Raw genomic sequence first — 55841 nt, forward strand, 5'->3', positions numbered from 1 at the left:
TGTTGGTTAAGCTCGGATTCCGCGTGTAGGCCTACCATCAAGCCTGACCGCCCGGAGCGGGCGGGCTCCCCCGAAACCCCCACCGCGAGCGACAACGACCGCAACAGCTCCCCCCGACCGGCACCCACATCCACGATGTCGAACCGAGCGGGATGATCGAGAGCTGCATCAAGCGAGGTGACCAACCGCGCCAGGCAGGAGGCGAACACGGGAGACGCGTGGACGCTGGTGCGGAAGTGGGCGACCGGCCCTGGGCCGGAGACGAAGAACCCGTCCGGCCCGTAGAGGGCCGTCGACATCGCGTCGCGCCAGCGGAGCGCCATCAGTTCATTCCTCGTTCAGGGGGCGTCACCGTGCCGACCCTACGGTGAGCGGACATGAGACGAACCGCAATCCCCGCGCTGGCCGTCGTACCGTTGCTGCTGGCCGCCGCGCCCGCGGTGGCCGCGCCGGCGGACGACGCCCCGCGCCCGGTCCGGGCGGTGACCGAGACCGCCTCCCTCTTCGACGACGATGCCGGTGGCGACGCGGACGCCGACGACCCGGCCATCTGGGTGCACCCGTCCGACCCGGCAGGCAGCCTGGTCGTCGCCACCGCGAAGAACGGCGGCCTGCGGGTGTACGACCTGCGGGCCCGCGAGCGGCAGGCGATCGCCACGGCGCCCGCGCCCGGGCCCGACGACGAGCCCGGCCGGTTCAACAACGTGGACCTGGTGGCCGGCTTCCGGCTGGCCGGGCGGGCCGCCGACCTGGCCGTGGTCACCGACCGGGGGCGCGATCAGCTGCGCTTCTACCGGATCGACCCGGGCACCCGGCTGCTCACCGACGTCACCGCGCCGGACGTGCCGTTCGCGTTCAGCCGGGACCAGGCCGAGGTGAACGCGCAGCGCACCGCGTACGGGCTGGGCACGTTCGTCGACGCCGACGGTGCCGCGTACGCGGTGGTGAGCCGGCGCAGCACCCCCGAGGTGGGGGTGTTCCGGCTGGTGGAGCGGGCCGGCCGGGTCAGCTACCGGCCGATGGATCGGCTGGTGCTGCCGTCGACGTTCACCCTGCCGGACGGGACCGGCTGGTCCCCGTGCACCGACCCGGGCGACGGCCCGCAGGTCGAGGGGACCGTGGTGGATCCGGGCACCGGCGTGGTCTACCTGGCCCAGGAGAAGGTCGGCCTGTGGCGGACCCGGCTGGCCGGCGGCCGGTTCGCCGGCGCCCCGCGGTCGGTCGAGCGGGTCCGCGAGTACGGCGTCCCGGCGGCCTTCGACGCCGAGAAGGACGACTGCGTCACCGACGACTCCGCCGATCCCGGCTTCGGCGGCCGGATCGCCCAGGACGTCGAGGGGCTGACCATCCACCGGACCGGCCGGTTCACCGGCACCCTGATCGTCTCCAGCCAGGGCGACGACACCTTCTACACCTTCGACCGGCGCACCAACCGGCCGACCGGGCGGTTCGCGGTGGTCGACGGCCGGGTCGACGGCGCGCAGGAGTGCGACGGGGCGGCCGTGACGGCCACCCCGCTGCCCGGTTTCCCCGGCGGCCTGCTGGTGGTGCACGACGGCCGGAACACCCCGGAGACGCCGGGCGGGGACGGCGAGGCGCGCCCCGACACGGACTTCAAGTTCGTGGACGCGGGCTTCCTCCGCGCCCCGCGCTGACGTAGCAGAAGGGGTCGCTCCGCGCCGCCGGAGCGGCCCCTTCGCGCCGCCGGTGAAGGTTTTCACACATGCTTGTTTCAGCTCTGTGACCCCGGCGCATACTTGCGATCGACCGGTACCCCCTTCGAGGACTGGATCGATTGCCATGAGCGCACCGCTGCGTTCGCGTCCGGCCGCCCCGCACCGGGCCGCCGACGCCCCGCTCGTCTTCCCGCGCACCCTCACGGTCGGCGTGATCGGCGCCGGCCGGGTCGGCGCCGTGCTCGGCGCGGCCCTCGCCGCCGCCGGCCACCGGGTGGTCGCCGCCGCCGGCGCCTCCGGCGCGACCCGGGCCCGGATGGCGCTGCTACTGCCGGAGACCCCGACCCGCGCCGCGGCCGCCGTGGCGCGCGCCGCCACCGACCTGCTGATCGTGGCGGTCCCCGACGACGCGCTCGCCGGCGTGGTGGCCGGCCTGGCCGGCGCCGGCGCGCTGCGCCCCGGCCAGGTGGTCGCGCACACCTCCGGCGCGCACGGGTTGGCCGTCCTGGCCCCGGCCGCCGAGGCCGGCGCCCGGCCGCTCGCGCTGCACCCGGCGATGACCTTCACCGGTACGCCGGACGACCTGACCCGCCTCGCCGGCATCTCCTACGGGGTGACCGCCCCGGCCGAGCTGCGCGCCTTCGCCGCCCGGCTGGTGGCCGACCTGGGCGGCGTGCCCGAGTGGGTGGCGGAGGGCGACCGGCCGCTCTACCACGCGGCGCTCGCGCACGGGGCGAACCACCTGGTGACCCTGGTGAACGAGGCGGCCGACCGGCTGCGCGACGCCGGGGTGGACCGGCCCGAGAAGGTGCTCGCCCCGCTGCTGCGGGCCGCGCTGGAGAACGCGCTGCGGCTCGGCGACGACGCGCTCACCGGCCCGGTCTCCCGGGGCGACGCGGGCACCGTACGCCGCCACCTGGAGCGGCTGGCGGCGACCGCCCCGGAATCCGTGCCCCCCTACCTGGCGTTGGCCCGACGGACGGCGGATCGCGCGATCGCGGCCGGCCGGCTGCGGCCGGCCGACGCGGCGCCGCTGCTGGACGTGCTGAACGGGATGCAGGTGTTGGCGTGAGGGCGAGGAGTGAGCCGGTTTTGCGAGCCCCGCAGTCCCGAACTGAGGAGGCACTGATGACGGAGCTGGTGCACACCCGCAAGGAGCTGGCGGCGGCGCGGGACGCGCTGACCGGCACGGTCGGCGTGGTGATGACCATGGGTGCGCTGCACTCGGGGCACGAGACCCTGCTGCGGGCCGCCCGGGAGCGGGCCGACCACGTGCTCGTGACGATCTTTGTGAACCCGCTCCAGTTCGGGCCGAACGAGGACTTCGACCGCTACCCGCGCACGCTGGAGGCCGACCTGGAGATCTGCCGGCGGGCCGGCGCGGACGTGGTCTTCGCTCCCGGGGTGACCGACATATACCCGGAGGGCCAGCCGAAGGTGCGGCTGAACCCGGGGCCGCTCGGCGAGGACCTGGAGGGGCTGAGCCGCCCCGGCTTCTTCCACGGCGTGCTCACCGTGGTCATGAAGCTGCTCCAGCTCACCCGCCCCGACCTGGCCTTCTTCGGCGAGAAGGACTACCAGCAGCTCACCCTGGTCCGGCGGATGGTCCGCGACCTGGACGTGCCGACGGAGATCGTCGGGGTGCCGACCGTGCGCGAACCGGACGGACTGGCCCTGTCCAGCCGAAACCGCTACCTGTCCGCGGAGGAGCGGGCGGCCGCGCTGAGCCTCTCCGCCGCGCTGCGGGCCGGCGTCGAGGCCGCCGAGCGGGGCGGGGACGGCGGCGCCGTGCTGGCCGCCGGCCACCGGGCCTTCGACACGGGTACGCCCGGTGCCCGCCTCGACTATCTGGTGCTCACCGACGCCGACCTGGAGCCCGGCCCGGTCTCCGGCGCGGCGCGGCTGCTGGTCGCCGCCTGGGTCGGCGCCACCCGCCTGATCGACAACACGGCGCTCCACCTCGCCCCGCGCTCCTGACCCCACCACCTCCTTTTCCGAAAGGCACCCCGATGCTCCGCACCATGCTCAAGTCGAAGATCCACCGGGCCACGGTGACCCAGGCGGACCTGCACTACGTCGGCTCGGTGACGGTGGACGAGGATCTGCTCGACGCGGCCGACCTCATCCCCGGCGAGCAGGTCGCGATCGTGGACATCACCAACGGCGCCCGGCTGGAGACGTACGTGATCCCGGGGCGGCGGGGCAGCGGCGTGATCGGCATCAACGGCGCTGCGGCGCACCTGGTGCACCCGGGTGACCTGGTCATCCTCATCTCGTATGGGCAGATGGACGACGCCGAGGCGCGCTCCTACCAGCCCCGAGTGGTGCACGTCGACGCCGACAACAAGGTCGTCGACCTCACCGCCGACCCGACCACGGCCGCCCCCGGCACCGCCGGCGACCCCGTCCCCAACCCGCTGGCCGCCACCCTCAACTGACCCGGGGCCGCACGTACGGTCTGTCACCGGAAGGTCATTTCCGGCTACCCTGGTCGGACCGTCGGAATCGACGGTCGTCGGGCTGGGGAGGCGCGATGGGCCGTGCGATGCGCAGCCTCGTCGCCGTGTTGATCGCGGGGGTGGCACTGGCCGGGTGCGCCTCGTCCGGCGGGCTGGACGGCGACCTCACCGACGACTGGGGCGCCCTGCCGCCGGCCGGCGCGTTCACCCCGGCCGCCGGGATCTGCCAGGTGGCCGACTTCACCCCGACCGTGGGCCTGTCCGGTTACGACCCGGTCGGCTGCGACCTGCCGCACCGGGTGGAGACGGTGCACGTCGGGGCGTTCACCGTCGAGCGGGCCACCCCGCCGGCGCTCGGCTCGGCCGAGCTGCGGACCGCCTTCGCCGAGTGCGACACCCGGGCCGGTGGCTACGTCGGCGACAACTGGCGGGCCGGCCGGCTGCGGCTGGCCGTGGCGCTGCCCACCGGTCCCGGTTGGGCGGCCGGCTCCCGCTGGTTCCGCTGCGACCTGACCGAGCTGACCACGGTCGAGGCGGCGGCGACCGTGGTGACCCGGACGGGCAGCCTGCGCGACGCGCTCAAGGGGCCGTCCCCCCTGCGACTGGGCTGCCAGCGCACCGGCCGGGACGCCCGCCGGGTGCAGACCCTCACCCCGGTCGACTGCCGTGCCGCGCACGACGCCGAGTTCGTCGGGGTGTGGGCGGCGCCGGACCGCCCGTACCCGAGGAAGGACGCCGACTGGGCGCCCCTCTACACCGGCTGCAACACGGCTCTGGCCAGGTACGCCGGCGTGCCGGACGACCCGACGCTGCGGTTCCGCAGCGGCGTGGTGGTCCGCCCACCCGGCGCCGGCCGGTGGGCGGTCGGCGACCGGGGCGTGCGCTGCTACCTCTGGCTCAGCGACCGCACGGTGACCGCCTCGCTCAAGGGGGCCGGCCCGGCCGGCCTGCCGGTCCGGACGAGGTAGCCGAAACCACTCGTCGCGCCCCCGCCGCCCGGGATGAGAGGGCTTCGGGTTGACTGTGCTCATGGACCTTCCGACCGTCGACCTGCCGGCCCTGCCGAGGCTGCTGGCCGCGCCCGCCCCCGGCTGGGTGGAGACCACCGACGTGATCGTCGTCGGCTCCGGGGTCGCCGGGCTGACCGCCGCGCTGCACCTGCGCGAGGCCGGCCTGCACGTCACCGTGGTCACCAAGGTCAACATCGACGAGGGCTCGACCCGCTGGGCGCAGGGCGGCATCGCCGCGGTGCTCGACCCGGCGGACACCCCGGCCGCGCACGCGTACGACACCGAGGTGGCCGGCGTCGGCCTCTGCGACCCGGCGGCCGTCCGGGTGCTGGTGGAGGAGGGCCCGACCCGGCTGCGCGAGCTGATGCGGATCGGGGCGGAGTTCGACCGCAACCCGGACGGCTCGCTGATGCTCACGCGGGAGGGCGGCCACCGGGCCGACCGGATCGTGCACGCCGGCGGCGACGCCACCGGGGCCGAGGTGCAGCGGGCGCTGCACGCCGCGGTCCGCCGCGACCCGTGGATCCGGCTGGTCGAGCACGCCCTGGTGCTGGACCTGCTGCGCGCCCCCGGCGACGGGCCGGACGGGCTCGGCCCGGCCTGCGGGATCACCCTGCACGTGCTCGGTGAGGGCAGCGAGGACGGCGTCGGGGCCATCCTGGGCCGGGCCGTGGTGCTGGCCACCGGCGGGATGGGCCAGGTCTTCGCGGCCACCACCAACCCGGCGGTCTCCACCGGCGACGGCGTGGCGCTCGCGCTGCGGGCCGGCGCGGCGGTCACCGACCTGGAGTTCGTCCAGTTCCACCCGACCGCGCTGATCGTGCCGGCCGGTGAGCCGGGCGCCGGACTCGCCCAGCAGCCGCTGGTCTCCGAGGCGCTGCGCGGCGAGGGCGCCCACCTGGTCGACGGCGACGGCAAGCGGTTCATGGTGGGCCAGCACGAGCTGGCCGAGCTGGCGCCCCGCGACGTGGTGGCCAAGGGGATCCACCGGGTGCTGCTGGCCACCGGCGCGGACCACGTCTATCTGGACGCCCGCCACCTCGGCGGCGACTTCCTGGCCCGGCGCTTCCCGACCATCGTGGCCTCCTGCCTGGCCATCGGCGTGGACCCGGCCGCCGACCTGATCCCGGTCGCCCCGGCCGCCCACTACGCCTCCGGCGGCGTCCGGACCGACCTGCGCGGCCGCACCTCCATCCCCGGCCTGTACGCGTGCGGCGAGGTCGCCTGCACCGGCGTGCACGGCGCCAACCGGCTGGCCAGCAACTCGCTGCTGGAGGGGCTGGTGTTCTCCCGCCGGATCGCCGAGGACATCGCCGCCGGGCTGCCCGAGCAGGCGAAGCCGGCGGAGACCGGCGCCTGGGTGGGCGGCCAGGGCTGGCTGGTGCCGGCGGGCGCCTCGTCCACCCTGCAGCGGGCGATGACCCGGGGCGCGGGGGTGCTCCGGTCGGCGCCGACCCTCGCCGACACCGCCGCCACCCTCACCGAGCTGGGCCAGGCCCGGGGCGTGCCGCGCACCGCCGACTGGGAGGCGACGAACCTGATCACCGTGGCGTCGACCCTGGTGGCCGCCGCGTACGCCCGCCGGGAGACCCGGGGCTGCCACTGGCGGGAGGACTTCCCGACGGCCGACGAGCGGTGGCGCGGCCACCTCGTGGCCGGGATCGGGGCGGAGGGCTTTGTGGACGAGCGCTGGGAGGCTCAACGGTGAGCGCGAGGAGTGAGCCGGTTCTGCGAGCCCCGCAGTCGCGAACGAAGGAGGCACAGTGAGGGAGTCGACGGAGCGGGCGCTGCGGGCCGGTGGCCTGGACCCGGAGCGGGTCCGGCGGGTGATCGTCGACGCGCTCACCGAGGATCTGGGGGCGAACTTCCTCGACGTGACGAGCCTCGCCACCGTCCCGGACGCGCAGAACGACACCGCCGACCTGGTCACCCGCGCCGACGGCGTGGTGGCCGGGCTGCCGGTGGCCGCGGCCGTGTTCGAGCTGGTGGGCGAGGTGACCGGCTCGGACCGTACCGTCGAGGTGTCGCTGGTGGCCCACGACGGGCAGCGGGTGGCGCGCGGCGACGTGCTGGCCACGGTGACCGGCCCGACCCGGCTGCTGCTCACCGCCGAGCGGACGGCGCTCAACCTGCTCTCCCGGATGTCCGGGGTGGCCACCCACACCCGGGCCTGGGCCGACGCGCTGACCGGTACCAAGGCGATGGTGCTCGACACCCGCAAGACCACCCCCGGCCTGCGGACCCTGGAGAAGTACGCGGTCCGCGCCGGCGGCGGCACCAACAAGCGGATGGGCCTGCACGACGTCGCCATGATCAAGGACAACCACAAGCTCGCCGCGGGCGGGATCGGGGCCGCCTTCCGCCGGGTCCGGGAGGCGTTCCCGGACGTGCCGGTGCAGGTCGAGGTGGACACCCTGGCCGAGGCGGTGGAGGCGGTCGAGGCCGGCGCCGACTTCCTGCTGCTGGACAACATGACTCCGGCGCAGCTGCGCGAGGTGGTCGCCGCGGTGGGCGACCGGGCGGAGCTGGAGGCGACCGGCGGGCTCACCCTGCCGGTGGCCGCCGAGTACGGGGCGACCGGCGTCGACTTCATCTCCGTCGGCGCGCTGACCCACTCCTCGCCGATCCTGGACATCGCCCTGGATCTGCGCGAGGAATGACATGAGCTGGTCTTCGTTCGCGACTGCGGGGCTCGCAACCCCGGCTCACTCCTCGCGCTTCACCGCCGGCGCGAGCGCCGTCTAGGCTGCCGCTGTGCTGCTCTGCATCGACATCGGGAACACCAACACCGTGCTGGCGACCTTCGACGGCGACAAGCTGGTGCACAACTGGCGGATCAAGACCGATGCCCGGTCCACCGCGGACGAGCTGGGTCTGATGTTCCGGGGCCTGCTCGCCGGTGACGCCGTGGAGATCACCGGGGTGGCCGCCTGCTCGACCGTGCCGGCGGCGCTGCGCTCGCTGCGCACCATGCTGGCCCGCTACTACGCCGACCTGCCCAGCGTGATCGTCGAGCCCGGGGTGCGCACCGGCGTGCAGCTCGCCATCGACAACCCCAAGGAGGTCGGCGCGGACCGGGTGGTCAACACCCTGGCCGCGTACACCCTCTACGGCGGGCCGTCGATCGTGGTCGACTTCGGCACCACCACCAACTTCGACGTGATCAGCGGGCGGGGCGAGTTCCTCGGCGGCGCGTTCGCGCCGGGCATCGAGATCTCCTTCGACGCGCTCGCGGCCCGCGCCGCCCAGCTGCGCAAGGTGGAGGCCACCCGGCCCCGCTCGGTGATCGGCAAGAACACCGTCGAGTGCCTCCAGGCCGGCCTCTACTTCGGCTTCGCCGGCCAGGTGGACCGGATCGTCGAGCGGATGACCGAGGAGCTGGGCGAGGTGAAGGCGGTGATCGCCACCGGCGGCCTGGCCTCGCTGGTGCTCAGCGAGTGCCGCACCATCACCCACCACGAGCCGATGATCACCTTGATCGGCCTGCGGATGGTCTACGAGCGCAACATCTGAGCCTCAGCGCCGCCGGGAACGCAGCACCAGGGTGCGGTAGGGCAGCTCGACCGTCGCCCGGCCGGCCAGGTCGGGATGGGTGGCGAAGAGGTCCCGCAGCTCCCGGTCGACCCGCTCCCGCTCGGCCGGCGTGGCGGTCAGCCAGTAGGACCGGGTGTGCAGCATGGCGACCACCTCGTCGGGGGTGAGCGTGGCGGTGTGAGTGAACTCGCCCAGCTCGACCGGCGTGAAGGCGGGGCCGAAGTCGGCGTACTTCTCCGTGACGTCGCCGGCGTTGTCGCCGAGGTGGGCGACCCGGCTCAGCTCCGCCACCCAGTCCACCCCCTCGTCGCGGGTGTTCCAGATCGGGGCGAACGTCCCGCCCGGGCGCAGCACCCGGGCGATCTCGGCGTGCGCCGGCTCCCGATCGAACCAGTGGTAGGCCTGCCCGACCAGCACCGCGTCCGCCGACCCGTCCGGCAGCGGCACCGCCTCGGCGCTGCCGGCCAGCGCCGTCGTGCCCGGGGTGGCGGCCGCCAGTTGCGCCCGCATTCCCGGATCCGGCTCCACGGGTACGACCTGGTTGCCCAGCGCGAGCACGCCGCGGGTGAGGATGCCGGTGCCCGCGCCGAGGTCCACCACCCGGGCCGGGGCGGCGAGCCCGTCCAGCGCCCAGCGCAGCGCCTCCTCGGGATAGCGGGGGCGGAACCGGTCGTACTCGGCGGCGGCGGCGCCGAAGGAGAGTGCCTGGGTGACGTCGGCCATGAGGGCGAGGCTAGTGCGGCGGCCGGCCGCGTGGGGGCCGGGTGGCGCGCGCCGGGGCGGCCAGGGAGCGGCGGCCGATCGCGTCGGTCAGTGGCGGCGCGCCCGGGCGACCAGGGTGCGGTAGGGGAGGTCGATGGTGTCCCGGCCGGCCAGGTCGCGGTGGGTGGCGAGGAGGTCGCGCAGCTCCGCGTCGACCTCGCGGCGCCGGTCCGGCCCCGCGGTCAGGTAGTGCGAGCGGGTGCGCACCATGCCGAGCAGCTCGTCCGGGGTCATGGTGGTGGCGTGGTCGAACACCGCCCACTCGGGCGCCGCGAACCGGGGACCGAAGCCGGTCACGGTCGCGCGCAGGTGGTCGACGGTGTCGCCGATCTCGGCGATCCGGTTCAGCTCGGTCACCCAGCCGACCCGGTCGTCGCGGAGGTTCCACACCGCCGCGAAGATCCCGCCGGCCCGCAGCACCCGGGCGATCTCCGGGTGCGCCCGCTCCCGGTCGAACCAGTGGTACGCCTGGCCGACCAGCACCGCGTCCGCGTACCCGTCGGGAAGTGGGACGGACTCGGCGCTGCCGGCGCGGGCGGCGACGCCCGGCGTGGCGGCGTCGAACTGGGCGCGCATCTCCGGGTCGGGTTCGACGGCGGTCACCTCGTGTCCGAGGGCCAGCAAACCGCGGGCGACGATCCCGGTGCCGGCCCCAAGGTCGACGGTCCGGGCCGGCGGGGTGAGGTCGTCGAGCGCCCACCGCAACGCGGCCTCCGGATAGCGGGGCCGGTAGCGGTCGTAGTCGGCGGCGGCGGCGCCGAACGAGAGGGCCTCAGTGGGGTCGGTCATGGCGGGCAGGTTATCCCGTAACGGCCCGGCAGCCCCTTGAGTACGCTCGGGGCCTGACCCCGCCCGAATTCTCCGTCTGAGGAAGCGTGCCGTGACCGAGCAGAACGCCCTGCCAGTAGACCCCGCCGACGACCTTCCGGAGCAGATGAAGGTCCGCCGGGAGAAGCGGGACCGGATGCTCGCCGAGGGCGTCGAGCCGTACCCGGTCGGCTTCCCGCGGACCAGCACCCTGGCGAAGATCCGCGAGCGGTACGCCGAGCTGCCCACCGACACGGCCACCGGCGACCGGGTCTCGGTCACCGGCCGGGTGATCTTCGTGCGCAACACCGGCAAGCTCTGCTTCGCCACCCTGCGGGACGGCGACGGCACCGAACTCCAGGCGATGCTCTCCCTGGACCGGGTCGGCGCGGAGCGGCTGGACGACTGGAAGCGCCTGGTCGACCTGGGCGACCACGTCGGGGTGACCGGTGAGGTGATCACCAGCCGGCGCGGCGAGCTCTCGGTGCTGGCCGAGGAGTGGGCCGTCACGGCCAAGGCGCTGCGCCCCCTGCCGGTGGCGCACAAGCCGCTGAGCGAGGAGGCCCGGGTCCGCCAGCGCTACGTGGACCTGGTGGTCCGCCCGCAGGCCCGGCAGATGGTCCGCACCCGGGCCACCGCCGTGCGCAGCCTCCGGGACACCCTGCACGCGCAGGACTTCATCGAGGTCGAGACCCCGATGCTCCAGTTGCTGCACGGCGGCGCGGCGGCCCGCCCATTCGTGACCCACAGCAATGCGCTGAACACCGATCTGTATCTGCGAATCGCGCCGGAACTGTTTCTCAAGCGCGCGGTCGTCGGTGGCGTCGACCGGGTCTTCGAGATCAACCGCAACTTCCGTAATGAGGGCATCGACTCCTCGCACTCGCCGGAGTTCGCGATGCTCGAGACCTACCAGGCGTACGGCGACTACAACACCATGGCGGAGCTGACCCGAAATCTCGTGCAGCAGGCCGCCCTGGCGGTCGCCGGCTCGACGGTGGTCACCCACGCCGACGGCCGCGAGTTCGATCTGGGCGGCGAGTGGCGCTCCGTGTCGCTGTTCGGTGTTCTTTCCGAAGCGCTCGGTGAGGAGGTCACCGTCCGCACCGAAAGGTCACGCCTGGTCGAGTACGCGGACAAGATCGGCCTCTCCGTCGACCCGAAGTGGCTCCCGGGCAAGCTGGCCGAGGAGTTGTTCGAGGAGTTGGTGGTCCCGTCGCTCCAGGCGCCCACCTTCGTCCGCGACTACCCGGAGGACACCAGCCCGCTGACCCGGGCCCACCGCAGCGAGCCGGGCCTGGCCGAGAAGTGGGACCTCTACGTGCTCGGTTTCGAGCTCGGCACCGCGTACTCCGAGCTGGTCGACCCGGTGGTGCAGCGGGAGCGCCTGGTGGCCCAGGCGCAGCTCGCGGCCCGCGGCGACGACGAGGCCATGCGACTCGACGAGGACTTTCTCCGGGCGATGGAGTACGGAATGCCGCCGGCCGGTGGTATGGGAATGGGAATCGACCGGCTCTTGATGGCGCTGACCGGCCTCGGAATTCGGGAAACCATCCTGTTCCCGTTGGTCCGGCCTGAGTAGCACAGAAGCTTCTCCGGGTCGTTACCGCATCCTATTGACGGAGCGAGCAGTGGGCGGGTTATTGTGCTCCTGTATTGCAGGAGCACAACCCTGCTCGAAAGGAATGTGGGACGTGGCCAAGCAGATCATTCACAAGCTGGTCGATGACCTGGACGGCGGGGACGCTGACGAGACCGTCAAGTTCGCGCTCGACGGCGTGCAGTACGAGATCGACCTCTCGGCTTCCAACGCTGAAAAATTGCGTGACGTATTCGCGCAGTACATCGCGCACGGGACGAAGGTCGGCCGCGGCGGGGTGGTCGTGGGTGGCCGGGCCGCGCGGGGTCGCGGCGGAGCGACCGCCGACCGCGAGCAGAACAAGGCGATCCGGGCCTGGGCCAAGAAGGCCGGCAAGGACATCTCCGACCGGGGGCGCATCCCGCAGGAGATCGTGGACGAGTACCACGCGAAGGCGGGGCACTGACCCCGACGACCCCCGCAGCGGGCGACACGACGCCGGACCGGAGTGCCACTCCGGGCCGGCGTCGCCGTTTCCGCCCGGCTGCGCCGTCTGTCCGGTCCGCGCGGGTGCGCCGCGGGGTCTCGCCGGACCCGGGAAGAAACCGGCCCCGGAGGCAGTTGTCCACAGGCGGTGGAGATCCTGTCCACAGGTTGTGGACGACCGCGGCCGGGCACCCACGCCCCCGCCCCGGCCCCTCGACCGGGCTTTTCCACCGGCGGTCGAATTTCGCTCTGCGCGTACAGGCAGGGGTACCGGAACACCTCCTGAGCGCGGACGGTTGTCAGAAACGACGCGTGAACGGCCATTCGCGGGGACACACGACCTCAGCGGAGTCGGTCCGCGGCGATAGAGTAAGGAGGCACGGACGCCCGTCCCGGACGTCCGCGCACCGGCCCCGCCGAGATCTGACCATCAAGGCGCACGGCACGTGAGGAGCACGAGGGCATGTTCGAGCGGTTCACCGACCGAGCGCGACGGGTTGTCGTCCTGGCCCAGGAAGAGGCCCGGATGCTCAACCACAACTACATCGGTACGGAGCACATCCTGCTGGGCCTGATCCACGAGGGTGAGGGTGTCGCGGCAAAGGCCCTGGAGAGCCTCGGCATCTCCCTCGAGGGCGTCCGTCAGCAGGTCGAAGAGATCATCGGCCAGGGCCAGCAGGCGCCGAGCGGGCACATCCCGTTCACGCCGCGGGCCAAGAAGGTGCTGGAGCTGTCGCTGCGCGAGGCGCTGCAGCTCGGCCACAACTACATCGGCACGGAGCACATCCTGCTCGGCCTGATCCGTGAGGGCGAGGGCGTCGCCGCCCAGGTGCTGGTCAAGCTCGGCGCCGACCTCAACCGGGTCCGCCAGCAGGTGATCCAGCTGCTCTCCGGCTACCAGGGCAAGGAGCCGGCCGCGGCGGGTGCCGCGCCGGGCGAGGCCGCGCCGTCGACCAGCCTCGTGCTGGACCAGTTCGGCCGGAACCTGACCCAGGCCGCCCGCGAGGGCAAGCTCGACCCGGTCATCGGGCGCGAGAAGGAAATCGAGCGGGTCATGCAGGTGCTCTCCCGCCGGACCAAGAACAACCCGGTCCTGATCGGTGAGCCCGGCGTCGGCAAGACCGCCGTGGTGGAGGGGCTGTCCCAGAAGATCATCAAGGGCGAGGTGCCCGAGACGCTGAAGGACAAGCAGCTCTACACCCTCGACCTCGGTGCCCTGGTCGCCGGTTCCCGCTACCGCGGTGACTTCGAGGAGCGCCTCAAGAAGGTGCTCAAGGAGATCCGCACCCGCGGCGACATCATCCTGTTCATCGACGAGATCCACACCCTGGTGGGTGCGGGTGCCGCCGAGGGCGCGATCGACGCCGCCAGCATCCTCAAGCCGATGCTGGCCCGCGGCGAGCTGCAGACCATCGGCGCCACCACCCTCGACGAATACCGCAAGCACCTGGAGAAGGACGCCGCTCTCGAGCGCCGCTTCCAGCCGATCCAGGTGGGTGAGCCCTCGCTGGCCCACACCATCGAGATCCTCAAGGGCCTGCGGGACCGCTACGAGGCGCACCACCGCGTGTCGATCACCGACGCGGCTCTCGTCGCGGCGGCCACCCTGGCCGACCGCTACATCTCCGACCGCTTCCTGCCGGACAAGGCGATCGACCTGATCGACGAGGCCGGCGCCCGGATGCGCATCCGCCGGATGACCGCGCCGCCAGACCTGCGTGACTTCGACGAGCGGATCGCCCAGGTCCGCCGCGACAAGGAGTCCGCGATCGACGCGCAGGACTTCGAGCGGGCCGCGCAGCTCCGTGACAAGGAGAAGCAGCTCCTCGGGCAGAAGGCCCAGCGGGAGAAGGAGTGGAAGGCCGGTGACCTGGACGTCGTCAGCGAGGTCGACGACGAGCAGATCGCCGAGGTGCTCGGCAACTGGACCGGCATCCCGGTCTACAAGCTGACCGAGGAGGAGACCTCGCGCCTGCTGCGCATGGAGGACGAGCTGCACAAGCGCGTCATCGGCCAGGAGGACGCGGTCAAGGCGGTCTCGAAGGCGATCCGGCGTACCCGGGCCGGCCTGAAGGACCCGAAGCGCCCGTCCGGCTCGTTCATCTTCGCCGGCCCGTCCGGTGTTGGTAAGACCGAGCTCTCCAAGGCGCTCGCCGAGTTCCTGTTCGGCAGCGAGGACGCCCTCATCCAGCTGGACATGTCCGAGTTCCACGACCGGTACACGGTGTCCCGGCTGGTGGGTGCCCCTCCCGGCTACGTCGGCTACGACGAGGGCGGGCAGCTGACCGAGAAGGTGCGTCGTCGGCCGTTCTCGGTGGTCCTCTTCGACGAGATCGAGAAGGCCCACCCGGACGTGTTCAACACGCTCCTCCAGATCCTGGAGGACGGGCGGCTCACCGACGGCCAGGGTCGGATCGTGGACTTCAAGAACACGGTCATCATCCTGACCACCAACCTCGGCACGCGGGACGTCGCCAAGGCGGTGTCGCTGGGCTTCCAGGCCTCTGAGGACTCCGAGTCCAACTACGACCGGATGAAGCAGAAGGTCAACGACGAGCTCAAGCAGCACTTCCGGCCCGAGTTCCTGAACCGGATCGACGACACCATCGTCTTCCACCAGCTGCGTGAGAACGAGATCCTCTCGATCGTGGACATCATGATCGCGCGGATCGAGACGCAGCTGAGGAACAAGGACATGGGCCTGGAGCTGACCGACAACGCCAAGAAGTACCTGGCGAAGAAGGGCTTCGACCCGGTGCTGGGCGCGCGGCCGCTGCGTCGCACGATCCAGCGCGACATCGAGGACAACCTGTCCGAGCGGATCCTCTTCAACGAGCTGACCCCGGGTCAGATCGTGGTGGTGGACTGCGAGGGCGACCCGAGCAACATCGACAAGTCCAAGCTCGTCTTCCGGGGCGCCGACCGGCCGGTGGCCGTGCCGGACGCGGTCCCGGCGGACCTCGGCGGCACCGCCGCCACGGGCGCGGACGACGCCGCGTAAGTTCGGGCAACTGATCGAGGGCGACGGCCCCGGTAGGCGAAAGCCACCGGGGCCGTCGCCTTTTTCTCCTGCGCCCGACCGACGGCTGGGTCAGGGGCGGGGGAGCGGGACCGGGGGGCCGTCGCCGACGAGCCGGAAGGACTCCTCGCCGACCGGCTCGACCAGGCCGTCGGTGACCAGCCCGGCCAGCGCCCGGGCCCGCTGCACGTCGTCGTGCCAGACCTGGTCCAGCCGCTGGTGCGGCACCGGGCCGGAGGCGTCGCGGAGCACCGCGAGGAGCAGGCCGCGTACCTGCCGGTCGGTGCCGGCGTAGCGCTGGGGGCGGCGGGTCGGGCCGGCGGGGGCCGGCTGGCCGGAGGCCCGCCAGGCGCAGGTCGACTCGACCGGGCACACCGCGCAGCGCGGGGCGCGGGCGGTGCAGACCACCGCCCCGAGTTCCATGAACGCCGCGCTGGCGAGCGCCGCCGCGGCGGGCTCGACCGGCAGCAACTCCTCGGTGGCGACCAGGTCGGCGGGGCGGGTGGCCGGCCCGGCGTCGGGCTCGCCGGCGATCGCCCGGCACACCACGCGGCGGACGTTGGTGTCCACCACGGGGTGCCGCTGCCCGAAGGCGAAGGCCGCCACCGCGCGGGCCGTGTACGTGCCGATCCCGGGCAGGGCGAGCAGGTGGTCGAGCCGCTCCGGCACCTCGCCGCCGTGCCGCTCCACGATGGCCACCGCGCAGTCGCGCAGGCGTACGGCGCGGCGGGGGTAGCCGAGCCGGCCCCACATCCGGATCGCCTCGGCCGGGGTGTCCTCGGCGACCGCGGTCGGCGTCGGCCAGCGGGCCAGCCACGCCTGCCAGGCGGGCAGCACCCGGACCACCGGTGTCTGCTGGAGCATCACCTCGCTGACCAGGATCGCCCAGGCGCCGATCCCCGGTTCGCGCCACGGCAGGTCGCGGGCGTTGCGCTCGTACCACCGGCTGACCAGGGTGGCGAAGGTGGGCTCAGACATCGCGCCGCCGATGATGTCACGGGCGGCCTTCCCGCAGGTTGGGCGGGGCGGGCGGGCCGTCGCGGCCGGCCGGCGGCGACCGGGCAGAATGTCCGGATGAACGAGCTCGCGATCACCGTCATCGGCCGGGACCGGCCGGGCATCGTGGCCGACGTCGCCGAGGTCCTCGCGCGGCTCGGCGCGAACCTCACCGACTCGACGATGACCCGGTTGCGGGGACACTTCGCGATGACCCTGATCTGCGTGGGCCCGGCCGCCGCCGACGTCGAGGCCGCGCTGGCCCCGCTCGCCGCCGAGGGGCAGCTGCTGGCCACCGTCCGCGCGGTCACCCCCGACGGGCAGACCGTGCCCGCCGGCGAGCCGTACGTGCTGGCGGTGCACGGTGCGGACCGGATGGGCATCGTGGCCGCGATGACGCGGGTGCTGGCCGACGCGGGCGGCAACGTGACCGACCTGAGCACCCGGTTGACCGGTTCGCTCTACGTGGTGGTCGCCGAGGTCGAGTTGCCGCCGGGCAGCGCCGACGAGGTGGCCGGCCGCCTCGCCCGTACCGCCGCGGAGCTGGGCGTGGGGGTCAGCCTCCGCCCGGCGGACACGGACCTGCTGTGACGGCGGAGGAGTACGCCGGCCTCGGCGGCTGGACCCCGGAGAAGCTGGGCCTCGTGGGGGAGGTACGCCCGGTGGTGGCCGCGCCGGACCCGGTGCTCAGCCGGCCCGGCGCGGTGGTCGACCCGACCTCGGCCGAGGTGGTCCAGCTCGCCGCCGACCTGGTCGCCACCATGCGGGTGTCGCCGGGCTGCGTGGGCCTGGCCGCACCGCAGGTCGGGGTGAGCGCCCAGGTGTTCGCGGTGGACGTGACCGGGCACGCGAAGGCGGTCACCGTGCACGGCGCGTTCGTGCTGTGCAACGCCACCGTGGTGGAGGCGAGCCGCTGGAAGGCGGGGCGGGAGGGCTGCATGTCGGTGCCCGACCTGACCGGTGACGTGAAACGGGCCAGCCGCCTGGTGGTCGAGGGCGTGCTGCCGGGCAGCGGCGAGCCGGTGCGGCTGGTGGCCGACGGGTTCGAGGCGCGGGCGCTCCAGCACGAGATCGACCACTGCGCCGGCCTGCTCTTCCTCGACCGGGTGGCCGGGGCGCACGCCGTCTACCAGCGCAAGGTCTACCTCTGACCGGCCGTCGCCCGGGGCCGTACACGATCCACTGTGGAGCGATGGCGATGCCGGGGCGAGGGTCACCGGCGCGTCGCGCCAGCGGGCCGGGCGTCGCGCCGTTACGGTGAACGCATCATGCGTCTGACGGTCGGCCCTCTGCCTCCCACCGTGTACTGGCGGCGTCGAGCCGTCGTACTCGGCGCTGGCCTGCTTCTCCTGATTGTCCTGCTCTATTCCTGCACCGGACCCGAGCGCGACAACGGGGCGCCCACCGGCGGTGCGTCCCCGAGCAACACGGCGGCCCCAGGGCCGACCGGCTCGCTGCTGACCCCGCAGTCCGCCAGCCCGTCGCCCACCGGGGGCGACTCGGGCAGCGGCAGCGGGACGGGCGACGGCGGCGGGACGAACGGCGGCGGCACGAACGGCGGCGGCACGGGGACCGACACGGGCGGCGGCACCGGCACGAACGACGGCGGCGTGGCGGCCCCGGTGGTCGACGACGGCACCTGCGCCGACTCGGAGATCCAGGTGACGCCGGTGGCGCTGCCCGCCACCGCACAGCGGGGCACGGTGGTCACCCTGCGCCTCAAGGTCAAGAACGTCTCGGAGCGTACGTGCAGCCGGGACGTCGGGGCCGACCTCCAGGAGCTCTACATCAAGGCCGGCGCGAACCGCATCTGGTCGTCGGACACCTGCGGCACCGGCAAGGGCTCGGACGTGCAGTCGTTCACGCCGAACTTCGAGCGCTCCTACGAGCTGGGCTGGAACGGCAAGCTGGACAGCAGATGCGCCAACGGGGTGGCGAACGGCAGCTTTGCCCCGATCGGCACGTACCAGGTCTTCGCCCGGGTGGGCACCAAGCTCAGCGAGCCGGTGAAGCTGACCATCACCGGCTGACCGGGGTCAGACGTAGCGCTCCAGGATGGACGCCTCGGCGAGCCGGGACAGCCCCTCGCGGACGCCCCGGGCGCGGGCGTCGCCCACCCCCTCGACCGCCTGGAGGTCCTCCACGGTCGCGCCGAGCAGCCGCTGGAGGCTGCCGAAGTGCACCACCAGCCGGTCGACCACGGCCGCCGGAAGCCGGGGCACCTTGGCCAGCAGGCGGAAGCCGCGCGGGCTCACCGCGGCGTCGAGCGCGTCGGAGGCGGACGGGTAGCCGATCGCCTTGGCCACCGCGACCAGGTCGATCAGCTCCGTGGCGCTGAGCAGGTCCAGCTCGACCAGCGCCTCGTCGAGGGTGCGCGACTTCCGGCCCACCGGCAGGTAGTCGCGGATGACCAGGGTGCGGTCGGCGTCGACGCCGGCCATCAGCTCGTCGAGCTGGAGGGCGAGCAGGCGCCCGTCGGTGCCCAGCTCGACCACGTAGCCGGCGATCTCGTCGGCGATCCGGCGGACCATCTCCAGCCGCTGCACCACGGCCACCGCGTCGCGGACGGTGACCAGGTCCTCGATCTCCAGGGCGGAGAGCGTGCCGGAGACCTCGTCCAGCCGGAGCTTGTAGCGCTCGAGGGTCGCGAGCGCCTGGTTGGCCCGGGAGAGGATCGCCGCCGAGTCGTCCAGCACGTGACGCTGGCCGTTGACGTAGAGGCTGATGATCCGCATGGACTGGCTGACCGAGATCACCGGGTAGCCGGTCTGCCGGGCCACCCGCTCGGCGGTGCGGTGCCGGGTGCCGGACTCCTCGGTCGGGATCGACGGGTCGGGCATCAGGTGCACCGCGGCCCGGACGATCCGGGTGCCGTCGCTGGAGAGCACCACGGCGCCGTCCATCTTGCACAGCTCGCGGACCCGGGTGGCGGAGAACTCGACGTCGAGCGGGAAGCCGCCGGTGCAGATCTGCTCGACGATCTTGTCGTAGCCGAGCACGATCAGCGCGCCGGTGCGGCCGCGGAGGATCCGCTCCAGGCCGTCGCGCAGCGCGGTGCCCGGCGCCATGAGGGCGAGGTTGGCCCGCAGCGGGTCGCCGCCGGCCCCGCCGACGCTTCCGGTGACGCTCACGCTGATCGCACGGGTGGGGGAGCCCATGGCGCCGGTGCGGGCGTGCGGCGTCGTCGCGGCGGGCTTGGTGGCATCGCGGTCGATCGGCACGGGCACAGTCTACGGACTGCCGTGCGGTGGGTGCTCTCGTGGTTACTGTGATGTGTCACGATGTCCGGCTCCCCCGGTCGCCGACCTGCTGCGCCGGCTGTCCGGAATCGCCCGGCCGGTCCCGCCGCACGCCTACGGACCGTCACTCCGCCGACGCTCGCGCGGCAGCCTGGAGGGCCGCCCGGACGTCGGTGACCTCCATCACCCGCATGTTCTCCGGGGCCACCCCGCTGCTGCCCGGGCCGCAGCCGGGCGGCACCAGGGCCAGCCGGAAGCCGAGCCGCGCCGCCTCGGCCAACCGGCGGGGCACCGCCCCGACCCGGCGCACCTCGCCGGTGAGCCCGACCTCGCCGATGGCCACCAGCTGCGGGTTGAGGGCGAGGTTGAGCCCGCCGGAGGCGACCGCCAGCGCCACGGCCAGGTCGGCCGCCGGCTCGACCACCCGGATGCCGCCCACCGTAGCGGCGAAGACCTCGCGGTCGTGCAGGGTCAGCCGCTCGGTGCGCCGCTGGAGCACCGCGAGCACCATGGCCAGCCGGGCGCCGTCCAGCCCGGAGACCGTGCGCCGGGGGGAGCCGGCGACCGTGGCGCCGATCAGCGCCTGCACCTCGGTGACCAGGGCGCGCCGCCCCTCCATGGCCACCGTCACGCAGGTGCCCGGCACCGGCTCGGAGTAGCGGGTCAGGAAGAGGCCGGACGGGTCGGCCAGGCTGCTGATGCCGCCCTCGTGCATCTCGAAGCAGCCCACCTCGTCGGCCGCGCCGAACCGGTTCTTGACCCCGCGGACCATGCGCAGCGAGGAGTGCTTGTCGCCCTCGAAGTGCAGCACCACGTCGACCAGGTGCTCCAGCACCCGCGGACCGGCGACCTGGCCGTCCTTGGTGACGTGCCCGACCAGCACGGTGGCGATGCCGCGCTCCTTGGCGACCGCGACCAGCGCCGCGGTGACCGCCCGCACCTGGGTCACGCCGCCCGGCACGCCCTCCGTGCCGGTGGTGGAGATGGTCTGCACCGAGTCGAGCACCAGCAGCCCGGGCTTGACCGCGTCGAGGTGGCCGAGCACGGCCGACAGGTCGCTCTCGGCGGCCAGGTAGAGCTGCTCGTGCAGGGTGCCCATCCGCTCGGCGCGCAGCCGCACCTGGCTGACCGACTCCTCGCCGCTGACCACCAGCGACGGGCTGCCCGCGTTGGCCGCCCACTGCTGGGCGACGTCGAGCAGCAGGGTGGACTTGCCGACCCCCGGCTCGCCGGCGAGCAGCACCACCGCGCCGGGGACCAGGCCGCCGCCGAGCACGCGGTCGAGCTCGCTGACCCCGGTGGCGCGGGCCCGGGCGGGCGCGGCGCTGATGGTGGCGATCGGGCGGGCCGGCTCGGCGGGCATCCGGGAGCTGACCACCCGGCCGGAGACCAGCGGGCCGCTCACCGTGCACTCGACCACTGAGCCCCACTCGCCGCACTCGGGGCAGCGCCCGACCCACTTGGGGGGCTGGTGGCCGCAGGCGTCGCACTCGTAGGCCGGGCGCGGCTCGCGGGCGGCGGCGCGGCCACGGCCGGCGGTGGCGCGGGGCGAGGTCGATCGGGACGTGCTCACCCCAGGACGCTAACCGGACGGTGCGACGAAAGCCCACCCGGAAACGGCGACACCGCCGGCGTGGCGCTGGCCACACCGGCGGTGTCGTCGAAAAGGGGATCAGCCGGTCAGCTGTGGCCGCCGCCCTCGGTGCCGCCCTCCACGAGGCCACCCGGGTGGCCGGCGGCGCCCTCCTCCTCGCGGGGCTGCACCACCGGCGAGGGCTGCGCCCCCGGGGTCAGCGGGACGCCGACCGGGGCGCCGGTCTTGATCACCTTGCCGTTGCCGAAGTCGAAGGTCAGGTTGACCTGCTGGCCGACGAGCAGCGCCTGGTTCAGGCCGACGAGCTGGAGGACCTGCGGGCTGCCGCTGATCAGCTGGGCGTAGCTCAGGGCCGGGATCTCGATCCGGGCCGGCTGGCCGGCGGGGGCCGCCGACTCGCTGGCCGAGGCCGAGGGGCTGGCCGACGGCGACTCGCTGGTGCCGACCGACTGGCTCGGCGAGGCGCTCGGGTCGGTCGCGGTGGGCGACGCGGACGCCGGCTCGGTCGGCGAGCCGGTCGGGGTGGCCTCGTCGCTGCCCGCCCCGGCGCCGGTGAGCAGGATCTCCCGGGCGCTGTCGGTGGTGACGGTCACGGTCACCGGCGTCTCGCTGTCGTTGTAGAGCACGACGTTCACCGGCGCGTTGGCACCGGACTTGTAGCCCTCCGGGCCGGGGAACTGCAGGAAGAGGCCGCGCACCTTGTAGAGGTTGTCGGGGGTCTGGACGTTGACGCCCTGCACCGACGGGATCTTGTTGGCGGTCTCGGCCACCTGGCCGGCGCCACACCCGGACAGCAGCAGGCTCGTCGCCGCCGCCGTACCGGCCAGCAACAGGGCCGCCCGCCGGGAACCCCTGATCGAGCGCGTCACGTCGGTCCTCCTCGTCACGATCCCCGCCCGGCCGCACGCCGGACACGGGGTGGCCATACCCGCGCAGACCGCGCTCCAGGGTAGTTGGAGCTGATCGAGGCCCGCACGCCGACCCGGCAATGCCACCTTCGAGGGGACCGTCAGACCACCCGGCCGCTCGCCACCAGCAGCACCACGTCGATGAGAGCCACCAGCAGCACCGCGCGGAAGGCAGCCACCGGCCGGCCGCCGGTCCCGGTCGCGGCGCGTCCGGCGTACCAACCGACGGCCGGCACTCCGACGGCGGCGGCGATCGCCGCCAGGCCCGCCCACGACGGCGGCCCGGGCGGCCCGACGACCAGCACGATCGTGGCCGCGAGGAGCAGCCCGGCGGCGGCCCCGCGACTGCCCGCCGGCCCCAGCCGGTGGGGCAGTCCGCGCACCCCGGTCCGCGCGTCGTCGGCCAGGTCGGGCAGCACGTTGGCGAAGTGCGCCCCGGCGCCCAGCAGCGCGGCGGCCGCGACCAGCCAGAGCGGGGGCGCTGGCGCGCCCGGCAGGGCCAGCACCACGAAGGCGGGCAGCGCGCCGAACGAGACCGCGTAGGGCAGCACCGAGACCGCGGTCGACTTCAGCGGCCAGTTGTAGAGCAGTGCCGAGACCAGGCCGAGGGTGGCGCAGAGCGCCGCCGCGGGGCCGGCGGCCAGCGCCAGCAGCGGGGTGGCGACGGCGGCCGGCACGGCGGCGCGGGCCAGGATCCGCCGGGAGACCGCGCCGGTGGTCACCGGCTTGTCGGTACGCCCCACCGTGGCGTCCCGGTCGGCGTCGATCAGGTCGTTGCTCCAGCCCACGGCCAGCTGGCTGGCCAGCACCGTGAGCGCGACGGTGGCGATCCCCGCCAGGCCGTGCCCGACGCCCCGGGCGAGCAGCCCGGCCACCACGGTCACCGCGGCGGCCGGTTCCGGGTGGCTCGCCCTGACCAGCCCTAACACCGACATCGACATAAGGGAAGTCTGGTCGTTACCGGGGAGTCGTGCCACGCTCGGTCCATGCGAGACGCGGCCCCGGTGTCCACCCCGCCCCGGGTGCTGCCGCCCAACGATCCCCGGCAGTACGACGACCTGGCCGGCGAGTGGTGGCGACCGGACGGCGCGTTCGCGATGCTGCACTGGCTGGCCCGGGCCCGCGCGGCCCTGGTGCCCCCGGCGTCCGCAAAGGACGATCTGCTGGTCGACCTCGGCTGCGGCGCCGGGTTGCTCGCCCCGCACCTGGCCGGCAAGGGCTACCGGCACGTCGGAGTGGACCTGACCCGCTCCGCCCTCGACCAGGCCGCCGCGCACGGCGTGACGGTGGTCCAGGGTGATGCCACCGCGGTCCCGCTCCCGGACGACTGCGCCGCCGTGGTCTCCGCCGGTGAGCTGCTCGAACACGTGCCGGACTGGCGGCGCGCGGTGGCCGAGGCGTGCCGGTTGCTGCGGCCGGGCGGCCTGCTGGTGCTGGACACCCTCAACGACACCCTGCTGGCCCGGCTGGTCGCGGTGGAACTCGGGGAGCGGCTGCCCACCGTGCCGCGCGGCATCCACGATCCACAGTTGTTCGTGGACGCCCGGGCGCTGGTCGCCGAGTGCGCCCGGCACGGCGTGGCGCTGCGACTGCGCGGCGTCCGCCCCGAGTTGGGCGGCACACTGGCCTGGCTGCTGCGTCGGCTGCGCGGCGCCGACCGTCGCACCCGGACGGAGCCGCGGATCGTGCCGACCTGGTCGACCGCCGTGCTCTACCAGGGCCACGGGCGCCGGAGCGGGTAGCGGGGGCCGCCCAGGGTAAAGGGGACGCCGAGAAGGGGGCTACATGACTGTGCACGCGCTGGAGGCGGCCCGCAGGTTGGCGCCGCGACTGGCCGCCCGCGCGGCCGACCACGACCGGGACGGCTCGTTCCCGGTCGACGACTTCGCCGACCTCCGCGAGGCCGGCCTGTTCGGGCTGATGGTGCCGCGCGAGCTGGGCGGCCTGGGGGCCACCTTCGCCGAGTACGCCGCGGTCGCCACCGAGCTGGCCCGGGGCAACGGGGCGACCGCGCTGGTGTTCAACATGCACGCCTCGGTCACCGGCGCGCTGGGCGCGGTCACCGAGGAGCTGGCCGAGGCGCTCGGCGTACCGGACGAGGCGCTGGCCGCCCGGGACCGGCTGCTGCGCGCCGCGGCCGAGGGCGCCTGGTACGCGGTGGCCATGAGCGAACGCGGCGCCGGCGCCCGGCTGTCCCAGCTCAGCACGGTCTACGAGGCGGCTGAGGGCGGCTGGCACCTTAAGGGCAGCAAGACGTTCTGCTCCGGCGCGGGCCACCCGGACGGCTACCTGGTGGCCGCGCGCAGCGCCACCGACCAGTCGGTGGTCTCGCAGTTCCTGGTTCCGGCCGGGGAGGGGATCGCGGTCGAGCCCACCTGGGACTCGCTGGGCATGCGCGCCACCTCCTCGCACGACCTGCACCTGGACGTGACCGTCCCGGCCGACCGGTTGCTCGGCGGGGTGGAGGGGCTGGCCCTGGTGGTCGCCCAGCTCATGCCGCACTGGCTGGTGGCCAGCTACGCGGCCGTCTACGTCGGGGTGGCCCGGGCCTCGATCGACGCCGCCGCCGAGCACCTGAACGCGCGCAACCTGGCCGGCCTGCCGGCGGTCCGGGCCCGGCTGGGCCGGGCGGACGCGGCCGTCGCGGCGGCCGAGCTGGTGGTCGCCGAGGCGGCCCGCCGGGTCGACGAGGCGCCCGGCGACGCGGAGACCAACCGCTGGGTGTGGCGGGCCAAGCTGCTCGCCGGCACGACGGCCGCCGACGTGGCGGCGTCCATGCTGGAGGCCGCGGGCACCTCGGCCACCCGGCGGGGGCATCCGCTGGAGCGGCTCTACCGGGACGCCCGGTGCGGCTCGCTGCACCCGGCGACCTCCGACGTCTGCGCCGACTGGCTCGGCATCGCCGCGCTCGGCGGCGACCCGGACCGCGACGGGGCGACGCCTCGTTGGTGAGCGCGGGGAGTGAGCCGGTCCTGTGAGCGCCGCACTCGCGAACGAAGGGCGGCTCGTGAATCAGATTTGCGAGTCCCGCAGTCGCGAACGGACCGGACTCGTTGGTGAAGCGTGGGGGATCGGGGACGAGAGGTGGGGGACATGGGCGTGCCGGTGATCGCGGGTCTGGGTGCGGCGCAACCGCCGTCCGCCGCGCAGGACGAGCTGTGGACGGGCTTCTTCGCGAAGCACTTCTCCGGGACCACCCGGGCGCTGGCCGAGCGGATCTTCGCCAACTCCGGGGTGTCCCTCCGCCAGGCGGCCGTGAACCCGCTGCTGGAGGACGTCTCGGAGTGGCCCACCGAGCGCCGGATGCGGCGCTATCAGGTCGAGGCGTTGCCGCTGGGCAAGGAGGCGGTCGGCCGGGCGTTGACCGCCGCCGGCCTGGACGCCGGTGACATCGGCCTCTTCGTGGTCTGCTCCTGCACCGGCTACGCCACCCCGGGGCTGGACATCCTGCTCGCCCGTGACCTGGGCATGGCACCGGACACCCAGCGCATGTTCGTCGGCCACATGGGCTGCTACGCGGCCCTGCCCGGGCTCGGCGCGGCGAGCGACTTCGTCACCGCCCGGGGCCGCCCCGCGCTGCTGCTCTGCGCGGAGCTGACCAGCCTGCACATCCAGCCGCCGGGCGCCCGGGTGGACACCCAGCAGATCGTCTCCCACGCGCTCTTCTCGGACGCCGCGGTCGCCGCCGTGGTCGTCCCCGGCGGCCGGGGGTACGCGCTGCGCGAGGTCACCTCGGTCACCGACACCTCCACCGCCGACCACATGACCTGGGACGTCACCGACACCGGCTTCCGGATGGGGCTGTCGCCGAAGGTGCCGCAGGTGCTCTCGCGCCACGTCCGGGGCCTGGTCGACGACCTGTTGGCCCGGCACGGGTGGCGGCGTTCCGAGGTGGACGGCTGGGCGGTGCACCCGGGCGGCCCGCGCATCCTCAACGTGGTGGAGCGGGAGCTGGCCCTGCCGCCGGCGGCGCTCGCGGCGTCCCGGGCCACGCTGGACGAGCACGGCAACTGCTCGTCCCCGACGGTCCTGCTGATCCTGGACCGGCTGCGCCGCGCGGAGAGGCCGCCCGAGCGGGTCGTGATGCTCGCCTTCGGGCCGGGCCTCACCCTCTACGCGGCCCTGCTGGAGCGCACCGCCTGACGGGGCGACGGCCGCCGCCCCGCGTCGCTACGCTCTGCGCGTGGCTTCCGACGAGCGGATCCGGCGCGCGCTGCTGGCCGGGCTGACCGTGGCGGCACTGGCGGCCGGCGCGGGCTGGTGGCGGGCAGCGGCGCCGGAGCTCGGGCGACCCGCGCCCGTGCCCGATCCCACCCCGTCGACCGCCGCCTTCCTCGAACCCGGCGTGCGGGTGATCGATCCGCGGACCGGGCAGGTGCTGCCGGGGCCGGAGGCGGATCCGGACGAGCCGGTGGTCCTCCACGTCGAACCTGACGGCACGGTGGAGCGGCGCCAGGTCACGTATGAGGTGTGGCGGGAGCGGTCCCACCTGACGCCGGACGGGGCCCCGGTGACCCGCCGGGCGAACGCGTCGGACGCGGTCAGGTTCCGGCTCACGGTCGGCTGCTCCGGCCCGGGCGCGGTCGCCGTCGGGTTCACCGGTTCGACCGACGACGAGTCGGAGCAGGTGATGAGCTGCGTGCCGGGCACCGTCTCGATCCTGGTGGTGAGCACGACCGGCGGGCCGCTGCTGGTCCGGTTCGTCGCGCTCCGGGACCGGGTCGACCTCGACGCCCGGTTGGACGCGCTCACCTGAGCGGCGGTCAGCCGGCCAGCCGGACCAGGTCGTCGCGGTAGTCCGACGCCGGCCCCAGCTCGGGCACCACCCGGACCAGGGTGCCCTGCCGGTCGACCAGCAGGGCGGCGGCCGTGCCGGGGTGTGCGGAGAGGTGCAGGTAGGAGCGGAGGCCGCCGGCCGGGTCGGCGAGTGGGCGCACCCCCGGGGCGGTCGCGGCCTCCGCGCTGCGGCCCCCGGTGACGGTGACCACGGTGACCCCGGGCGGTGCGGCGGCCGCCGCGGTGCCGACCTGCTCCGCGCAGGCGCACGCGTCCACCAGGACGATCATGGCGGGCAGCAGGCCGCGCAGCGGCACCGGCGCGTCGTCGGGGCCGACCAGGTCGAGCGCGGGCAGCGGCCCGATCGGGGCCGTCGGGTACGGCAGCACCGTGGGCGTGCCCCCGGAGCGGCTCGACCGGGGCCAGGTGACCGCGGCCAGCCCGGTGAGGGTGATCAGCACGGCGACCAGCAGGACCAGCACCGGCAGCCCCACCGACGGCCGGCCGGCCGGGCCGAGGCGCGCCCGCCAGGCGGCCTCCCGCCGGCTCCGGCGCAGCTCGCGGCGGAGCTGGCGGGCCTCCTCGGCCAGCGCCGAGGCGTCGTCGGGGACGACCACCCGACCCCACTCCGGAGGCAGGTCGGGCAGCCCGTCCGGTGGCCCGTGGCCGTCAGCATCAGGCATGCCCATCGGACCCCCAGGAGCCGTCTCGGTGAGCGGACGTCAGTCCCCTCCAAGCGTCCCGCACCGGTGGTCGTACCGCCACACCTGGGCGCACCTGGAATTCCGGAGCTACCATGGAAGGAGCGCATCGCCCTAGATATGAACGCTTCCGTCACTCTTACCGGGTTGTCATCCGCCGGTCACGGAGCGTGTCGAAGCCATCGGCTTGACCGCCTGTCAAGCTGAAGAAATACCTCTCACAGGGCCCCTGAGCTGCGCCAACGGTCAGGACAGCGGTGAGACATCGGTGCCTGAGCGTGTTACCCTAGACACAGCGAAAGGGGTTTCGAACCTATGGTTTTCAGTGTCGGCGAGACCGTTGTTTACCCCCACCACGGGGCCGCACTCATCGAGGCAATCGAGACTCGGGTCATCAAGGGCGAGCCTAAGCAGTACCTCGTCCTGCGGGTCGCGCAGGGTGACCTGACGGTCCGGGTGCCCGCCGAGAACGCCGAGATCGTGGGTGTGCGAGAGGTGGTCGGCGAAGAGGGCCTGGGCAAGGTCTTCGACGTGCTCCGTGCACCGCACACCGAGGAGCCGACCAACTGGTCGCGGCGTTACAAGGCGAATCTGGAAAAGCTGGCCTCCGGTAACCCGCTGAAGGTCGCCGAGGTCGTCCGCGACCTGTGGCGTCGGGAGCGGGAGCGGGGTCTCTCCGCGGGTGAGAAGCGCATGCTGGCCAAGGCACGCGACATTCTCGTCGGCGAGGTCGCGCTGGCCGAGAAGAGCACGAAGGACGAGGCGGAGACTCTGCTCGACAAGGTGCTGACCGAGGCCTGATCCACAGCAGTCGTCGTACCCACCCCGTAGCAAACGAATCCGAGGACCGCGACGTGACCGCGCAGCTCAATCCGCGCGGTGACGTCGCGGTCCTTGTTCCTGCGGCCGGAGCCGGGGTACGCCTCGGCCCGGGCGCGCCCAAGGCGCTCCGGCTGCTCGGCGGCGAGCCGCTGCTGGTGCACGCGGTCCGCCGCATCGCCGCCGCGCCCTCGGTGCACACCGTCGTGGTGGCCGCTCCGGCCGCCGACGTCGAGTCGGTCCGGGCGATGCTCGCGCCGGTGGCCCCGGTGACCGTCGTTCCCGGCGGCGCCGAGCGCCAGGCGTCGGTGGCCGCCGCGCTGGCCGCCGTCCCCACCGGGCCGGAGATCGTCCTCGTGCACGACGCGGCCCGGGCGCTCACCCCGCCCGAGCTGGTCGAGTCGGTGGCGGCGGCCGTCCGTGCCGGCCACGACGGGGTGATCCCGGTGCTGCCCGTGGTCGACACCGTCAAGGAGGTCGACGCCGGCGAGCGGGTCCTCGGCACGGTCGACCGGGCCGCCCTGCGCGCGGTGCAGACCCCGCAGGGCTTCCGCCGGTCGGTGCTGACCGCCGCCCACGAGGCGGCCGGCGACCCGCTCACCGACGACGCCGGCCTGGTCGAGAAGCTGGGCGTCCCGGTGGTCTGCGTACCCGGGTCGGAGCTGGCCCTGAAGATCACTCGCCCGTTCGACCTGGCCCTGGCCGAGCACCTGCTGGCCGCCGGCGCCTGACGCGTACCCTCGGGTCATGATCGTTCCTCGGGTGGCCATCGGCACCGACGTGCACGCCTTCGCGGCCGGGCGACCCTGCTGGGTCGCCGGCCTGCACTGGCCGGACCAGGACGGCCTGGCCGGCCACTCGGACGCCGACGTGGCGGCGCACGCCGCCTGCAACGCGCTGCTCTCCGCGGCCGGCCTCGGCGACCTGGGCGCCAACTTCGGGGTGGACCAGCCGGAGTGGGCGGGCGCGTCCGGGGTGGCGCTGCTGACCGAGAGCGCCCGGCGGGTCCGGGCGGCCGGTTTCGAGATCGGCAACGTGTCGGTGCAGGTGATCGGCAACCGACCCAAGATCGGTCCGCGCCGGGAGGAGGCGCAGCGGGTGCTCTCGGCGGCGGTCGGCGCGCCGGTGTCCGTCTCCGCCGCCACCACCGACGGCCTGGGCTTCACCGGGCGCGGCGAGGGGCTCACCGGCATCGCGGTGGCCCTGGTCCACGAGGCGCCGGCCGAATAGGTCAGCGGGCGCGGTGGGCCGCCGGCGGTTACGCTCGCCGGGATGTCGAGTGACGCCGCCCCCGACCAGTCCGCCGCCGATGGCTACCTCCAGCGCGCGCAGCTCCTCGCCGAGCTGGGCCGGTACGACGAGGCCGCCGAGGAACTCGACGCGGCGCTCGCCACCTATTCCGGCCACGCCGAGGCGTTGACCATGCTGGCCCGGGTGCACCTCGCCGCCGACCGCTCGGCGGTGGCGCTGCCGGTCGCCGAGGCGGCCGTGGCCGCCGCACCCGGAACCCTGTCACCGCTCGTGGCGCGCGGCTTCGCCCTGGTCGACCTGGGCCGGTGGAAGGCCGCGGCGAGCACCGGGGACGAGATCCTGGCGCTCGGCCCGGACGACGCGTACGCCCAGCGCAGCGCCGCCGCGATCCTGGCCGGCGCGCGCAACGGGCAGCCGGCGCTCAACGCCGCCTGGCGAGGTGTGGAGCTGGCCCCGGAGACCGCCCAGGCGCACCTGGTGCTCGGCCTGGTCGCGGCCCGGCTGGAGCTGTACGACCTGGCCGAGCGGGCCTACCGGGAGGCGTTGCGGCTGGACCCGGAGCTGGCCGCGGCGCGGCACGACATGGGCGTGATCCGGCTGGAGCAGCGCCGCTACGCCGAGGCGCTGGAGCACCTGGCCGAGGTGGCGGCCATGGACCCGACGCGCGGCGACGCCGGCCCGACCGTGACCGACGGGCTGCGCCGCCTGGTGCTCCACGGCGCCGGCTGGTCGCTGCTCGCCACCGTGCTGGTCGCCTTCCTGGCCCCGGTCGCGCCAGGCCCGTCCCGGGTCCTCGCGGCGCTGGCCGCGCTCGGCGGGGCGCTGCTGGTCTTTCGGTACGCGGCCCGGCTGCCCGGGCTGGTCGGCACCGACCGCGACCTGGCCCTGGCCGGGTACGCGGTGGCCGCCGCCCCGGCGCTGCTGGTGCTCTACGCCCTGGTCGGCGGCCCGTGGCCGCTCGTCGCCGGGATCACCGTGACGGTGGTGGCCGGGTTCGCCGTGCTCGCCCGCGCCGACCACCGTCCCGTGCGCTAGGCCCGGCGCGCCCAGGTCCAGGCGTACGCGTCGTCCTCGCAGGCGGTCCCGGCGTCGCAGAGGTCCAGCGGGCGGAAGGTGTCGACCATGACCGCCAGCTCGTCGAAGAAGTCGGCCCCGATCGACCGCTCGGCGGCGCCCGGCTGGGGGCCGTGGGTGAAGCCGGACGGGTGCAGCGAGATCGAGCCCTGCTCGATGCCGGAGCCGCGCCGGGCCTCGTAGTTGCCGCCGGTGTAGAAGAGCATCTCGTCGGAGTCGACGTTGTGGTGGTTGTACGGCACCGGGATGGCGTCCGGGTGGTAGTCCACCTTGCGCGGCACGAAGGAGCAGATCACGAAGTTCGGGCCCTGGAAGGTCTGGTGCACCGGCGGCGGCTGGTGGATCCGGCCGGTGATCGGCTCGAAGTCGTGGATGGAGAACGCCCACGGGTACATGTGCCCGTCCCAGCCGACGACGTCGAACGGGTGGTTCGCGTACACGTATTTCGTCCAACCGCGGCGGTGGCGGACCAGCACCTCGACGTCGGTCTCGTCGACCAGCAGCGGCGTGTCCGGTCCGCGGACGTCCCGCTCGCAGTACGGCGAATGCTCCAGGAACTGCCCGCGCACCGAGAGGTAGCGCTTCGGCGGGCCGATGTGGCCGGCGGCCTCGATGGCGAGCAGCCGGGTCGGCTCGTCGCCGGTGGGCACGAGGCGGTGGATGGTCGAGGTGGGGATGACGACGTAGTCGCCGGCCACCGCCTCCAGCACGCCGAACGGCGACTCGACCCGCAGCGACCCGGACTCGAGGTAGAGGCAGTGGTCGCCGGTGGCGTCCCGGAACAGCGGCGACGGCCGGTCGGCCAGCACGTACGCGATCCGCACGTCGTCGTTGGCGAGCAGGTACTGCCGGCCGAGCACCGGGTCGGCGCCGGTGCCGTCGAGCTTGTGGGTGCGCAGGTGCCGCGGCTTGAGCGGCAGGTTGGGCACCCGGGTGAAGGCGGGCGGGGTGAACTCCTCGGCGGCCACGATCGCGGTGGGCGCATGCCGGTGGTAGAGCAGCGACGAGTCGGAGGAGAAGCCCTCCTGACCGACCAGCTCCTCGGCGTAGAGGGTGCCGTCGGGCTGGCGGAACTGGGTGTGACGCTTGCGCGGCACCTCGCCGACGCTGCGGTAGTACGGCATCTCGCCTCCCGATATGTCCCGTTCTCCGGCCGGTGACGTCCGATAATCGGACGCGGTTGTCCGTTCCTCGTAGCGTCCCGTAGATTCTTGTCTCGTGTCAACGCAGGTGCCCCGCCTCCTCGCCGGCCTGGTCGACGACGCGGCGGTCTTCCCGCCCGGCAGCGCCGCGCTGCCGGACGCGGTGACCGCGCATCGTCAGCACCGTGCCGGCTGGTACGCCGACCTGGTCGGCCCGCTGCTGCTGCCCGCCTCGACCCTGCCCGACCTGCCCGACCTGCTCGCCCCCGAGGCGACCCTGGCGGTCGGCGTGATCGGCGACGTGCCGGTCGGCCGGCTGGAGACGGCCCTCGCCGAGGCGGACGCCCGGCTCGCCGTCCGCCAGGTCGAGGCGCCCGTCGCCAAGCGCGGCGAGGACCCGCAGCCCGGCCTCGCCGACCTGGTCAAGCTCGCCGAGCGCCTCGGCGGCACCACCGTCTACGCCGAGATCCCGCTGACCTTCGGGCTGATGGGCGCGCTGGACGCCCTCGCCGAGGCGCGGGCCGGCGGGCTGCCCGTGGCCGCCAAGTTCCGCACCGGCGGGCTGGCCGCGGAGCTCTTCCCGACCCCGGTCGAACTGGCCGCGGTGATCTGCGCCTGCCGGGACCGGGAGCTGCCGTTCAAGCTGACCGCCGGGCTGCACCACGCGATCCGGCACCGGGACCCGGAGACCGGCTTCACCCACCACGGCTTCGTCAACGTGCTGGCGGCCACCCTGGCCGCCACCGGTGGCGCAGAGGTGGACGGGGTGGCCGAACTGCTCGCCGCCACCGATCCGCTGCGGGTGGTCGAGCTGGCCCGGTCGCACCGGGAGGCCGAGCGCCCGCTCTGGGTCGGCTACGGCTCGTGCAGCATCTCCGAACCACTGACCGATCTGATCCGGCTGGGGCTGGTGAACGGGGGCTTTGACGAATGAGCTGGGTGACGGGTGCGGCGGGGTCGCCGTACGGGGTGAGCAACCTGCCGTACGGGGTGTTCCGGCAGGGCGGCCGCGAGCCGCGGATCGGCGTGCGCATCGGCCACTTCGTGCTGGACCTGGCCGGCGCGGAGGCCGCCGGGCTGGTGCTGGCCGCCGGCGCGCTCGGCCGGCCCACCCTCAACGACTTCATGGCACTCGGCCGTCCGCAGTGGACCGCCGTCCGGCAGCGGGTCACCGAGCTGCTCACCGACGCGGCGCACCAGCCGGCGGTGGAGCCGCTGCTGGTGCCGCTGCGCGAGGTGGAGCTGCTGCTCCCGTTCGAGGTCGCCGACTACGTCGACTTCTACTCGTCCGAGCACCACGCGTCGAACGTCGGGCAGATCTTCCGTCCCGGGCAGCCGCCGCTGCTGCCGAACTGGAAGCACGTGCCGATCGGCTACCACGGCCGGGCCGGCACGGTGGTCGTCTCCGGCACCCCGGTGGTGCGCCCGACCGGGCAGCGGGCCACCGCGCAGGGCCCGACCACCGGCGCCTCCGTCCGGCTGGACATCGAGGCCGAGGTCGGCTTCGTGGTCGGCGTGCCGAGCCGGCTCGGTGACCGGGTCGCGGTCGCCGACTTCGCCGACCACGTCTTCGGTGTGGTGCTGGTCAACGACTGGTCGGCCCGGGACATCCAGGCCTGGGAGTACCAGCCGCTCGGGCCGTTCCTGGGCAAGTCCTTCGCCACCTCGGTCTCGGCCTGGGTCACCCCGCTGGACGCGCTGGCCGACGCCTTCGTGCCGGCCCCCCACCAGGACCCGCCGGTGCAGGACTACCTGCGTGACACCCCGCACGTCGGGCTGGACCTGACCCTGTCGGTCGAGTGGAACGGCGAGCGGGTGGCCGAGCCGCCCTTCGCCACCATGTACTGGACCCCGGCCCAGCAGCTCGCCCATCTCACCGTCAACGGCGCGTCGCTGCGGACCGGCGACCTCTACGCCTCCGGCACCGTCTCCGGGCCGGAACGCGGGCAGGTCGGCTCGTTCCTGGAGCTGACCTGGGGCGGGACCGAGCCGGTCAAGTTCGCCGACGGCGCCGCCCGGACCTTCCTGGAGGACGGCGACACGGTGACGATCACCGCCACCGCGCCCGGCCCGGACGGCACCACCATCGCCCTCGGCGAGGTCACCGGAAGCATCCTGCCGGCCCGCTGAGCCATCCCCTGTTCACTCTCCGTCCCCGGTCGCACCCGCTGTGCGACCGGGGGCGTTTCCTGCGCCGTTGATCGTCGCGGATTGCGTGCGCCCCGGCGGTGCGGGCCGGGGCGCACCCGAGTGGAACAGGAAGGACCGGGAGATGACCGAGCTGACCGGCGCCGTCTGGCGAACCAGCAGCCGCTCCAACGATCAGGGTCTGTGCGTCGAGGTGGCGACCAACGTGTCCGCCGCGCACGGCGTGGTGGGCGTACGCGACTCGAAGGACCCCCAGGGCCCGACGCTCGCGGTCAGCCCACCGGGCTGGACGGCGTTCGTCGCCGCGATCCGGGGTGATGCCTTCCGCCCCTGACCGCACGCCCGGTGCCCCGGTCGGGGCACCAGTGGTGGAAATGTCACCGCAAGGCTCCCGTTACCCGGTGACGGCCCGTACCGTGGACGACACGGGAGGTGCCATGTCGACGGTCACGGTTTCCGCATTCATCGAAGCGCAGGACGTCGACGTCTGGCGGCTCCTCACCGACCTCCCCGCGCGGGCCGACTGGCTCTCCGCGGTCGGTGCGGTCGACGTCCTCAGCCCCGGCGACCTCGGCCCCGGCACCGCCTGGCGGGAGACCCGGGTCCGGCCGGACGGCGTGGCCGAGGCGGAAGAGTTCCTGGTGGTCGAGGCGGTCGCCCCGGCGCGGCTGGTGCTCAGCTCGCGGGGCGCGGGCGCCGACTACCGGATCACCTGGACGCTGCGCACCGTCGAGCGCCGGCGGCGCGGCTGCACCGAGGTGACCGTCGAGCACGAGGCGGTGCCGACCCGCCCGTACGGCCGGGTGCTGGCGCTGATCCTCGGCGGCCTGGCCGCCCGGGCGGTGGAGGGCGCCCTCCGCCGCGACCTGGCCGACCTGGCCCTGGCCGTCGGGCCCACCCGGTCCGCCGAGGCCGCCTGAACCGACCCGCTGATCGGACCTGACCCGGGCCGGCCGGTGCGGCCCACGGGAGCCGCCGCTGGGTAGGGTGCCGGGCGGAGGTGCGGCATGCGGAAGCCCTCGGGGCGACGGATCGTGGTGGCGGTCGTGGCGGTGCTGGCCGTCGCGGCGGCGGCCGCCGTGGTCCTCCGGGTCCTCGCGCCCGCCGAGGTCGAGACGGTCGCCCGGGGCGCGTACCCGGTCGCGCCCACCCCGCCGGTCGGCGTGATCGGCCGGCTGCCGGTCGCACCGCTGGTCGTGGACGGCCGGCTCCGCGTCTACGCGGGCGCCCGCCAGGTCTACGCCGACCAGCCCGTCTCCGGTAAGCACCGGGTCACCCCGTTCTGGTCCTACCGCCGCTGGCCGGCGAAGCTGGTCGGGGTGCTCGCCGAGGGCACCACGGTGGTGAGCCGCTGGTCCGACGGGAAGCTGGTGGCGCTGGACGCGCGTACCGGGCGGGTCGCCTGGCGGGCCGACGGGCCCGAGCCGGGCGCCGTGCCGAAGCCGCGTCGCACCTACGCCGCCACGGTCTGGGACCCGGCGGGCCTGCACGTCACCCGGGCGACCGACGGCCGTGCCGTGCTGGTCGCCGCCGGGCCGGGCGCGGTCGGCGGGTACGCCCTGGCGGACGGCCGCCGGCTGTGGCGGGCCGAGGTGGCGCGGGGCTGCCGCGCCGACGTGGGCACCACGGCCACCGGCCAGCTGCTCGGGGTGGACTCCTGCGCCGGTCCGGCCACGGTCGAGTTCCGGGACGCCGCGACCGGCGCGGTGCGGACCCGCTGGCGGCCGCCGGACGCGCCGGACCAGCTCGTGGTCACCCCGGTCGGTTGCCGGGACGGGCACTCGGCCTGCCGGGGACTGCGCACCTCGGGGCGCGGCGACGAGACCGGCCGGGGCTGGCTGGTGGTCCGCGCGGGTGAGCCGGTGGCCGCTCCCGCCCTCGACGGCCCGGACACCGAGCTGGACGGTGAGCGCGCGGTGGGGACCGCGGGCGGTGTGGTGACCGGGCGGTCCGCCCGGACGGGCGAGGAGCTGTGGCGCCGGGCCGACCTCGGAGCGGTCCGGATCCTGGCGGTCGAGCCGGGCCGCGTGCACCTGCTGACCGAGGGGCGGGACCTGGTCACCGTCGACCCGGTGACCGGCGCCGAGCGGTCCCGGTTCGCCATGGACATCGGCCGGGACGGGATCGGCTGGCAACCCGGCCGGGCGCACGCGGCGGACGGCTACGTGGCGGTGGAGCGGGTCCGCGAGCGGGCCCGCCCGGACGACGACGACCAGGGGTACTTCCTGATGGCCGAGCCGGTGCTGCTGGCCCTGACCTGACCGGGGGGCGATCGGACCTGCCGTCAGGCCAGCGCGGCCTCGGCGGCGGTCAGGAAGGCGTCGTTCTCCGCCGGCGTGCCGATGGTGACCCGCACCCCGTCGCCGGGGAACGGTCGGACGATCACGCCGCGCGCCTCGCACGCCTTGCCGAACTCGACGGCCCGCTCGCCCAGCGGCAGCCAGACGAAGTTGGCCTGGCTCTCCGGCACGTCCGGGACGAACTTGCGCAGCGCCTCGGTGACCCGGTCCCGCTCGGCGACGACCAGCGCGCAGCGCCGCTCGACCTCGTCGGCCTGGGTCAGCGCGGCCAGCGCGCCCGCCTGGGCGGCCATGCTGGTGGAGAAGGGGGTGACCACCTTCCGCACCGCGGCCGCCACGGTCGGCTCGGCGACCAGCCAGCCGATCCGCAGGCCGGCCAGGCCCCACGCCTTGGACAGGGTGCGCAGCACCGCCACGTTCGGCCGGTCCAGGTAGCTGAGGCCGTCCGGCACCTCGGGGTCGGTGACGAACTCCCGGTACGCCTCGTCGATCACCACGAGCACGTCGTCCGGCACGGCGTCGAGGAAGCGGTCCAGCTCGGCCTTGCGGACCGCCGTGCCGGTCGGGTTGTTCGGGTTGCAGACCAGGATCATCCGGGTCCGGTCGGTCACCGCCGCCGCCATCGAGGCCAGGTCGTGGCCGTGGCCGGCGTCGTTCGGCACCCGCACGCTGGTCGCGCCGCTGGTCGCCGCGATGATCGGGTACGCCTCGAAGGACCGCCACGAGTAGAGCAACTCGTCGCCGGGGAGGCAGGTGGCCCGGACCAGGTGCTCGGCCAGCGCCACCGAACCGCAGCCGGTGGCGATCCGGTCGGCGTCCACGCCGTACCGCTCGGCGAGGGCCTGGCGCAGCGCCACCACGCCCATGTCGGGGTAGCGGTGCGAGCCGGCGACCGCCTCGGCGACCGCCTCGACCACGCCGGGCAGCGGGCCGTACGGGACCTCGTTGCTGGCCAGCTTGATCGCCTCGGGCAGGCCCAGCTCGCGGGCCAGGTCGGCCGGGCTCCGCCCGGGCACGTAGTTGGGCAGCGCGTCCAGGTCGGCGCGGGTGAGCCGCAGCGGAGGCTGGTGACGTCCGGTGTCGGTCATGGGGTGTCTCCCGGGGGGTTGGCGCGGTCGCGCGGGGTGGTACGGGTGTCGGGCCGGGTGCGGGGAAGCTGGACCACCACGGTCTGCGCCCGCTTGTCGTGCAGGGCCTGGCGCAGCGGCTGGTCGAAGAGCGGGGAGACCGCGTCGACGAACTGGAGCAGCAGGCCCAGGCCGAAGCAGTACCAGAGCAGGGTGGGCAGGCCCAGGGTGCTCCAGCGCCGGGTGGCCCGGCCGAAGCCGAGCGGCTGGTCGGTCTCGACCGGCACCGCGCGGACGCCCATCAGCCGCTTGCCGAAGGTCTGCCCGCGGGCCGCCATCGAGGGCACCTCGTAGGCGAACCAGAGCGCGGTGGCGATCAGCAGGATGGCGACCAGGAGGCCGGTGAACTGCTCGCCGGGGGGCGGCAGCGGCTCGTTGGTGGTGTCACCCGCGTTGACCCGCCGCACGAACTCCTGCCACGGAGCGGCCCACTCACCGAGGAGACGCCAGACGAACCAGCCGTTGACCGCGGCGTTGAGCAGGAACACCACGCCGAAGTCGATGAGGCGGGCGACCAGCCGGGCGCCGTACGAGGCGAGCGGCAGCCCGTGCGGGCGCGGCATCGGCGGCCGCCCCGGCCAGCCTGGGTACGGCCAGCCCGGCGGCGGCCCCTGCTGGCCGGGCCGACCCGCCCACGGTCCCGGCTGTCCCGGCTGTCCCGGCTGTCCCGGCTGTCCCGGCCAGGGGCCGGGCTGGGTCGGCTGTCCCGGCCACGGCTGGCCGGGGCCAGCGGCGGGCGAGCCCGGGTAGGGGCCGACGGCCGGGCCGCCCGGGGCGGGCTGGCCCGACTGCGGCGCGGCCGCGGCGGGGGCCGGTGCGGCAGCGGGAGCCGGCTCGGGCGGCGGTGGTCCGTCGGGCGGGGTGGCGTCGACCGGGATCGGCGCGCCGATCCACCCCTCGCCGTCCCAGTACCGGCGGGTCTCGGGATCGGCGGGGTCGACGTACCAGCCGGGCTGCACGCTCACGGCCGTGCCTCGCTGTGCTCGCTCACGGTGCAACCTTAACGACGACGGTGCCGGCAAACTTGTCGTGCAGGCACTGCTGCCAGGGCTTGTCCCAGAGCTGCCAGAAGCCGTCGACGTAGTTCGCGAAGGGCAGCAGCGCGCCGGCGACGAACTCCACCAGGTACCGCTTGCCGAGCATGCCCCGGGTGAGCGGGGTGTTCGGGTCGAGCGGCACGATGCGCAGCTTCATCACCTTCTTGCCGAGCGTCTGCCCGGTCCGGCGGGCGTACTCGACGTGGTAGAGCCAGTAGAAGACGAGCAGGAGCGCGAAGACGCCGAACTCGGCGAGGAGCACCGGCAGGAAGAAGTCGGTCATGACCGTGGCGAAGTCGGGCCCTGCCACCCTCCCGTCCGGCCCGGGCGGCGGCATGTCGTCGACCATCTTGACGACCAGCCAGAAGAAGACCGGCGCGAAGAGCACCATCGCCACGGCGGTCGCCACCGCGGTGTCGATCAGCCAGGCCACCAGCCGCTCGCCGAAGCCGGCCAGCGGCTGCCCGTTGGGGGCCCGGGTGGCCGGCACGAAGCCGGCGTGCGGGGCGTACCCCGGGGGTGGCGGGGGGTAGCTCGGCAGCCCGGCGTAGGTGGGCGGGGTGTGCTGCGACGGCGGCAGGTACGGCCCGGACGGCGGTGCGAAGCCGCCGCCCGCGGGCGGGGGCCCGGCGGGCGGCGGAGACGCGTTCGAAGGCTGGGTCACGCGGACAGTGTTACAGGTTGCCGCGCTTCTCCTGCTCCCGCTCGATGGCCTCGAACAGGGCCTTGAAGTTGCCCTTGCCGAAGCCCAGCGAGCCGTGCCGCTCGATCAGCTCGAAGAAGACGGTCGGGCGGTCCTGCACCGGCTTGGTGAAGATCTGGAGCAGGTAGCCGTCCTCGTCCCGGTCGACCAGGATCTTGCGGGACTTCAGCTCCTCGATCGGCACCCGCACCTCGCCGATCCGGGCGCGCAGCTCCGGGTCCTCGTAGTAGGAGTCCGGGGTGTCCAGGAACTCGACGCCCGCGGCCCGCATCGCGTCGACGCTGGCGAGGATGTCGTTGGTGGCCACGGCGATGTGCTGGGCACCCGGGCCCTGGTAGAACTCGAGGTACTCGTCGATCTGCGACTTCTTGCGGGCGACGGCCGGCTCGTTGAGCGGGAACTTCACCTTGCGGGTGCCGTTCGCGACCACCTTGCTCATCAGCGCCGAGTAGTCGGTGGCGATGTCGTCGCCGATGAACTCGGCCATGTTGCTGAAGCCCATGACCCGCTTGTAGAACTCGACCCACTCGTCCATCCGGCCCAGCTCCACGTTGCCGACCACGTGGTCGACGGCCTGGAAGAAGCGCTTCGGCTGGATGCCGGCGTCGATCATCGGCTGCCGGTCCACGATCGGGCCGCGGGCCACGAAGCCGGGCAGGAACGGCCCGGTGTAGCGAGACCGGTCGACCAGCGTGTGCCGGGTGTCGCCGTACGCGGCGATGGCCGCCATCCGGACGGTGCCGTGCTCGTCGCTGACGTCGTGCGGCTCGACCAGGCCGGTCGCGCCCTGGGCGGTGGCGTGTGCGTACGCGGCGTCCACGTCCGGCACCTCCAGCGCGATGTCGGAGACGCCGTCGCTGTGCTTGGCCACGTGCTCGGCGCCCTCGGCGCCCGGGCGGACCGCGCCGGTCAGCACGAACCGGGCGGAGCCGCTGGTCAGCACGTACTGGGCGTGGTCCCGGTAGCCCTGCTCCGGACCCCGGTACGCCACGCAGGTCATGCCGAACGCGGTGGAGTAGTAGTGGGCGGCCTGCTTGGCGTTGCCCACCAGGAAGTGCACGTGGTCGAGGCCCTTGACCGGGAACGGGTCGTGGGTGATGTCGTGGTCGACGGCGCCGACGAGGGCGTCGACGTCGACCTCCTCGGTCGACTGGGGTCGGTCGATCGCCTGGGTCATGGTGGCCTCCCTTGCGTACCGGCCGGCCTCGTGGGCCGCCGTTGGTCTGCTGTTGTGGCGAGGATCGCTGCGCGGCCGCCCGTTGGGCAACAGTTGGCGAAATTGCTGGTCAGGTTGTGCATTCGGTAATGTGAAACCCCATGAACACTGGTCAGGATGTACAGCTCGACGCGCTGGATGCCCGCTTGATCGATCTGCTCGCCGAGGAGCCCCGGATCGGGGTGCTGGAGTGCTCGCGGCGGCTCGGCGTGGCCCGGGGCACGGTCCAGGCCCGGCTCGACAAGCTGGTCGAGCGGGGGGTGATCGCCGGGTTCGGGCCGGACATCTCGCCGGCCGCCATCGGCTTCGGGGTGACCAGCTTCGTGACCCTGGAGATCAGCCAGCGGCACGGCCACGACCCGGTCACCGCGCACCTGGCCGCCATCCCCGAGGTGCTGGAGGCGCACACCATCACGGGCTCCAGCGACCTGCTCTGCCGCATCGTGGCCCGGTCGAACACCGACCTCCAGCGGGTCATCGACCAGATCGTCGCCTCCGAGGGCATCCGCCGCGCCTCCACGATCATCGCCCTCGCCGAGCAGATCCCCTACCGCACCCTGCCCCTGGTCCGCTCCGCCGCACGCGGCGCACCGCACGGCGGCTGACCGAGAAAGCGGCGCGACACGGCCGTTCGGGGGGCCGGCGCAGCGGTGGTCGTCGCTACCGTGTGCGGTGTGAAGGGCCTTGGTGTACGCGGCTGGTTGCTGCTGGGGCTCATCACCGTGGTCGTGCTCGTCTCCACCGGGGTGTGGAACCCGTTCCCCGCCATCTCGGACTGGATCGACCGGAGCAGGCCGATCGCCGACCCCGAGCCGGTCTGGCAGCAGCGGGTCGGCGGCACACCGAGAAGCGTCACCATCGCCGGCGACACCGTGATCGTCGAGCAGCGCACCCGGGTCGAGGCGCGCAGCCTGGCCAACGGCGCGCAGCTCTGGGAGCGCAAGGCCGACTGGGCGGCGGTGGCCGGCAGCGAGCGGGACCCGGTCGTCGCCGTGGGCAAGCTCCTGGACAAGGGGTACGAGGTGCTCGACCCCGCCACCGGCGTGGTCCGTCGCCGCGACGAGCGGGCCATCGCGGTCTGGACCTACCGGAACCTGCTGCTCGACGCATACTGCGTGGAGCCCACCGACTGCACCCTGCGGGCCTGGCAGCCGCGCGGGACCACTCCGCTCTGGAGTTCCTTCCTGCCGGGCGTGAACAGCGGGGTGCTCGCCGACAACCCGGAGCTGCTCGGGACCCGGCGGCTGGGCGCCCCGCGGATCGACGGCGGGGTGGCCGGGCCGGAGTCCGTCCCGCCGCTGCTCGGGTTCCCGGTCGACGACCGGGTGCACGTGGTGGACACCGCCACCGGCCGGGTGGTCCAGAATGTCGAGCCCGGCCGCGAGGAGCGGCTCGCGGTGATCGGCGGGCGGCTGCTCCGGATCGCCGCCACCTCCCGCGACGGGACCTGCTACTTCACGGTCACCGCCATCGACCCGGCCACCGGCCAGCAGGTGTGGCGGCGCAACGGGGTGAACCTGCGCACCGCCGACTACGCCGGCTGCGTGCAGCGGGAGGACCCGCAGGGCGCGCGGAACGTGCTGATCGGGGTCGCCCCGGACGGGCGCGAGGCGGTGATCGACGGCTACGACGGCCGGCTGCTCCAGGTCGGCGCGGAGGGCGAGAAGCTGCTCGCCGTCGACGACCGCTACGCGCTGGTGCGCAGCGCCGACAAGAGCACGCTGATCGGCCGGGAGCTGTCGGCCGACAGCACCCGGTGGACCCGGCCGGCCGGCGGGAAGACCGGCGCGGTGCTCACCCCGTACGCGGCGCTGATCGCCGAGGAGAAACCGTCCCGGCTGATCGCGGTCGAGCCGCGGAGCGGGCACGAGATGGTCCTGCTGCGCACCTCGGCGAACGCCCTGGCGGTCGGCCCGAACGGCATGATCATCGGAGAGGGCCGGGAGATCGGGTACGTCCGGTGGGGCGCCGGCGCGGCCGGGGTGCCCCCGCCGGACGAGGGCGCGGTGCCCGCGCCGGACCCGGGCGACACCTGGCGGCCCCCGACCGACCAGGGCAGCTGCGGCCCGAAGAACGAACTCTGCGCCGACGGCAAGTGAGGCCGGGTGAGAGCGGCGTCCCAGGACGCACCCGGCGGGTGCCACCGATCGACGGCTCTGCCCTAGGCTTTTCGGTCATGAGCAGTGCCGCCGCCTTCTCGTACGCCCCCCTGCTGCCGACCGGGCCCGACCAGACGGAATACCGGCTGGTCACCGATGAGGGCGTCGACGTCGTCAACGGCCCGGGTGGCCGTCGGTTCCTCACCGTGGAGCCCACCGCGCTGACCGCGCTGACCGCCGAGGCGATGCACGACATCGCCCACTTCCTGCGCCCGGCCCACCTGGCCCAGCTCCGCTCGATCATCGACGACCCGGCGGCCTCGCCGAACGACCGGTTCGTCGCGCTGGACCTGCTGCGCAACGCCAACATCGCCGCCGGTGGCGTGCTGCCGATGTGCCAGGACACCGGCACCGCGATCGTGATGGGCAAGCGCGGCCGGCACGTGCTCACCGACGGCACCGACGCCGAGGCGATCTCGCGCGGCGTCTACCAGGCCTACACCCGGCTCAACCTGCGCTACTCCCAGCTCGCCCCGCTGACCATGTGGGAGGAGCGGAACACCGGGAGCAACCTGCCCGCCCAGGTCGAACTCTACGCCGAGGACCCGGACGGGCACCCCGACGCCTACAAGTTCCTCTTCATGGCCAAGGGCGGTGGCTCGGCCAACAAGTCCTACCTCTACCAGGAGACCAAGGCGCTGCTGAACCCGACGCGGATGATGCAGTTCCTGGAGGAGAAGCTGCGCCTCATCGGCACCGCGGCCTGCCCGCCCTACCACCTGGCCATTGTCATCGGCGGCACCTCCGCCGAGTACGCGCTGAAGACCGCCAAATACGCATCCGCCAAGTACCTCGACGCCCTCCCGACGCAGGGCTCGATGAGCGCGCACGGCTTCCGCGACCTCGAACTCGAGGCCGAGGTGCTGGAGCTGACCCGCAACTTCGGCATCGGCGCGCAGTTCGGCGGGCGCTACTTCTGCCACGACGTCCGGGTGGTCCGGCTGCCCCGGCACGGCGCCTCCTGCCCCGTGGCCATCGCGGTCTCCTGCTCGGCCGACCGCCAGGCGGTCGCCAAGATCACCCCGTCGGGCGTCTGGCTGGAGCGCCTGGAGACCGACCCGGCGCGCTACCTGCCCGACGTCACCGACGCCCAGCTGGACAGTTCCGAGGTGGTCCGGGTCGACCTCAACCGGCCGATGGACGAGATCCGCGCCGAGCTGTCGAAGTACCCGGTGAAGACCCGGCTGTCGCTGACCGGCCCGCTGGTGGTGGCCCGGGACATCGCGCACGCCAAGATCGCCGAGCGGCTGGACGCCGGTGAGCCGATGCCGCAGTACCTGCGGGACCACGCCGTCTACTACGCCGGCCCGGCCAAGACCCCCGAGGGCTACGCCTCCGGCTCGTTCGGCCCGACCACCGCCGGCCGGATGGACGCCTACGTGGAGAAGTTCCAGGCGGCCGGCGGCTCGATGGTGATGCTGGCCAAGGGCAACCGCTCCGCCCAGGTCACCCGCTCCTGCCAGGCGCACGGCGGCTTCTACCTCGGCTCGATCGGCGGCCCGGCCGCCCGCCTCGCCCAGGACTGCATCAAGCACGTCGAGGTGCTCGAATACCCCGAGCTGGGCATGGAGGCGGTCTGGAAGATCGAGGTGGAGGACTTCCCGGCCTTCATCGTGGTCGACGACAAGGGCGAGGACTTCTTCGCCGAGGTCACCAAGCCGGTGCTCACCGTCGGGCGGCGCTGACCTCCGACGTACGCGAAAGGGGCGCCGGGCGGGATCCCACCTGGTGCCCCTTCGTCGTGCCGCCAGCTCAGCGAACGCCGGCCGGCGGACGTGACGCCGTTCCGGGATCGGGGCATTCATCGACATCGGTGCGCCCGCCCGGGTCCACGCCCGGGCGGGCGCACCGCCCCCGTCGGATGCCGTGTCCCGGCAACCCGGCACGAGTCTCCGGCCTGGTGCTGTCGATCCGCTATCACGTCGCTATCACCCGCCCGCCGCGCGTGGTTACCAGCGGGTTACGCTGCTGGAAGTTCCACAAGAGGCGTGCGGGGGCGCGGATGCGGTTCGGGATTCTGGGGCCGCTGCGGGTCGGTGGTGGCGAGGCCACCATCACCGCGGGTCGCGATCGGACACTGCTGGCCATGCTGTTGTTGCGGGCCGGTCGGGTGGTGCCCGTCGAGGAGCTCGTCGACGCCATCTGGGAGGAGCGGCCACCGGCCACCACCCGTACCCAGCTTCAGATCTGCGTGTCCCGGTTGCGGCAGCGCCTCGTCGTGCTCGGCCTGCCGCCGGAGACGATCGTCACCGACCCGGTCGGGTACGGCATCCGGATCGCCCCGGCCGACCTGGACGCCGAGGTCTTCGCTCAGACGGTCGAGGCCGGCCGGGCGGCGGTCGACGCCGGGCAGCCGGCCGAGGCGAGCCGCCACTACCGGGCCGCGCTGGCGCTCTGGCGCGGGTCGGCGCTGAGCGGGATCGCGAGCCGCAGCGTGCGGCGGCGGGCGCAGGCGCTCGACGAGCAACGACTCACCGTGCTGGAGGAGTGCGTCGAGGTCGAGCTGCGGCTGCGCCGGGAGGCCGACCTGATCGACGAGCTCAGCGAGACCGTGGAACGGAACCCGCTGCGGGAGCGGCTGCGCGGCCAGCTGATGCTGGCCCTCTCCGCGGTCGGCCGCCAGGCGGACGCGCTCACCGTCTACCGGGAGGGGCGCCGAATCTTCGCCGAGGAGCTGGGCATCGAACCGGGCGCGGCGTTGCAGGAGCTGCACCAGCGTGTGCTCGCCGGGGACCTGGCCCTGTCCGGGCCGCAGCAACCGGCCCCGAGTCCGGTTCGGGCGCTGCCCCGGGCGATCAGCGACTTCACCGGCCGGCAGGACACGCTGGCCCGGCTGGTCAAGGAGACCGAGGAGCGCGACGCCCGGATCCACCTGATCGACGGGATGGCCGGCACCGGGAAGACCGCTCTGGCCGTGCACCTGGCGGCCGCCCTCGCCGCGCGCTACCCGGACGCCCACCTCTTCATCGACCTGCACGGGCACAGCGAGCGCGAGCCGGTCACCCCGGCGGCCGCCCTGGCCGCGCTGCTCCGTCAGCTCGGGGTGCCCGCCGCACGCATCCCCGCCGACGTCGACGAGCGGGCGGCCCTGTGGCGCAGCGAGCTGTCCGGGCGGCGGGCGATCGTGGTGCTCGACAACGCGGCCACCGCGGTCCAGGTGGCGCCGTTGCTGCCCAACGGCCTGGACTGCCTCACGCTGATCACCAGCCGACGCCGGCTCACCGGTCTCGACGGCGGCCGGCCGTCCTCACTGGCCGTGCTCGACCCGGACGAGGCGGTCGAGCTGCTCGCCAGGGTGGTCGGCGCGGACCGGGTCGCCGCCGAGCCGGAGGCGGCCGCCGAGGTGGCCCGCCGCTGCGGCCACCTGCCGCTCGCGATCCGCCTGGCCGGGGCGCGGCTGGTGCACCGGCCGCGGTGGCGGGTCCAGGACCTGGCGGACCGGCTGGCCGGCGGCCGGGACGCGCTCATCGAGCTGTCCGTCGGCGAACGCTCGGTGGGGCAGGCCTTCGACCTGTCGTACGCGCAGCTCGACCCGGCCGCGCAGCGGCTGTTCCGGCTGCTCGGCGTCCATCCCGCGGTGTTCTTCGACCACCAGGTGGCGGCCGCCGTCACCGACGTGCCGCTGGCCGAGGCGCAGGACCTCCTGGACGGCCTGGTCGATGCCCATCTGCTGGAGGAGCCCGAGCCCGGCCGGTTCCGCTTCCACGACCTGGTGCGGGACTTCGCCCGGCAGCTGGTGGGCGGGGCGGGACGGCCCGGGGAGCGGGCCGAGGCGGTGCGGCGACTGCTCGACCACCACCTGCACGCGGCGCACGCGATCTCCCGCCCGATGGAGCCGGCGGCCAGCCGGGCCGCCCTGGTGCTGCCCGAGCCGCCCCGGCCGGACCTGGTGACCGCGTGCGCGGCGGAGGGCCCGGCGTGGTTCGACCGCAACCGGTCCACCCTGCCGGCGCTGGTCCGGCTGGCGGCCGACGAGGGCCTGCTCCGGCACTGCTGGCAGCTCGCCCGGGTGAGCTGGTACCACCTCTTCAGCCGGGGCCACCTGGACGAGCTGATCGACACCCACACCGTCGCCCTGCGCGCCGCGGAGCGGTGCGACGACGAGGCGGCCGTCGCCACCACCCGCAACTACCTGGCCTCCGGGCTGTTCCGGCTCGGCCGCTTCCCGGAGGCCATCGAGCTGATGGAGGGCGCCCTCCAGATCCGCCGGCGGCTGGGCGACCGCGAGGGCGAGGCCACCGTCCGCCGCAACCTGGCCATCGCGTACGGGGCGGACTGGCAGTTGGCGCCGGCCATGGCGCACCTGGACGCGGCACTGGAACTGGCCCGGTCCACCGGGCAGCCGGCCGCCGTGTCGGCGCTGCTGAACAACCAGACCGTGGTCCTGCTGGCCTGGGGCCGGTACGCCGAGGCGCAGGCCGTCTCCCGCCGCCAGCTCGCCCTGAGCCGGGAGACCGGTGACCTGAACAGCGTGCGCAACGCGATCGGTCACCTGGGCACCGCGCGGGCCCGGCTCGGCGACCTTCCCGGCGCGCTGCGGTTCCTGCGGTTGGCGCTCCGGCTCAAGCGCCGCGAGGGCAACCGCTTCGGCGAGGGCGAGGTGCTCAACGAACTGGGCGTGATCGAACGGAAGCTGGGGCGGCCGGAGGCCGCCGCGGCCCTGCACCGCGAGGCGTTGATCGCGGTGACCGCCTCCGGGGACCGGGTCCTCGGCTGCCTCTCCCGCAACCTATTGGCGCGGGCCCTGCTCGACCAGGGCGACGTGCGGAGCGCGCTCGACCTCTACCGCCGGGTGCTCCAGGACGCGGTCCGGCTGCGGGCCCGGCACGAGGAGGCCGGCGCGCTGGCCGGCATCGCCCGCTGCCTGCGCCCGACCGACCCGGCGGCGGCCCGCTCGCACGCGACCCGGGCCCTCGATCTCGTCCGCCAGCTCGACGCGCCGGAGCGGGACGAGGTGGCGGCGCTGCTCGCCGAGCTGGACTGAGCGATCATGTGCGCGTCGGCGGCGGGCGCGGCAGGATGGTACGCGTGACGACTCCAGAGGCGACCGGGTATCGGATCGAACGCGACTCGATGGGCGAGGTGGAGGTGCCCGCCGAGGCGCTGTGGCGGGCGCAGACCCAGCGCGCGGTGCAGAACTTCCCGATCTCCGGACGGGGCATCGAACCGGCCCAGATCAAGGCCCTGGCGCAGATCAAGGGGGCGGCGGCCCAGGTCAACGGCGAGCTGGGGGTGATCGGCGCCGACGTGGCCGAGGCGATCGCCACCGCCGCCGCGCACGTGGCCGACGGCGGATACGACGACCAGTTCCCGGTCGACGTCTTCCAGACCGGCTCCGGCACCTCGTCCAACATGAACACCAACGAGGTGATCGCCACGCTGGCCGGCCGGGAGCTGGGCCGCGACGTGCACCCGAACGACGACGTCAACGCCTCCCAGTCCAGCAACGACGTCTTCCCGTCCTCGATCCACCTGGCTGCCACCCAGGCCGTGGTGGAGGACCTGCTGCCCGCGCTGAAGCACCTGGCCGGCGCGCTGGAGGAGAAGGCGGCGGAGTTCGAGACCGTGGTGAAGGCCGGGCGTACCCACCTCATGGACGCCACCCCGGTCACCCTGGGCCAGGAGTTCGGCGGCTACGCGGCCCAGGTCCGCTACGGCGTCGAGCGGCTGGAGGGGGCGCTGCCCCGGCTCGCCGAGCTGCCGCTCGGCGGCACCGCCGTGGGCACCGGCATCAACACCCCGTTCGGCTTCGCCGCCGCCGTGATCGAGCGGTTGCGCGCCTCGACCGGGCTGCCGCTGACCGAGGCGCGTAACCACTTCGAGGCGCAGGGCGCCCGCGACGCGCTGGTGGAGACCTCGGGCCAGCTCCGCACCGTCGCCGTCGGCCTCTACAAGATGGCCAACGACATCCGCTGGATGGGCTCCGGCCCCCGCGCGGGCCTGCGGGAGCTGCGGATCCCCGACCTCCAGCCCGGCTCGTCGATCATGCCGGGAAAGGTGAACCCGGTGGTGGCGGAGGCCATGCGGCAGGTGTGCGCACAGGTGATCGGCAACGACGCCACGGTGGCGTTCGCCGGCTCGCAGGGCGACTTCGAGCTGAACGTGATGCTTCCCGTGATGGGCCGCAACCTGCTGGAGTCGATCCGGCTGATCTCCGCGGCGAGCCGGCTTTTCGCCGACCGCCTCGTGGTCGGCCTGGTCGCGGACGCCGAGGTCTGCCTGGCGTACGCCGAGGGCTCGCCGTCGATCGTCACCCCGCTCAACCGCCACCTCGGGTACGACGAGGCCGCCTCGATCGCCAAGGAGGCGCTGGCCAAGCAGGTCTCCATCCGCGAGGTGGTGATTTCCCGCGGGCACGTCGACTCGGGCAAGCTCAGCGAGACCCAGCTCGACGAGGCACTGGATCTGCTCCGGATGACCCACCCCTGACCCACGGCGCGCCCCGGCCTCCCTAGCCGACGGCCGGGGCCGCGGTGCGTCAGGCGTGGGACGCCGCCTTGCGGGCCCGGTAGGCGCTGACCGCCGCCCGGTTGCCGCAGCCGGCCTCGCAGAATCGGCGGGACCGGTTCTTGGACAGGTCGACCACCACATTGTCGCAGTCGGGGTGGTCGCAGAGACGCAGCCGGCTCAGCTCGTCCATGCGGACCAGGTCGGCCAGCGCCATGGCGGCCTCGACCGCCATCCGGGTGGCCAGCGGCGCGTCCCGCGGCACGGCGTGCAGGTGGTACGGCTCGTCGTCGTGCCGGACGAGCTGGGGCAGCGCGTGCGACTCGCGGAGCAGCCCGTTGACCACGGCCACCACCTCGTCGGTGTCGGCGTACCAGATCCGGCGGAGCCGGGGGCGCAGCGCGCGGACCTCGCGCAGCTCCGCCTCCGTGTGCTCGTGCCGCCCGGTCCACCCGTACGCGGTGAAGAACTCGTCGAGGGCGGCCACATCGGGCAGCCCTTCCCGGTCCGGGCCGGCCGTGTTGACGAGCGCCGCGGACGCGATCAGGCCGCACTCGGTGTCATGAGCAAACAGCAACTTGACTCCTGTCGGGGTGCCGGCCTAGCGTCATCAGCATAACCCCGCTTGACTAATGTCCGGCCGACCCAAGGAGCTGTCGATGCGTGAACGGCCCGGCGTCGGCCTCGGCCTGGCGCTGATCTCCGCGCTCACCTTCGCCACCTCGGGCACCTTCGCCCGACCGCTGATCACCGGCGACTGGTCCGCCGAGGCGGTGGTGCTCGCCCGGGTCGGCATCGCCGCGCTGGTGTTGGCCGTGCCGGCCCTGCTGGCGCTGCGCGGCCGGTGGCCGGTGCTGCGCCGCAACGCCGGCACGCTCGTGGTGTTCGGGCTGCTCGGGGTGGCCCTGGCCCAGGCGTGCTTCTTCAACGCGGTCCGCTACCTGCCGGTCGGCGTCGCGCTCCTGCTGGAGTACCTGGGCATCGTGCTGGTGGTCGCCTGGATGTGGCTGGTCCACGGCCAGCGGCCCCGGCTGCTCACCGTGGCCGGTTCGGTGGCGGCCCTGTGCGGGTTGGTGTTCGTGCTGGACCTGACCGGCGCCGGCCGGCTCGACCCGGTCGGCGTCCTCTGGGGGCTCGGCGCCGGGGTCGGGCTGGCCGGCTACTTCGTCATCGCCGGGCGGGTCGACCCGGCGCTGCCGTCGGTGGTGATGGCCAGCGGTGGCATGGCCGTCGGCGCCCTGGTGCTGCTCCTGCTCGGTCTGGTCCGGGCGCTCCCGCTGCGCGCCGGCACCGCTGACGTCAGCTTCGCCGGGCACGAGATGAGCTGGCTGGTGCCGATCGCCGGCCTGTCGCTGATCGCCGCGGTGGTGGCCTACCTGACCGGCGTCGCCGGGGCCCGGCTGCTCGGCGCGCGGCTCTCCTCCTTCGTCGGGCTGACCGAGGTGATGTTCGCGGTGCTGATCGCCTGGCTGGTGCTGGGCGAGCTGCCGAGCACCGTCCAACTGCTCGGCGGGGTGCTCATCGTCGCCGGTGTCGCCCTGGTCCGGGTGGACGAGCTGCGCTCGACGCCGGAAGCCGCCCCGTCGACCCCGGCCGAGCCGGCCCTGGCCGCCGAGCGATGAGCCGACCGCGCGGCGCCGTCGTCTTCGACGCCGACGAGACCCTGGTCGACCTGCGTCCCGCGGTCACCGGCGCGCTGGCGGCCGTACTCGAGGAGATGCGGCGGTGGACCCCGGCGGCGGCCGAGGTGTCGCTCGCGGACCTGGAGTCGGACTGGGGCGTGGTCTTCGGGGCGCTCAGCGCCGCGCCGGTGCAGGAGATCCGGCGGGCGGCGCTGGCCCGGTCGCTGGCCCGCGCCGGACTGGATGCCCACCTGGACGAGTTCGCGGCGCTCTTCTTCGCCCGCCGGTTCGCGCTGACCCGGACGTTTCCGGACGCGCTGCCCGCGCTGGCCGCGCTGCGCCCCCGCCACCTGCTGGGCTTCGCCACCAACGGCAACAGCCGCGCCGAACGCTGCGGGCTCGCCGGTGAGTTCGCCTTCGAGCTCTACGCGCACGAGAACGGCCTGCCGAAGAAGCCGGCACCTGAGTTCTACGCGGCCGTGGTGGCGGCCGCCGGGCTCCCCGCCGAGCACGTCGTCTACGTGGGGGACTCGCCGGAGCACGACGTGGTCGCGGCCCAGCGCGCCGGGCTGCGCGCGGTCTGGCTGAACCGCGGCCGGCTGCCCCGCCCTGCGGGGCTCACTCCGGACGCCGAGGTGTCCACGCTGGCCGAACTGCCCGATGTGCTCGCCCGCCTCCAGCCCGCCCGAACCTGATCCCGACCGGCCTCCACCAGGGGCGGCTGAATGCCGCCGCGCCGGCGTTCCGGTGTGCCTCACGGTCGCCAGCCCCTTGCCACCAGCGCGGCGCGGATCTCGCGGACCAGCGCGGGGAACTCCCGGTGCAGGCGGCGACCGGTCACGTGCAGCACCAACCAGCCGGCCGCCACGAGCTGGTCGAGCCGCTGGCGGTCCCGGTGCAGCTGATCCGGGTCGACGTGCCACTGTCCGTCGTGCTCGACGGCGACGCGGAACTCCGGCCAGGCCAGGGCGGGATGCAGGACGAGGCCCGATGGCCCGCGCACCGGGTGCTGCGCGACCGGGCGGGGCAGGCCGGCCAGCACCAGCCGGACCCGCAGGTGCGACTCGGACGGGGACTGGGCCCCGGGATCCGCCAGGCCGAACACCCACCGCGCCCGGCGGCCACCGGGTCGTCCGGCGTTGCGGTCGGCCACGCCCGCCAGGTCGGTCCGACTGACCGTGCCCATCCTGAGCAGGGTGTCGACGATCCCGACGGCCCGGACCGGGTCGGACCAGACCGCCGTCTCCCAGGCGCAGACGGCCGGCTCGGTGCGGAGCAGTCGGCCTGGTCCGCTCGGCAGGCCCGGCTCGCCGCCCACCGCCGCACGATCAGCTGTCGCCGTGGCGGTGACCGCCCTGTTGAGCCCGGTGGCACTGCCGTCTTGGCCTGACGTGGTGCTCCAGCGGCCGATGGCGGGGCCGTCTCGATCCGAGGTGATGCCTGCCGAGCAGGCCGCGGTGGCGGCGGGGATGACGAGACCGATGCGCTCGGGCAGCGACGGGGCCTGGTGCACCCGGACGCCGGGCTGGGCGTCGGCCCGCACCGTCGCCGGCAGCAGGACGTGCACGTCGTCCCGGAAGCCGGCGGCGTGCTCGACCCCGTGCAGGTAGGCCGCCGAGGGCCCGGCGAGCAGTGTGCCCGGCGGCAGGCGGAGCAGCGCGGCGCGGCAGGCGAGCGCGTGGTCGCGGTCGAGACGGGCGTCGGCGTAGACGTCCTGGCGGAGCCGGATCCAGGAGGCGCCCCGGAGCTGGTGCCGGGTCAGCAGCCCGCGCCGGACCACGTCCGAGCCGCGGAAGACCTGCCAGGCCAGCTCGGGCGGTCGATGGGGATGAGGTGGCATGCCGACCAGCCTGGCGGCGCCGGACGGCCGCCGGACACCCCTGTGGACAACCGCGGCCGCCTCTGACGCGACACCCTGTGGACAACCACCACCGCGCCCGGTCGGCGTGCTAGCGAACCGGCGTTGCCGCCACCCATCGGGCCGCCTCGCCGTCTCGCCGAACCGGCAGAACAGGAGGCCCCTTCAGGACAGCGCCGCGGTGATCGACCGGGCGGCGGCGGTCACCTGGGTGCCGACCTCGGTGACGTCGAGCGGGGTCAGCGAGACCACCCCGACGCTCGCCTCCAGCCCCGGCACCCCGAGCACCGGCGCGGCCACCCCGTACGCCCCGGACTGGAGTTCGCCGCTGGTGCTCACCGGGCCGGCGGCGCCGGCGCGGCCGGCCAGGATGGCCCGTCCGGCCGCGCCCCGCTCCAGCGGGTGCCGCGATCCGGTCCGGTACGCCACGTGGAACGAGGTCCAGCTCGGCTCGACCACCGCGAGGGCCACCCCCTCGCCGCCCTCGACCACGGTCAGGTGGGCGGTCGCCCCGGCCTGCTCGGCGAGCCGGCGCAGCGCGGGCAGCGCCCCCTCGGCGAGCAGCGGCTGGGCCCGCCGGGCCAGGTGCAGCACCCCGGCGCCGAGCCGGAGCCGGCCCTCGCCGTCGCGGCGCAGCATGCCGTGGGCGGTCAGCGCGCCGACCAGCCGGTAGACCGCCGCCCGGCCGATGCCCAGCCGGTTCGCCGCCTCGGTGACGGTCAACCCGCCCGGCGCGTCGGCGACCAGGTGCAGCAGCCGCAGCCCCCGGTCCAGGGTCTGCGCCGTCTCTCCCGCCCGTGCCGCCGTGTCCACAGCACGCAGCGTACGACCCGGCTCCGGCATACCCCGAAATGCGCGGACGGCTACCCTTGTACGGTGACGCTACGCCTGTATGACACCGCCACCCGTTCGGTGCGGGACTTCGTCCCGCGGGAAGCCGGCAAGGTGGGGGTCTACCTGTGTGGTCTCACCCTCCAGGCCCCGCCGCACATCGGCCACCTTCGCTCCGGTGTCAACTACGACGTGCTGCGCCGCTGGCTCACCGCCTCCGGTTTCGAGGTCACCTTCATCCGCAACCTGACCGACATCGACGACAAGATCCTGGTCAAGGCGATGGAGCAGGGGCGGTCGTTCTGGTCGATCGCCTACGCCAACGAGCAGATCCTGGCCGCCTCCTACCGGGCGCTGAACGTGCTGCCGCCGACCTACGAGCCGCGGGCCACCGGGCACATCCCGGAGATGCACGAGCTGATCGCCCGGCTGATCGAGACCGGGCACGCCTACCCGGCCACCGACGGCTCCGGCGACGTCTACTTCGACGTGGCCTCCTGGCCGGCGTACGGGTCGTTGTCGGGCCAGTCGCCGGAGGACATGCAGTCCGCCGGGGACGCCCCGGAGCGGGGCAAGCGCGACCCGCGCGACTTCGCGCTCTGGAAGGGCGCCAAGCCGGAGGAGCCGGCCGACGCCTACTGGCCGTCGCCGTGGGGGCGGGGCCGTCCCGGTTGGCACATCGAGTGCTCAGCGATGTGCTGGCGCTACCTGGGCCCGGAGTTCGACATCCACGGCGGTGGGCTCGACCTGACCTTCCCGCACCACGAGAACGAGATCGCCCAGTCGCAGGCCGCCGACCTGCCGTTCGCCCGCTTCTGGGTGCACCACGGCCTGCTCGGCATCGGCGGCACCAAGATGGGCAAGTCGCTGGGGAACACCCTCGACCTCGACTACGTGGCGTCCCTCGGGGTGCGCCCGGTGGAGCTGCGCTACTACTACGCCGCCGCCCACTACCGGTCCCGCATCGACTACTCGGAGGACGCGCTCCGCGAGGCCGCGGTCGCCTACCGGCGGATCGAGGGCTTCGTGCAGCGGGCCGCCGAGCGGATCGGCGCCGGGCAGCTCGGCGAGCTGCCGCCCGGCTTCGTCGCGGCGATGGACGACGACCTCAACACGTCGGCCGCCCTGGCCGTGCTGCACGAGGTGGTCCGCGACGGCAACAACGCGCTGACCGGCGGCGACGATGTGACCGTCCGCACGACGCTCGCCGCCACCCGGGCGATGCTGGATATCCTGGGCGTTGACCCCCTGGACCCGGCCTGGACCGGCGGTGGCCGCGCGGACGACCTGCGCGGCGTGGTGGATTCCCTGATCGCGCTCGCCCTGGAGCAGCGCGCCCAGGCCCGCAGCCGCAAGGACTGGGCCGCCGCCGACGCCGTACGCGACCAGCTCAAGCAGGCCGGCGTGGTCGTCGAGGACACCCCCCAGGGCCCGCGTTGGACTATTGGAGAGCAGGACTGATGGCCGGCAACTCGCAGCGCCGTGGCCGGCGACTGACGCCGAAGGCGGGCGCCCCGAAGGGCTCCGGCGGCAAGGGCAAGGACGCCCTCGCCGGGCGGGGCCGCACCCTGCCCGCCGACGAGCGGCCCTGGCACAAGGCGTACTCGGGCACCGAGAAGCTGCCCCAGCGCACCGCCTGGAAGCAGGACAAGGAGCGCCGCGCGGCGGCCGAGGAGGGGCGCGCCCCCAAGATCGGACAGCCGGGCAGCAAGGACACCACCTGGGGCAAGGGCGGCGGCCGGGGCGTTCCGGCCGCGAAGGGCCGGGGCGGCAAGCCCGCCGGCCGGTCCGGGCCGCGGGTCGCCCCCGGCCGTAAGGCGAACCCGGCCAAGGACAGCCCGGAGCTGCTGGTCGGGCGGAACCCGGTGCTGGAGTCGCTGCGCGCCCAGGTGCCGGCGACCGCCCTCTACACCGCCCAGGGCATCGACATCGACGACCGGGTCAACGAGATCGTCCGCACCGCGGCCGACCGGGGCATCGCGATCCTCGAGATCAGCCGGGCCGAGCTGGACCGGATGACCGGCGGCGTGCTGCACCAGGGCGTCGGCCTCCAGGTGCCGCCGTTCGCCTACGAGCCGTTCGAGGACCTGATGGCGGCGTCGCTGGAGCAGGCCGCCCCGCTGCTGGTCGCGCTGGACGGGGTCACCGACCCGCGCAACCTCGGCGCCGTGATCCGGTCGGCCGCCGCGTTCGGCGCGCAGGGCGTCTTCGTACCCGAGCGGCGGGCCGCCGGGATCACGGCGACCGCCTGGCGGACCAGCGCCGGCGCGGCCGCGCGGGTGCCGGTCGCCCAGGTCACCAACCTGACCCGGTCGCTGAAGGCGTGCAAGGACGCCGGCTTCATCGTGGTCGGCCTGGACGCCGACGGGCAGACCGACCTCTACGACCTGGAGGCCGCGGTCGGCCCGCTGGTCGTGGTGGTCGGCTCGGAGGGGCGCGGGCTGTCCCGCCTGGTCGGCGAGACCTGCGACCTGACGGTCAGCATCCCGATGGTCTCCGACGTCGAGTCGCTCAACGCCAGCGTCGCCGCGGCGGTCACCCTCGCCGAGGTCGCCCGGCGC

The 55841-nt window shown here is 74.2% G+C and carries 52 protein-coding genes and 1 pseudogene (1 of these 53 running past the window's edge); 36 read left to right on the forward strand and 17 right to left on the reverse strand.

Annotated elements, in window-relative coordinates; all coding sequences use genetic code 11:
• Positions 1 to 323: pseudogene (locus tag ABZV78_RS07260) on the reverse strand (hypothetical protein); the annotation flags it as partial.
• A gap of 54 nt (positions 324 to 377) precedes the next feature.
• Here ABZV78_RS07260 and ABZV78_RS07265 point away from each other — a divergent pair.
• The 8 genes from ABZV78_RS07265 (at position 378) to ABZV78_RS07300 (ending at position 8658) form a co-directional block, all read left to right on the forward strand.
• The gene (locus ABZV78_RS07265; RefSeq protein ID WP_355636172.1) at positions 378 to 1655 is read left to right on the forward strand and encodes a phytase; all 1278 of its coding nucleotides are present in this window, start codon (positions 378 to 380) and stop codon (positions 1653 to 1655) included.
• A 145-nt stretch (positions 1656 to 1800) separates the two neighbouring features.
• Complete coding sequence (locus ABZV78_RS07270) at positions 1801 to 2748, forward strand: Rossmann-like and DUF2520 domain-containing protein (RefSeq protein ID WP_355636174.1); 948 nt, start codon at positions 1801 to 1803, stop codon at positions 2746 to 2748.
• Positions 2749 to 2804: 56 nt separating this feature from the next.
• On the forward strand, positions 2805 to 3653 hold the full coding sequence (gene panC / locus ABZV78_RS07275) for a pantoate--beta-alanine ligase (RefSeq protein ID WP_355636176.1): 849 nt from the start codon (positions 2805 to 2807) through the stop codon (positions 3651 to 3653).
• Between the two features lie 32 nt (positions 3654 to 3685).
• Positions 3686 to 4114 carry an aspartate 1-decarboxylase gene (gene panD / locus ABZV78_RS07280; protein ID WP_355636177.1) on the forward strand — a complete coding sequence of 143 codons (429 nt, stop codon included), beginning with the start codon at positions 3686 to 3688 and terminating at the stop codon, positions 4112 to 4114.
• A gap of 95 nt (positions 4115 to 4209) precedes the next feature.
• Positions 4210 to 5103, forward strand: a complete 894-nt coding sequence (locus tag ABZV78_RS07285) for a septum formation family protein (protein WP_355636179.1) — start codon at positions 4210 to 4212, stop codon at positions 5101 to 5103.
• Between the two features lie 61 nt (positions 5104 to 5164).
• Positions 5165 to 6853 carry an L-aspartate oxidase gene (locus tag ABZV78_RS07290; protein ID WP_355636181.1) on the forward strand — a complete coding sequence of 563 codons (1689 nt, stop codon included), beginning with the start codon at positions 5165 to 5167 and terminating at the stop codon, positions 6851 to 6853.
• Positions 6854 to 6908: 55 nt separating this feature from the next.
• Positions 6909 to 7805 (forward strand): carboxylating nicotinate-nucleotide diphosphorylase, encoded by an 897-nt coding sequence (gene nadC, locus ABZV78_RS07295; RefSeq protein WP_355636183.1) that lies wholly within the window; start codon positions 6909 to 6911, stop codon positions 7803 to 7805.
• Positions 7806 to 7899: 94 nt separating this feature from the next.
• A complete protein-coding gene (locus ABZV78_RS07300) occupies positions 7900 to 8658 on the forward strand; it encodes a type III pantothenate kinase (protein ID WP_355636185.1) in 759 nt (252 codons plus the stop codon).
• Between the two features lie 3 nt (positions 8659 to 8661).
• Here the strand turns inward: ABZV78_RS07300 and ABZV78_RS07305 are convergent, their stop codons facing one another.
• Positions 8662 to 9402: a class I SAM-dependent methyltransferase gene (locus tag ABZV78_RS07305; RefSeq protein ID WP_355636186.1), complete on the reverse strand. Its 741-nt coding sequence runs from the start codon at positions 9400 to 9402 to the stop codon at positions 8662 to 8664.
• Between the two features lie 87 nt (positions 9403 to 9489).
• Complete coding sequence (locus tag ABZV78_RS07310) at positions 9490 to 10230, reverse strand: class I SAM-dependent methyltransferase (protein ID WP_355636188.1); 741 nt, start codon at positions 10228 to 10230, stop codon at positions 9490 to 9492.
• Positions 10231 to 10321: 91 nt separating this feature from the next.
• On the opposite strand from ABZV78_RS07310, the gene lysS reads away from it, so the two are divergent.
• The 3 genes from lysS (at position 10322) to ABZV78_RS07325 (ending at position 15314) form a co-directional block, all read left to right on the forward strand.
• Positions 10322 to 11830, forward strand: a complete 1509-nt coding sequence (gene lysS, locus ABZV78_RS07315; protein ID WP_355636190.1) for a lysine--tRNA ligase — start codon at positions 10322 to 10324, stop codon at positions 11828 to 11830.
• A 112-nt stretch (positions 11831 to 11942) separates the two neighbouring features.
• The gene (locus ABZV78_RS07320; protein WP_091267630.1) at positions 11943 to 12293 is read left to right on the forward strand and encodes an Lsr2 family protein; all 351 of its coding nucleotides are present in this window, start codon (positions 11943 to 11945) and stop codon (positions 12291 to 12293) included.
• Positions 12294 to 12776: 483 nt separating this feature from the next.
• Positions 12777 to 15314: an ATP-dependent Clp protease ATP-binding subunit gene (locus ABZV78_RS07325; protein ID WP_355636192.1), complete on the forward strand. Its 2538-nt coding sequence runs from the start codon at positions 12777 to 12779 to the stop codon at positions 15312 to 15314.
• Positions 15315 to 15404: 90 nt separating this feature from the next.
• Here the strand turns inward: ABZV78_RS07325 and ABZV78_RS07330 are convergent, their stop codons facing one another.
• Positions 15405 to 16310: an A/G-specific adenine glycosylase gene (locus ABZV78_RS07330; RefSeq protein ID WP_355636194.1), complete on the reverse strand. Its 906-nt coding sequence runs from the start codon at positions 16308 to 16310 to the stop codon at positions 15405 to 15407.
• A gap of 96 nt (positions 16311 to 16406) precedes the next feature.
• Between ABZV78_RS07330 and ABZV78_RS07335 the strand changes: the two genes are divergently transcribed.
• The 3 genes from ABZV78_RS07335 to ABZV78_RS07345 all read left to right on the forward strand — a co-directional run bounded on the left by ABZV78_RS07335 (position 16407) and on the right by ABZV78_RS07345 (position 18358).
• Positions 16407 to 16919 carry an ACT domain-containing protein gene (locus ABZV78_RS07335; protein WP_355636196.1) on the forward strand — a complete coding sequence of 171 codons (513 nt, stop codon included), beginning with the start codon at positions 16407 to 16409 and terminating at the stop codon, positions 16917 to 16919.
• The gene (locus tag ABZV78_RS07340) at positions 16916 to 17479 is read left to right on the forward strand and encodes a peptide deformylase (protein ID WP_355636198.1); all 564 of its coding nucleotides are present in this window, start codon (positions 16916 to 16918) and stop codon (positions 17477 to 17479) included. Before ABZV78_RS07335 ends, ABZV78_RS07340 begins: the two co-directional genes overlap by 4 nt.
• 117 nt (positions 17480 to 17596) lie before the next feature.
• Positions 17597 to 18358, forward strand: a complete 762-nt coding sequence (locus ABZV78_RS07345) for a hypothetical protein (RefSeq protein ID WP_355636200.1) — start codon at positions 17597 to 17599, stop codon at positions 18356 to 18358.
• A gap of 6 nt (positions 18359 to 18364) precedes the next feature.
• Here ABZV78_RS07345 and disA read toward each other — a convergent pair whose 3' ends face one another.
• The 4 genes from disA to ABZV78_RS07365 form a co-directional block, all read right to left on the reverse strand.
• Positions 18365 to 19549, reverse strand: a complete 1185-nt coding sequence (gene disA / locus ABZV78_RS07350) for a DNA integrity scanning diadenylate cyclase DisA (RefSeq protein WP_355636202.1) — start codon at positions 19547 to 19549, stop codon at positions 18365 to 18367.
• A gap of 142 nt (positions 19550 to 19691) precedes the next feature.
• Entirely contained in the window at positions 19692 to 21140 is a 1449-nt protein-coding gene (radA, locus tag ABZV78_RS07355; protein ID WP_355636203.1) for a DNA repair protein RadA, read from the reverse strand.
• A 107-nt stretch (positions 21141 to 21247) separates the two neighbouring features.
• Positions 21248 to 22030 (reverse strand): hypothetical protein, encoded by a 783-nt coding sequence (locus ABZV78_RS07360; RefSeq protein ID WP_355636205.1) that lies wholly within the window; start codon positions 22028 to 22030, stop codon positions 21248 to 21250.
• Positions 22031 to 22170: 140 nt separating this feature from the next.
• Positions 22171 to 23010: a UbiA family prenyltransferase gene (locus tag ABZV78_RS07365; protein WP_355636207.1), complete on the reverse strand. Its 840-nt coding sequence runs from the start codon at positions 23008 to 23010 to the stop codon at positions 22171 to 22173.
• A 45-nt stretch (positions 23011 to 23055) separates the two neighbouring features.
• Between ABZV78_RS07365 and ABZV78_RS07370 the strand changes: the two genes are divergently transcribed.
• The 4 genes from ABZV78_RS07370 to ABZV78_RS07385 all read left to right on the forward strand — a co-directional run bounded on the left by ABZV78_RS07370 (position 23056) and on the right by ABZV78_RS07385 (position 26825).
• On the forward strand, positions 23056 to 23811 hold the full coding sequence (locus tag ABZV78_RS07370; RefSeq protein WP_355636209.1) for a methyltransferase domain-containing protein: 756 nt from the start codon (positions 23056 to 23058) through the stop codon (positions 23809 to 23811).
• 43 nt (positions 23812 to 23854) lie between these two features.
• On the forward strand, positions 23855 to 25021 hold the full coding sequence (locus ABZV78_RS07375; protein WP_355636211.1) for an acyl-CoA dehydrogenase family protein: 1167 nt from the start codon (positions 23855 to 23857) through the stop codon (positions 25019 to 25021).
• Positions 25022 to 25162: 141 nt separating this feature from the next.
• On the forward strand, positions 25163 to 26212 hold the full coding sequence (locus ABZV78_RS07380; protein ID WP_355636213.1) for a type III polyketide synthase: 1050 nt from the start codon (positions 25163 to 25165) through the stop codon (positions 26210 to 26212).
• A gap of 40 nt (positions 26213 to 26252) precedes the next feature.
• Positions 26253 to 26825: a hypothetical protein gene (locus tag ABZV78_RS07385; protein ID WP_355636215.1), complete on the forward strand. Its 573-nt coding sequence runs from the start codon at positions 26253 to 26255 to the stop codon at positions 26823 to 26825.
• A gap of 7 nt (positions 26826 to 26832) precedes the next feature.
• Here ABZV78_RS07385 and ABZV78_RS07390 read toward each other — a convergent pair whose 3' ends face one another.
• The gene (locus ABZV78_RS07390; RefSeq protein ID WP_355636217.1) at positions 26833 to 27534 is read right to left on the reverse strand and encodes a hypothetical protein; all 702 of its coding nucleotides are present in this window, start codon (positions 27532 to 27534) and stop codon (positions 26833 to 26835) included.
• A 327-nt stretch (positions 27535 to 27861) separates the two neighbouring features.
• On the opposite strand from ABZV78_RS07390, the gene ABZV78_RS07395 reads away from it, so the two are divergent.
• Genes ABZV78_RS07395 through ABZV78_RS07410 form a run of 4 tightly spaced genes read left to right on the forward strand, consistent with a single transcriptional unit; the run spans position 27862 to position 30651 of the window.
• The gene (locus tag ABZV78_RS07395; RefSeq protein ID WP_007073334.1) at positions 27862 to 28347 is read left to right on the forward strand and encodes a CarD family transcriptional regulator; all 486 of its coding nucleotides are present in this window, start codon (positions 27862 to 27864) and stop codon (positions 28345 to 28347) included.
• A 53-nt stretch (positions 28348 to 28400) separates the two neighbouring features.
• Complete coding sequence (gene ispD / locus ABZV78_RS07400; protein ID WP_355636219.1) at positions 28401 to 29096, forward strand: 2-C-methyl-D-erythritol 4-phosphate cytidylyltransferase; 696 nt, start codon at positions 28401 to 28403, stop codon at positions 29094 to 29096.
• A 16-nt stretch (positions 29097 to 29112) separates the two neighbouring features.
• Positions 29113 to 29595, forward strand: a complete 483-nt coding sequence (gene ispF / locus ABZV78_RS07405) for a 2-C-methyl-D-erythritol 2,4-cyclodiphosphate synthase (RefSeq protein WP_355636221.1) — start codon at positions 29113 to 29115, stop codon at positions 29593 to 29595.
• 42 nt (positions 29596 to 29637) lie between these two features.
• Positions 29638 to 30651, forward strand: coding sequence for a tetratricopeptide repeat protein (locus tag ABZV78_RS07410; protein WP_355636223.1), 1014 nt, complete (start codon positions 29638 to 29640; stop codon positions 30649 to 30651).
• On the opposite strand, the gene ABZV78_RS07415 is transcribed toward ABZV78_RS07410, so the two are convergent.
• Positions 30648 to 31814: a homogentisate 1,2-dioxygenase domain-containing protein gene (locus ABZV78_RS07415; RefSeq protein WP_355636224.1), complete on the reverse strand. Its 1167-nt coding sequence runs from the start codon at positions 31812 to 31814 to the stop codon at positions 30648 to 30650. The two genes, ABZV78_RS07410 and ABZV78_RS07415, sit on opposite strands and share 4 nt — an antisense overlap.
• A gap of 94 nt (positions 31815 to 31908) precedes the next feature.
• Between ABZV78_RS07415 and ABZV78_RS07420 the strand changes: the two genes are divergently transcribed.
• From ABZV78_RS07420 to ABZV78_RS07440, 5 genes are all read left to right on the forward strand, one after another.
• Positions 31909 to 32766 (forward strand): hypothetical protein, encoded by an 858-nt coding sequence (locus ABZV78_RS07420; RefSeq protein ID WP_355636226.1) that lies wholly within the window; start codon positions 31909 to 31911, stop codon positions 32764 to 32766.
• Entirely contained in the window at positions 32763 to 33962 is a 1200-nt protein-coding gene (gene fahA / locus ABZV78_RS07425; RefSeq protein WP_355636228.1) for a fumarylacetoacetase, read from the forward strand. The genes ABZV78_RS07420 and fahA overlap by 4 nt, the downstream gene beginning before the upstream one ends.
• A gap of 142 nt (positions 33963 to 34104) precedes the next feature.
• Complete coding sequence (locus tag ABZV78_RS07430; protein WP_355636230.1) at positions 34105 to 34314, forward strand: DUF397 domain-containing protein; 210 nt, start codon at positions 34105 to 34107, stop codon at positions 34312 to 34314.
• A 103-nt stretch (positions 34315 to 34417) separates the two neighbouring features.
• A complete protein-coding gene (locus ABZV78_RS07435; protein WP_355636336.1) occupies positions 34418 to 34900 on the forward strand; it encodes an SRPBCC family protein in 483 nt (160 codons plus the stop codon).
• A gap of 87 nt (positions 34901 to 34987) precedes the next feature.
• A complete protein-coding gene (locus ABZV78_RS07440) occupies positions 34988 to 36241 on the forward strand; it encodes a PQQ-binding-like beta-propeller repeat protein (RefSeq protein ID WP_355636232.1) in 1254 nt (417 codons plus the stop codon).
• A gap of 23 nt (positions 36242 to 36264) precedes the next feature.
• On the opposite strand, the gene hisC is transcribed toward ABZV78_RS07440, so the two are convergent.
• From hisC to hppD, 4 genes are read right to left on the reverse strand one after another with little or no spacing between them, the layout of a single operon-like run.
• Entirely contained in the window at positions 36265 to 37368 is a 1104-nt protein-coding gene (hisC, locus tag ABZV78_RS07445; protein WP_355636233.1) for a histidinol-phosphate transaminase, read from the reverse strand.
• Complete coding sequence (locus tag ABZV78_RS07450; RefSeq protein WP_355636235.1) at positions 37365 to 38372, reverse strand: RDD family protein; 1008 nt, start codon at positions 38370 to 38372, stop codon at positions 37365 to 37367. Before ABZV78_RS07450 ends, hisC begins: the two co-directional genes overlap by 4 nt.
• A gap of 22 nt (positions 38373 to 38394) precedes the next feature.
• Positions 38395 to 39108, reverse strand: coding sequence for an RDD family protein (locus tag ABZV78_RS07455; protein WP_355636237.1), 714 nt, complete (start codon positions 39106 to 39108; stop codon positions 38395 to 38397).
• A gap of 10 nt (positions 39109 to 39118) precedes the next feature.
• Positions 39119 to 40324, reverse strand: coding sequence for a 4-hydroxyphenylpyruvate dioxygenase (hppD, locus tag ABZV78_RS07460; protein ID WP_355636239.1), 1206 nt, complete (start codon positions 40322 to 40324; stop codon positions 39119 to 39121).
• Positions 40325 to 40464: 140 nt separating this feature from the next.
• Here hppD and ABZV78_RS07465 point away from each other — a divergent pair, with 140 nt between their 5' ends.
• The 5 genes from ABZV78_RS07465 (at position 40465) to ABZV78_RS07485 (ending at position 48951) form a co-directional block, all read left to right on the forward strand.
• On the forward strand, positions 40465 to 40968 hold the full coding sequence (locus ABZV78_RS07465) for an Lrp/AsnC family transcriptional regulator (RefSeq protein ID WP_355636241.1): 504 nt from the start codon (positions 40465 to 40467) through the stop codon (positions 40966 to 40968).
• A gap of 60 nt (positions 40969 to 41028) precedes the next feature.
• Positions 41029 to 42462 (forward strand): PQQ-binding-like beta-propeller repeat protein, encoded by a 1434-nt coding sequence (locus ABZV78_RS07470; RefSeq protein ID WP_355636243.1) that lies wholly within the window; start codon positions 41029 to 41031, stop codon positions 42460 to 42462.
• A gap of 77 nt (positions 42463 to 42539) precedes the next feature.
• On the forward strand, positions 42540 to 44207 hold the full coding sequence (locus ABZV78_RS07475; RefSeq protein ID WP_355636245.1) for a fumarate hydratase: 1668 nt from the start codon (positions 42540 to 42542) through the stop codon (positions 44205 to 44207).
• 317 nt (positions 44208 to 44524) lie between these two features.
• Positions 44525 to 47506 (forward strand): BTAD domain-containing putative transcriptional regulator, encoded by a 2982-nt coding sequence (locus tag ABZV78_RS07480; protein ID WP_355636247.1) that lies wholly within the window; start codon positions 44525 to 44527, stop codon positions 47504 to 47506.
• A 35-nt stretch (positions 47507 to 47541) separates the two neighbouring features.
• Complete coding sequence (locus ABZV78_RS07485) at positions 47542 to 48951, forward strand: class II fumarate hydratase (RefSeq protein ID WP_355636248.1); 1410 nt, start codon at positions 47542 to 47544, stop codon at positions 48949 to 48951.
• A 49-nt stretch (positions 48952 to 49000) separates the two neighbouring features.
• On the opposite strand, the gene ABZV78_RS07490 is transcribed toward ABZV78_RS07485, so the two are convergent.
• Positions 49001 to 49546, reverse strand: coding sequence for a CGNR zinc finger domain-containing protein (locus tag ABZV78_RS07490; protein ID WP_355636250.1), 546 nt, complete (start codon positions 49544 to 49546; stop codon positions 49001 to 49003).
• Between the two features lie 82 nt (positions 49547 to 49628).
• Between ABZV78_RS07490 and ABZV78_RS07495 the strand changes: the two genes are divergently transcribed.
• Both ABZV78_RS07495 and ABZV78_RS07500 read left to right on the forward strand, forming a co-directional pair.
• Positions 49629 to 50591, forward strand: coding sequence for an EamA family transporter (locus tag ABZV78_RS07495; RefSeq protein ID WP_355636252.1), 963 nt, complete (start codon positions 49629 to 49631; stop codon positions 50589 to 50591).
• The gene (locus tag ABZV78_RS07500) at positions 50588 to 51286 is read left to right on the forward strand and encodes an HAD family hydrolase (RefSeq protein ID WP_355636254.1); all 699 of its coding nucleotides are present in this window, start codon (positions 50588 to 50590) and stop codon (positions 51284 to 51286) included. The genes ABZV78_RS07495 and ABZV78_RS07500 overlap by 4 nt, the downstream gene beginning before the upstream one ends.
• A gap of 59 nt (positions 51287 to 51345) precedes the next feature.
• Here the strand turns inward: ABZV78_RS07500 and ABZV78_RS07505 are convergent, their stop codons facing one another.
• Together ABZV78_RS07505 and ABZV78_RS07510 are read right to left on the reverse strand one after the other, a co-directional pair.
• Complete coding sequence (locus tag ABZV78_RS07505; protein WP_355636256.1) at positions 51346 to 52431, reverse strand: hypothetical protein; 1086 nt, start codon at positions 52429 to 52431, stop codon at positions 51346 to 51348.
• A gap of 183 nt (positions 52432 to 52614) precedes the next feature.
• Complete coding sequence (locus tag ABZV78_RS07510; protein WP_355636258.1) at positions 52615 to 53262, reverse strand: helix-turn-helix domain-containing protein; 648 nt, start codon at positions 53260 to 53262, stop codon at positions 52615 to 52617.
• Between the two features lie 63 nt (positions 53263 to 53325).
• Here ABZV78_RS07510 and cysS point away from each other — a divergent pair, with 63 nt between their 5' ends.
• Both cysS and rlmB read left to right on the forward strand, forming a co-directional pair.
• On the forward strand, positions 53326 to 54741 hold the full coding sequence (gene cysS / locus ABZV78_RS07515; RefSeq protein WP_355636260.1) for a cysteine--tRNA ligase: 1416 nt from the start codon (positions 53326 to 53328) through the stop codon (positions 54739 to 54741).
• Positions 54741 to 55841 carry the 5' portion of a 23S rRNA (guanosine(2251)-2'-O)-methyltransferase RlmB gene (gene rlmB / locus ABZV78_RS07520; protein ID WP_355636261.1) on the forward strand. 18 nt of this gene lie beyond the right edge of the window, so 1101 of the gene's 1119 nt are visible here — the first part of the coding sequence; the start codon lies at positions 54741 to 54743; its stop codon lies beyond the right edge, outside the window. The genes cysS and rlmB overlap by 1 nt, the downstream gene beginning before the upstream one ends.

Source organism: Micromonospora sp. NPDC004540, from assembly GCF_040610095.1.
Classification (GTDB): domain Bacteria; phylum Actinomycetota; class Actinomycetes; order Mycobacteriales; family Micromonosporaceae; genus Micromonospora.

What these genes read in the sequence shown, in the direction of transcription:
- ABZV78_RS07265 (WP_355636172.1), top strand. Translation starts at nt 378, where the DNA reads ATGAGACGAACCGCAATCCCCGCGCTGGCCGTCGTACCGTTGCTGCTG.
- ABZV78_RS07270 (WP_355636174.1), top strand. Translation starts at nt 1,801, where the DNA reads ATGAGCGCACCGCTGCGTTCGCGTCCGGCCGCCCCGCACCGGGCCGCC.
- panC (WP_355636176.1), top strand. Translation starts at nt 2,805, where the DNA reads ATGACGGAGCTGGTGCACACCCGCAAGGAGCTGGCGGCGGCGCGGGAC.
- panD (WP_355636177.1), top strand. Translation starts at nt 3,686, where the DNA reads ATGCTCCGCACCATGCTCAAGTCGAAGATCCACCGGGCCACGGTGACC.
- ABZV78_RS07285 (WP_355636179.1), top strand. Translation starts at nt 4,210, where the DNA reads ATGGGCCGTGCGATGCGCAGCCTCGTCGCCGTGTTGATCGCGGGGGTG.
- ABZV78_RS07290 (WP_355636181.1), top strand. Translation starts at nt 5,165, where the DNA reads ATGGACCTTCCGACCGTCGACCTGCCGGCCCTGCCGAGGCTGCTGGCC.
- ABZV78_RS07305 (WP_355636186.1), bottom strand. Translation starts at nt 9,402, where the DNA reads ATGGCCGACGTCACCCAGGCACTCTCCTTCGGCGCCGCCGCCGCCGAG.
- ABZV78_RS07310 (WP_355636188.1), bottom strand. Translation starts at nt 10,230, where the DNA reads ATGACCGACCCCACTGAGGCCCTCTCGTTCGGCGCCGCCGCCGCCGAC.
- ABZV78_RS07325 (WP_355636192.1), top strand. Translation starts at nt 12,777, where the DNA reads ATGTTCGAGCGGTTCACCGACCGAGCGCGACGGGTTGTCGTCCTGGCC.
- ABZV78_RS07330 (WP_355636194.1), bottom strand. Translation starts at nt 16,310, where the DNA reads ATGTCTGAGCCCACCTTCGCCACCCTGGTCAGCCGGTGGTACGAGCGC.
- ABZV78_RS07335 (WP_355636196.1), top strand. Translation starts at nt 16,407, where the DNA reads ATGAACGAGCTCGCGATCACCGTCATCGGCCGGGACCGGCCGGGCATC.
- ABZV78_RS07345 (WP_355636200.1), top strand. Translation starts at nt 17,597, where the DNA reads ATGCGTCTGACGGTCGGCCCTCTGCCTCCCACCGTGTACTGGCGGCGT.
- ABZV78_RS07365 (WP_355636207.1), bottom strand. Translation starts at nt 23,010, where the DNA reads ATGTCGATGTCGGTGTTAGGGCTGGTCAGGGCGAGCCACCCGGAACCG.
- ABZV78_RS07370 (WP_355636209.1), top strand. Translation starts at nt 23,056, where the DNA reads ATGCGAGACGCGGCCCCGGTGTCCACCCCGCCCCGGGTGCTGCCGCCC.
- ABZV78_RS07375 (WP_355636211.1), top strand. Translation starts at nt 23,855, where the DNA reads ATGACTGTGCACGCGCTGGAGGCGGCCCGCAGGTTGGCGCCGCGACTG.
- ABZV78_RS07380 (WP_355636213.1), top strand. Translation starts at nt 25,163, where the DNA reads ATGGGCGTGCCGGTGATCGCGGGTCTGGGTGCGGCGCAACCGCCGTCC.
- ABZV78_RS07390 (WP_355636217.1), bottom strand. Translation starts at nt 27,534, where the DNA reads ATGGGCATGCCTGATGCTGACGGCCACGGGCCACCGGACGGGCTGCCC.
- ABZV78_RS07395 (WP_007073334.1), top strand. Translation starts at nt 27,862, where the DNA reads ATGGTTTTCAGTGTCGGCGAGACCGTTGTTTACCCCCACCACGGGGCC.
- ispF (WP_355636221.1), top strand. Translation starts at nt 29,113, where the DNA reads ATGATCGTTCCTCGGGTGGCCATCGGCACCGACGTGCACGCCTTCGCG.
- ABZV78_RS07410 (WP_355636223.1), top strand. Translation starts at nt 29,638, where the DNA reads ATGTCGAGTGACGCCGCCCCCGACCAGTCCGCCGCCGATGGCTACCTC.
- ABZV78_RS07415 (WP_355636224.1), bottom strand. Translation starts at nt 31,814, where the DNA reads ATGCCGTACTACCGCAGCGTCGGCGAGGTGCCGCGCAAGCGTCACACC.
- fahA (WP_355636228.1), top strand. Translation starts at nt 32,763, where the DNA reads ATGAGCTGGGTGACGGGTGCGGCGGGGTCGCCGTACGGGGTGAGCAAC.
- ABZV78_RS07430 (WP_355636230.1), top strand. Translation starts at nt 34,105, where the DNA reads ATGACCGAGCTGACCGGCGCCGTCTGGCGAACCAGCAGCCGCTCCAAC.
- ABZV78_RS07435 (WP_355636336.1), top strand. Translation starts at nt 34,418, where the DNA reads ATGTCGACGGTCACGGTTTCCGCATTCATCGAAGCGCAGGACGTCGAC.
- ABZV78_RS07440 (WP_355636232.1), top strand. Translation starts at nt 34,988, where the DNA reads ATGCGGAAGCCCTCGGGGCGACGGATCGTGGTGGCGGTCGTGGCGGTG.
- hisC (WP_355636233.1), bottom strand. Translation starts at nt 37,368, where the DNA reads ATGACCGACACCGGACGTCACCAGCCTCCGCTGCGGCTCACCCGCGCC.
- hppD (WP_355636239.1), bottom strand. Translation starts at nt 40,324, where the DNA reads ATGACCCAGGCGATCGACCGACCCCAGTCGACCGAGGAGGTCGACGTC.
- ABZV78_RS07465 (WP_355636241.1), top strand. Translation starts at nt 40,465, where the DNA reads ATGAACACTGGTCAGGATGTACAGCTCGACGCGCTGGATGCCCGCTTG.
- ABZV78_RS07475 (WP_355636245.1), top strand. Translation starts at nt 42,540, where the DNA reads ATGAGCAGTGCCGCCGCCTTCTCGTACGCCCCCCTGCTGCCGACCGGG.
- ABZV78_RS07480 (WP_355636247.1), top strand. Translation starts at nt 44,525, where the DNA reads ATGCGGTTCGGGATTCTGGGGCCGCTGCGGGTCGGTGGTGGCGAGGCC.
- ABZV78_RS07485 (WP_355636248.1), top strand. Translation starts at nt 47,542, where the DNA reads ATGGTACGCGTGACGACTCCAGAGGCGACCGGGTATCGGATCGAACGC.
- ABZV78_RS07495 (WP_355636252.1), top strand. Translation starts at nt 49,629, where the DNA reads ATGCGTGAACGGCCCGGCGTCGGCCTCGGCCTGGCGCTGATCTCCGCG.
- ABZV78_RS07500 (WP_355636254.1), top strand. Translation starts at nt 50,588, where the DNA reads ATGAGCCGACCGCGCGGCGCCGTCGTCTTCGACGCCGACGAGACCCTG.
- ABZV78_RS07505 (WP_355636256.1), bottom strand. Translation starts at nt 52,431, where the DNA reads ATGCCACCTCATCCCCATCGACCGCCCGAGCTGGCCTGGCAGGTCTTC.